Consider the following 56,341-nt stretch of genomic DNA (forward strand, 5'->3'; position numbering starts at 1 on the left):
CTGAAGATCTCCCGCCCGCGCGGCTGATGCGGTAAGGTGCCCGGCGCATCGTTATGGCGCACAGTTATCAGGAGATCCCATGTCCCGCGAAGTGATCCAGACCGAAGCCGCGCCGGCCGCCATCGGCCCCTATTCCCAGGCCGTGCGTACCGGCGACACCGTGTACCTGTCCGGGCAGATCCCGCTGGACCCAGCGACCATGGAGCTGGTCGAGGACGGCATCGAGGCGCAGATCCGCCAGGTGTTCGACAACCTCGCCGCGGTGCTGGACGCCGCCGGCGCCGGGCTGGGCGACATCGCCAAGCTCAACATCTACCTCACCGACCTGACCCATTTCCCGCTGGTCAACGAGCTGATGACCGAGTACTTCAGCGAGCCCTACCCGGCGCGCGCGGCCATCGGCGTGGCCTCCCTGCCCAAGGGCGCGCAGGTGGAGATGGACGCCATCGCCTGGTGCCCGCGGGGCTGAGGCCCCGCATCCCGGAGCGCTGCAGATGGACCTGCAGGCCCCGCTGACCGCTCTCAACGGGGTGGGCCCGCGCCAGGCCGAGCGTCTGGCGCGGCTGGGCCTGCATGTCTGCGGCGACCTGCTGTTCCACCTGCCGCTGCGCTTCGAGGACCGCACCCGCATCACCCCGCTGGATCGCCTGCGCCCCGGCCGCCCGGCCCTGTTCGAGGGCGTGGTGGAACGCAGCGAGGTGGTGATGCGACGGCGGCGCATGCTGGTGGTGACCCTGGGGGATGGCCGGGGCCTGATTACGCTGCGCTTCTTCCACTTCGGCAACGCACAGCAGAAACGCCTGGCGACCGGGACCCGCGTGCGTGCCTTCGGCGAACCGCGCGGGCTGGCCGGGGCGCTGGAATGCGTGCACCCGGAGACCGAGATCGTCGATCCGGACGCACCACCGACGCTGGAACAGCGCCTGACGCCGGTCTATCCGGTCACCGACGGCGTATCGCAGCCGCTGCTGCGCAAGCTGGTGCGCCAGGCCCTGCCCGGGATCCGGCAGCTGCCCGACCTGTTGCCGGAACTGGAGCGTGACGGCCTGCCGCCGCTGCAGCAGGCCGTGCAGGACCTGCACCAGCCACCCCCCGACACGCAGACCGCGACGCTCGAGCCCGGCATCGACGGGCGCTCCGCCGCGCAGACCCGGCTCGCGCTGGAAGAACTGGTCGCGCACCAGCTCGCGCGCCTGCAGCATGCCCGCAGCGAACCCGACGAACACGCCCCGGCGCTGGACCCGCCCGGCGACCTGTGGGAACGCCTGCATGCCGGGCTGCCGTTCCCGCTGACCGGGGCCCAGCAGCGGGTGATCGGCGAGATCCGGTCGGATCTCGCCCGCGAACGCCCGATGAACCGCCTGCTGCAGGGGGACGTGGGCTCGGGCAAGACCCTGGTCGCGGTGGCCGCGACGCTGGCCGCGGTGGAGGCGGGGTACCAGGTCGCCTTCATGGCCCCTACCGAGCTGCTGGCCCGCCAGCACGCACGCAACTTGGCTGCCTGGCTGGAACCGATGGGGATCCCCATCGCCTGGCTGGGCGGACGCCAGGGGCGCAGCGAACGCGGCCAGCTGCTGAACGAACTGGCCAGCGGGGCGCGGCCGGTGGCCGTGGGCACCCATGCGCTGTTCCAGGAGGACGTGCATTTCCATCGCCTCGGGCTGGCGGTGGTGGACGAGCAGCACCGCTTCGGCGTGCATCAGCGCATGGCGCTGCGCGAGAAGGGCAACGGACGCACCCCGCACCAGCTGATCATGACCGCCACGCCCATCCCGCGCACCCTCGCCATGACCCTGTACGCCGGACTGGAGACCTCGATCATCGATGAACGCCCGCCGGGCCGCACCCCGGTACGCACCGCGCTGATCAGCCACGAGCGCCGCGACGAGGTGATCGAGCGCATCCGCGTGGCCTGCGGCGACGGCACCCAGGCCTACTGGGTGTGCCCGCTGGTGGAAGACTCGGAGCAGCTCGAGGCCGAATCCGCCGAGGCCACCCGAGCGCGCCTGGCCGAGGCCCTGCCGGGGCTGTATATCGGGCTGGCGCACGGACGCATGAAGGGCAGCGAACGCGATCAGGTGATGGAGGAATTCCGCCGCGGTGCGATCGACCTGCTGGTGGCGACCACGGTGATCGAGGTCGGCGTGGACGTGCCGAACGCCAGCCTGATGATCATCGAGAATGCCGAGCGCATGGGCCTGTCGCAGCTGCACCAGCTGCGCGGGCGCGTGGGGCGCGGCAACGCCGCCAGTGCCTGCGTGCTGCTGTATCGCCCGCCGCTGGGCGACACCGCGCGCGAGCGCCTGGAGGCGATGCGGCGCACCGACGACGGCTTCGAGATCGCCGAGGTGGACCTGCGGCTGCGCGGGCCGGGCGAGCTGCTGGGCACCCGCCAGACCGGCGACCGCAGCTTCCGCGTGGCCGACTGGTCGCGCGACCAGGACCTGCTGCCGCGCGCGACCCGCATCGCCGAGGGGCTGCTGCAGGACCCGCCACGCGGCGGCGCGCTGATCGAGCGCTGGCTGGGAGACGCGACCCGTTACGGCCAGGTCGGCTGACGGCCACTACCGATTGCCGCGCAGGTGCTCCTTGAGCCGCTGGAGCTCGTCCTCCGACCAGTTTTCGGGGTCGGTCACGTGGCGCCAGGCATAGACGTAGTGCTCGGGGGCATACACATGGCCGTACCCCACCGGGGCATCGTCGCCGGCGGCGATGTCGATCGCCAGCTGGAGCATGGTCACCACCGGATACCACTGCAGCTTGTCGGACACATCCGGGCCGCGCGGTTCTTCCATCCACTCCGGCTGGCGGTAGAAGGCCTCGGGCTCGAAAAAGGTAATGGGGTCGCTGGCGTACTGCAGGTAGACGATGCGCATCGCGCCCCAGCGGGCCCCGGGGATCTCCAGATGCGGATCCTGGTTGGTGAAGCGCACGATCGAACTGTCGCGAAAGCGCGGCAGCCACGCGGGCGAGTCGGGCTCGCGCTGCGCGGTGATCTCGCGCCAGGCCTCGGACCGGAACGGCGGCCCGCTCCACAGCGCGCCGGAAAACGGATCGCCGACGATATCGTACAGGTCCGCCGCACGTTCGGAGTTCAGCGCCCCGAGACTGAGGCCGTGGAGGTACAGCTCGGGGCGTTCGTCGGCGGGCAGCTCGCGCCAGTAGCCGTAGATCTCGGCGAACACCGCCTGCGCGGTCTCCAGCCCGTAGGACGACTCCGACATCAGCGACAGCCAGCTCGGCAGGTAGGAGTACTGCACCGCCACCGAAGCCACGTCACCGCGGTGCAGGTATTCCACCGCCTGCATCGCGTCACGATCCACCCAGCCGCGGCCGGTGGGCGTGACCAGCACCAGCACCGAGCGGTCGAAGGCATCGGTGCGCCGGAGTTCGTCCAGCGCCAGGCGGGCACGCTCCTCGATGGTCTCGCCGGCATTCAGCCCGACATAGGCCCGCAGCGGCGCCGGGGTCGGCTCGCCGAAGAACTCGCTCATCTCGCCACTGGTGGGGGTGAAGCCCACGTAGCGCCGGCCGTGCTGGCCGAGGTCTTCCCAGGCGATCAGCGACTCCTCGCTGCCCGACAGCAGCGGGTCGCCCGGGTGCTCCACGTCCGCTTCCATGCGCACGTCGAACTGCTGGAAGGTGCGGTCGGCGGTGCGCAGGCCGTACTCCAGCAGCACGCCGTCGATCACCGCCCAGAACAGTGACAGCGCGACGATGACGCCGGTCACGTTGGCCAGTCGGCGCGGGATGAAACGGTGCAGGCGCACGGCGATCAACCGGAAGCTCAGCACGAACAGCCGGCCCACCGCGAGGGCCCCGGCGAAGATCGCCATGCCGATCAGGCCGACGCGGAACGGATGGGCGCTGTCCACCGGATCCATCTCCATCAGCTCGCGGATGGAGTTCTGCCACTGGGCCGCCTGCATCAGGAAGCCCACCGCGATCACCGCGCAGAACACCGCGGCCACGATCACCATGATGCGGTGCGCCCGCTCGCCGGCCTCCGGCAGTTCGAGGTAGGCCCACAACCAGTGCAGGAAGACCCCGAGCAGATAACCCGCCGACAGGGAGATCCCGGACAGGATGCCCTGCATCTCCCAGGTCCGCGGGATCAGGCTGGGCGACAGCGACGCGGCAAAGAACAGCGTGGCCAGCAGCAGCCCGGGCACCGACAGCGAGGCCGCCAGGCGCCGTGCCCAGCCGGGCGCCAGCCAGTGAGGCAACGGCAGCCGTGCGACCAGGCGAGCCAGCGGTTGAGGGAGAACCATGAGCCGTCAGCGACGCGCGTACACCGGGGGATGTCCCGGCGGCGGTGGATGAAAGCGCTTGTAGGCCCAGTTGTACTGGTCCGGGCAGCGCCGCACCAGGTCCTCGACGATGCGGTTGACCGCAGCGGCGGCGCGCGCGGGATCCGGGTCACGGACCTCGGGCCCGGCCTCGATCTCGTGGTAACGAAAGCCCCGCCCGCGCGGCAGGCGTTCGGCGAACAGGAACACCACATGGTCGTCGCGCCCGCGCAGCAGCCGCGGCAGCAGGGTCATGGTCAGGGCCTGCCGGCCGAAGAACGGCGCGTACACGCCCGAGGCTCCTTTCGGGCTCTGGTCGGGCAGCACGCCGATGATCTCGCCGGAATCGCGTGCCTTCTGCAGGATGCGCAGGCCGGAGCGATCGGCCGGCGCCAGCTTCGCCCCGGTGGCGGCGCGCGCCTCGCGCACCCAGCGGTCGATCTCGGCGGTCGGGAGCGGGCTGTACAGCGTGGCCATGGGGCCGTGGGTGGCCGCCTGCAGGCCGGCGAATTCCCAGGAGCCCAGATGCGGGGTGGCCAGGAACAGGGCCCGCCCGGGCTCGCGCTGCTGCAGTCGCGCGTAGCGCGGCGGCGCCTCGGCCAGCGCCGCCAGGCGCTCGGGCCCGGCACTCCACAACCACGGCGATTCGGTCAGCGAGCGCGCCATAGCCTGCAGCGAACGCCGCGCGGTGCGGCGGTGCCAGGCCGCGTCCTTGTCGGGAAAACAGAGCGCCAGGTTGATCCGCGTGAGCCGCGCCGAACGCGTGGGCAGCAGCCAGACCAGGGTGCCGAGCAGCCCGCCCAGCGCGTGATTGACCCGCAGCGGCAGGTGCCCCAGCACCCGCAGGACCATGCCGATCAGGCGGTCGCGCAGCTGGCGTCGCTCAGCCATCGGCCGGCTCCCCGCGGGGCACCGGTTCCGCGGCCCGGCCCCCGTTTGAAGCGGCGCGAGCATCGGGGGCCTCGTCCGGACCCGGGATCCCGCCCTCGGTCATCAGCGGGCGCAGGGTGGTGCGCAGGTTGCGGAACAGTTCGCCAAATTCGCCCTCCTCGCGCGCCAGCAGCGCCTTCATGTGCTCGCGCCGGGTCGGCATGGAGAAGCAGGCCGGGCAGTTGTCGAGGATGACCGGCAGTCCGGCCGCCTCGGCAAAGTCGCGGGTCTGGCGTTCACGCACGTAGACCAGCGGCCGGATCACGCGCAGGTCGCCGGCGTCGATGCGGTAATGGGCCTTCATGGTGCGCAGCTGACCGCCATGGAACGCGCTCATCAGGAAGCTCTCGGCGAGATCGTCCAGGTGCTGGCCCAGCGCCAGCACGTTGTAGCCGTGCTCGCGCGCGGTGCGGTACATCAGGCCGCGTTTCATGCGCGAGCAGAAGGAACAGAACGAGTCATTCTCCATGTGCTCGCCGGCCAGCTCGGCGATCGGTTCGGAGACGAAGTGATACGGGATCCCGTAGCCGCCGAGGTAGTCCTGCAGGCGCTCCGGGTCGAAGCCGTCGATCTCCGGGTCGATGGTCACCGCGCCCACCTCGAAATGCACCGGCGCGCGACGCGCCAGCTCGTGCAGCAGCCACAGCAGGGTCAGCGAGTCCTTGCCACCGGACAGGCCGACCAGCACGCGGTCGCCGTCACGGATCATGTCGAACTCGCGGATCGCCTGGCCGGCCAGACGGCGGATGGAGCGGGGTACGGACGGTATTTCCATGCCCGCAACATAGGGACGGGGCGCGGCCCGCGCAAGCCCCGACGCCGGCCGCGAGGGGATGCACCGGCGGATGCGGTCCGCCGGGTGCGCAACAACCTGATCGGGCCGGCGCCGCCTACGCGGCCATGTGGCGGCGCGCCTCCTCCAGGTCATACGTATTCTGCAGTCGCAGCCAGTAGCCCTCGGTGGTGCCGAAGTAGCGCGACAGACGCAGGTCGGTCTCCGCAGTTATGCCGCGGCGCCCCAGCGTGATGTCACCGATGCGCGTGGCCGGAACGCCGATCGCGTCGGCCAGGGCCCGTTTGGTCAGGCCGGCGGGCACCATGAAGTCCTCCCACAGGATCTCCCCCGGGTGCACATTGGGCAGTTTGTCGGTCATGGTCCCGCCTCCTTCAGTGGTAATCGACGATTTCCACGTCATGGGCATTACCGTGTTCGAACCGGAAACACAGCCGCCACTGATCATTGATGCGGATGCTGTACCAGCCCTCCCGATCGCCCTGCAGCGCTTCAAGCCGGTTGCCGGGCGGGATGCGAAGATCCTGCAGCCGGGCCGCAGCATCCAGCTGCCGGAGCTTTTTCAGGGCATTGCGCTGCATCTCCCGGGGCAACTTCCGTGACACATTGCCGTTCGCAATCGTCATGGTCTCGCGGTCCCTGAAGCTCTTGATCACGGACATCCCCTGTCATCGCATCACGGTCAGTGTAACGAATACCGTTATCCATTTCACGGGGTGGTCAGCATGCCTCTGCGGCCCCGGATGCACGCGTGGGCCCGACATGGGCACCGGTGCCGACCGCGAGGGGATGCACCGGGGCGGTGCGGTTGCCCTTGAGCGCGCGGGCTCCTGCACCAGCTCGATTCACCCACGCGATCGGTCACGGACACCCGGGCGCCGTGGACGGGAGGGATCGCCGTGGCACCGCGCTTGCATGAGCCCCGGGATGGACACCGCGCGGAACCTCGACATGTACGACCGCAAGACCCTGACCCTCGCCGGCGAGCTCAAGCGCGCCCTGCGCAGCGAGTTCCCGGCGGCGGGTCGGCTCTCGTTCGCCGACCCGGACTTCATGGAGGTCCTGCTGGACTATGCCGGTCGCAGCCGCTCGAGCATGGTGCAGGCGGCGGCGATGACCCTGCGGGGGCATCTGAACGCCCCGGCGGCATCCCCGCTGCCCTCCGCCGATACGAACGCGGACACCAGACAGGACGAGGGGTCGGCCGCGGAGCCGGAACAGACATCAGGGAGCGCGGACACGGGCGAGGCCACCGAGCCCGCGAAGAAGGGGCGCCGGGTCTATCGCGGAAGAGTGATCGAGGACGACTGACAGGGCACGCGTTTTTGGCCAGACTTGGGGCCTGTCCCCAACCGGTGTCCCGCGAGGCCTGCCATGGACGCGCTCTACCCCCCGACCGAACCCCATACCACCGGCACCCTGGAGGTGGGCGACGGCCACCGCCTGTATTACGAGGAATGCGGCAACCCGGAGGGCATTCCGGCGGTGTTCCTGCACGGCGGCCCCGGTTCCGGCTGCGAGCCCTGGCATCGTCGGTTCTTTGATCCGGCGCGCTATCGCATCGTGCTGTTCGACCAGCGCGGCTGCGGGCGTTCCACCCCGCATGCCAGCCTCGAGGCCAACACCACGTGGCACGTGGTGGCCGACATCGAACGGCTGCGGGAGGAACTGGGCATCGAGCGCTGGGTGGTGTTCGGCGGCTCCTGGGGCTCCACCCTGGGGCTGGCCTATGCACAGACCCAGCCCGGCCGGGTGCTGGGCCTGGTGCTGCGCGGGATCTTCCTGTGCCGACCGCGCGACATCCAGTGGTTCTACCAGTCGGGCGCCGACCGCCTGTTCCCGGAGGCCTGGGCGGCCTATCGCGACCACATCCCCGCGGAGGAACGCGACGACCTGGTGGCGGCCTACCATCGGCGCCTGACCGACCCGGACCCGGCGGTGCGCGAGGCGGCCGCGCAGGCGTGGTCGGCCTGGGAGGGCCATGCCTCCTGCCTGATCCCCAACGACGACGTGATCGACCACTTCGAGGACCCGGAGGTGGCCCTGAGTCTGGCGCGCATCGAGTGCCACTACTTCAGCCACGACACCTTCCTGGAACCCGACCAGCTGCTGCGCGATGCCGGACGCCTGCGCGACATCCCCGGCTTCATCGTGCACGGGCGCTACGACGTGGTGTGCCCGGTGGAGCAGGCGGTGGCGCTCGCCGAGGCGTGGCCCGAGGCGGATCTGCAAATCGTCCCGGATGCCGGGCATTCGGCCGCCGAGCCAGGGATCGCGCGGGCGCTGGTCGCCGCCACCGATCGCCTGACCCACCTGGCGGGCGGGCTGGAGCCGGGCAGCGGCAGGGCGCGGACATGATCAGCCTGATCCAGCGGGTCAGCCGCGCGCGGGTGGAGGTCGCCGGGGAGATCACCGGCGAGATCGACACCGGGCTGCTGGCGCTGGTGGGGGTGGAACCGGACGACGACGAATCGGCGGCCGAACGCATGCTCGACCGCCTGCTGGGCTATCGCGTGTTTCCGGACGAGGAGGGGCGCATGAACCGCTCGCTGGGGGAAACCGGCGGCGGCCTGCTGCTGGTGCCGCAGTTCACCCTGGCCGCGGATACCGGCAAGGGGATGCGCCCCAGTTTCACCACGGCCGCTTCACCGGAACGCGGCGAGGCCCTGTTCGGGCATCTGCTGCAGCGGGCGCAGCGGCGCCACACGCCGGTGGCCGCCGGGCGTTTCGGCGCCGACATGCAGGTGAGCCTGACCAACGACGGCCCGGTCACGTTCTGGCTGCAGGCCCGACCCCGGGGCTGAACCGCGCTCGGGCTCAGACGTCCAGCACCAGGCGCGCCGGGTCCTCGACGGCCTCCTTGATCGCCACCAGGAACTGCACCGCGTCGGCGCCGTCGACCAGGCGGTGATCGTAGGACAGCGCGACATACATCATCGGCCGGATCACCACCTCGCCGTCCACCGCCACCGGGCGTTCCTTGATCGCGTGCATGCCGAGGATCGCGCTCTGCGGCGGATTGACGATGGGCGTGGAGTACAGCGAGCCGAACACGCCGCCGTTGGTGATGGTGAAGGTGCCGCCTCGCAGCTCGTCGATGTCCAGGCGGCCGTCGCGCGCGCGTTCGGCGAAGTCGCGGATGCGACGCTCGATGTCCGCGACCGAGGCATGGCCGGTGTCGCGCAGCACCGGCACCACCAGCCCGCGCGGGGACGACACGGCGATGCCGATGTCGGTGTAGTGGTGGTAGACGATCTCCTCCCCGTCCAGCGCGGCGTTGATCACCGGGAAACGCTGCAGGGCCCGGGTGGCCGCAGCCACGAACAGCCCCATGAAGCCGAGCTTGATGCCGTGGGTCTGCTCGAAGGCGTCCTTGTAGCGCCCGCGCAGGGCCATGGCCTGCGACATGTCGATCTCGTTGAAGGTCGTCAGCATCGCAGTGGACTGCTTCGCTTCCAGCAGGCGCTCGGCGATGCGCGCCCGCAGGCGGCTCATGGGCACCCGCTCGGTGCCGCGCTCGCCGGCCGCACGCAGGGCCCCGGTGGACGCTTCCGCGCCGGCGCCAGCCGGCGCGCTGTCGCGTCCCGAGTCGTCGGCCGCCGGCCGACGGGGCGTGTCATCGCCCTTGCCCGCGGCCCCGGAACCGGCCGCCGCCTGTTGCGCGCGCTCCACGTCCTCGCGCTGGATGCGACCGTCGGGTCCGGTACCACGCACCTGGTCCTCGCGCAGGCCGGACTCCTGCAGCAGGCGGCGGATCGCCGGGCTCGGCGGGGGCGGCGAATCCGTCTCTCCGTGCGCGGCGGACTCCGTGCCTTCATCCGCGTCAGTAGCCTCTTCAGCCTCATCGGCCTCATCGGCCTCATCCGCCTCGGCCGATGCGGGATCGGGGGCGGGCTCGACATGCTCCCCGGCGGGCGGGGCCTGTTCGGCGGCCTGTGCGGTGGCCGGCCCCAGATGGCCGAGGACGTCGTCGGCGTGCACGGTGTCGCCCTCGGCGACCGCCAGATCCACCAGGGTACCCTCGGCCGGGGCGTTGACCTCCAGCACGACCTTGTCGGTCTCCAGCTCGGCGATCAGTTCGTCCCGGTGCACGGCATCGCCCGGCTTGCGGTGCAGGGCGACCACCGTGGCGTCGGCCACGGATTCGGGGAGTTGCGGAACCTGGATCGGGGTGTGCTCGGCGGACATCGGGTTTCCTTGCAGGGCTGGATGGCGGATGGATTCAGGGTGTGGGGTGCGGGAGGTCCCGCGCCGTCAGCTCCCCGAAGGCACGCTCGAGGAGCTCCTCGTGCTGGGAACGGTGCACCTCGGGATAGCCCACCGCCGGTGCCGCCGCCGGCGGGCGCGCGACCGCGTGCAGCGCCCGGCCGCGTTCGCCCAGTATCGGGGCCAGGCGCGGGTACACGAAGCCGAGATACCCCTGGTTCTCCGGCTCGTCCTGGATCCAGACGAATTCCCTGGCCTGCGGATAGCGATCCAGGACCTCGCGCATGCGATCGCACGGGAACGGGTAGCACTGTTCCAGGCGCACCACGGCGATGTCATCGCGCCCGCCCTCGGCCCGGGTGGAGACCAGATCATAGTGGATGCGGCCACTGGTCAGCAGCACCCGACGGACCTTCTCCGGATCGGTCACCTCGGGGTCGTCCAGCACGGTCTCGAACCGTCCTGTCGCGAGGTCCTCCAGCGAGGAAACCGCCTGGCGATGACGCAGCAGGCTCTTGGGGGTCATCACCACCAGCGGCTTGCGATAAGGGCGCACCATCTGCCGGCGCAGCAGATGGAAGATCTGCGCCGGCGTGGTCGGCACGCAGACCTGGATGTTCTCCTGCGCCGCCAGCTGCAGGAAGCGCTCGGGGCGCGCGGAGGAATGTTCCGGGCCCTGGCCCTCGTAGCCATGCGGCAGGAACAGGGTCAGGCCGCACAGCCGCCCCCATTTCTGCTCGCCGGAGGAGATGAACTGGTCGATCACCACCTGGGCGCCGTTGACGAAGTCACCGAACTGCGCTTCCCAGATCACCAGCGCCTCGGGCGCCGCGGTGGCGTAGCCGTATTCGAAGGCCAGCACGGCCTCCTCGGACAGCAGGGAGTCGATGACCAGGAAGCGCGGGTGCTCCGGATCCAGGCGCCGCAGCGGGACGTAGGTGTCGCCGGTGTTGCGCTCGTGCAGCACGCTGTGGCGATGGAAGAAGGTCCCGCGCCCGGAGTCCTGCCCGGACAGGCGCACGCGATAGCCGTCCTGGATCAGGCTGCCGTAGGCCAGGGTCTCCGCGGCGCCCCAGTCCAGCGGGTGCTCGCCGCGAGCCATCTGGCGCCGCGCCTCGAGGATCTTGTGCACCCGCGGGTGCGGCTCGAAGCCCTCCGGGGGCGTCGACAGATGTTCCAGCGCGCTGGCCAGGCGCTCGCGGTCGACGCCGGTATCTACAGGCTGATCCCAGGACTGGTGCAGATACGGCCCCCAGTTGGTACCGCCCGCGCGGGTCTCGCGGGTGCGATCGCGCAGCAGCGAGTCGGCCACCGCCTCGCCGGCATCCAGCCGGTCACGGTAGGCGTCGAGGATCTGCTCCTGCTGCCGCGCGTCGGTCAGACCTTCCTCGATCAGCTGCCGGGCATAGCGCTCGCGGGTGGTCGGCAGGTCACGGATGCGGTGGTACATGCGCGGCTGGGTCGCGGCGGGCTCGTCGGCCTCGTTGTGCCCCTGGCGACGGTAGCAGACCAGGTCGATCACCACGTCCTTGCCGAACCGCATGCGGTAGTCCAGCGCGATCTGGGTGACGAACACCACCGCCTCGGGATCGTCGCCGTTCACGTGGAGGATGGGCGCATTCACCATCTTGGCGACATCAGTCGCGTAATGCGTCGAACGAGCGTCCTTCAGCGTGCTGGTGGTGAACCCGATCTGGTTGTTCACGACCACGTGCACGGTGCCCTTGGTGGAGAACCCGCGGGTCTGCGACATGTTGAGGGTCTCCATCACCACGCCCTGCCCGGCGAAGGCCGCATCGCCGTGGATCACCACCGGCATCACCCGGTTGCCCTGCCGGTCGCCCACCCGCACCTGGCGCGCGCGCACCGATCCCTCGACCACGGGGGTCACGATCTCCAGATGCGACGGGTTGAAGGCCAGCGCCAGATGCACCGGCCCGCCGGGGGTCTCCACGTCGGACGAAAAGCCCATGTGGTACTTCACGTCGCCGGTCCCGCGGTCATCGCGCGGGCGACCCTCGAACTCGTCGGCGAGCTCGCCCGGCGACTTCCCCAGAAGGTTGACCAGCACGTTCAGGCGGCCACGATGGGCCATGCCGAGGACCATCTCGGTCACCCCGCGCGCGCCGCCGCGCTGGACCAGGGCATTGAGCAGCGGGATCAGGCTCTCCGCGCCCTCCAGCGAGAAGCGCTTCTGCCCGACGTAGCGCTTGTGCAGGTAGCGCTCCAGGCCCTCGGCGGCGGTCAGGCGCTCGAGGATCGCCAGGCGGGTGTCGTCGCCGAAGCCGAAATGCCCGTGAGCCGATTCCAGGCGCTCCTGCAGCCAGCGTTTCTCGTCGGTGGCCGTGATGTGCATGTATTCCGCGCCGATGCTGGCGCAGTAGGTCTCACGCAGGACCTGTTCGATGGTGTCCAGCGAGGCCGGCCCGTCGATGAACAGCGAACCCGGGTCGAAGGTAAGATCCGGGTCGACGTGGTCCAGCCCGTGGTATTCGCGGTTCAGCTCGCGCGGGGCCACCGGAGCCTCGCGCTCCAGCGGGTCGAGACGCGCGCCGAAATGCCCGAGATAGCGATAGGCATTGATGAACTGCAGGACCCGGATCTGCAGGCGCTCGTGCTCGAGGTCGGGGCGGTCGGTCTGCCGCCGCCGCTCCACTCCGTGCGCCGGACCTCGCGCCTGCGGGTCCGCATGCTCGAGGGAACGGAAATAGTCGGCCCAGGCGGCCGGCACCGAGGAGGGATCCGCGCGGAAACGCTCCAGCAGCATCTCGGCGAAGGCCAGGTTGTCCGGATGGGGGTCCTGGCCGGAGACCGGCTGCTCCAGACGCTGACGCGATGACATGTCGTTCATGGTGGTTTCCTGATGCGCCCCCGGGGGCCGCGGGTCGATCTGCGGGGCGTAGATGCACCCGGTGCGGGACGACCCCGCGGCTGGCGGTCCCGCAGACCCCGACTGTACCGCGTTTGCTACCATGCGCGCATGGATGTCTCACCCCTTCTCGATGGTCTGAACCCGGCGCAGCGCGAGGCGGTGGCCGCGCCGTCGCAACCCGTTCTGGTGCTGGCCGGTGCCGGCTCCGGCAAGACCCGCGTGCTGGTCCACCGCATCGCGTGGCTGATCGGCGTGGAGAACATCGCCCCGCACGGGCTGCTGGCGGTGACCTTCACCAACAAGGCCGCCAGCGAGATGCGCGGGCGCATCGAGGAACTGCTGGACTATCCGGCCAGCGGGCTGTGGGTGGGCACCTTCCACGGTCTGGCCCACCGCCTGCTGCGCCAGCACTGGCAGGAGGCCGCGCTGCCGCAGAGCTTCCAGATCCTGGATTCCGACGACCAGCTGCGCATGGTCAAGCGCGTGCTGCGCGGGCTGGAGCTGGAGGAATCGCACTGGCCACCGAAGCAGGCCCAGGGCTACATCAACGCGCGCAAGGACGAGGGCTCGCGCCCGGAACACCTGCCGGACACCGGCGACCCGATCGCGCGGCAGTGGGTGCGTATCTACACCGCGTATCAGCAGGCCTGCGAACGCGCCGGGGTGGTGGACTTCGCCGAGCTGCTGCTGCGCTCGCTGGAACTGCTGCGCGACAACCCGGGGCTGCTGGAACACTACCGCACGCGCTTTCGCCACGTGCTGGTGGACGAGTTCCAGGACACCAACGACATCCAGTACGCCTGGCTGCGGCTGATCGCCGGCGGCAGCCCGGTCTTCGCGGTGGGCGACGACGACCAGTCGATCTACGGCTGGCGCGGGGCGAAGATCGAGAACATCCAGCACTTCCAGAAGGACTACCCCGGCACGCAGGTGGTGCGGCTGGAACAGAACTACCGCTCCACCGCCAGCATCCTCAACGCCGCCAATGCGCTGATCCGCCACAACAGCGGCCGTCTGGGCAAGGAGCTTTGGACCGAGGACCTCGAGGGCGCGCCGGTGCGGCTGTACACCGCGCTGAACGAGCAGGAAGAGGCGCGCTTTATCGCCGAGACCATCGCCCGGCACATCGAGGACGGCGGCCAGCACCGCGAATGTGCGGTGCTGTACCGCTCCAACGCGCAGTCGCGCGTGCTGGAAGAGACCTTCATCGCGCGGCGCCTGCCGTACCGGGTGTACGGCGGGCTGCGCTTCTTCGAGCGCCAGGAGATCCGCGACGCGCTGGCCTATCTGCGCCTGGCCGGCAACAGCGACGACGACCCGGCCTTCCTGCGCGCGGTCAACCAGCCGCCGCGCGGGATCGGCGAGAAGACCCTGGACGACCTGCGCGCGGTGGCCGCGGAACAGGACATCTCGTTGCTGCGCGCGGCGCAGCGGGCGGTGCAGGCGAACGCGCTGCCCGGACGCGCGCGCAACGCGGTGGCGGGTTTTCTGCAGCTGATCGAACAGATCCGCGAGGCCCTGACCGGCCAGCCGCTGGCCGAGCAGGTCGAGCAGGCCATCGCCCTGTCCGGGCTGCGCGAGCACTACGCGAAGGAGAAGGGCGAACGCGGCGAGGCACGCCTGGAGAACCTCGACGAGCTGGTGGGTGCGGCGCGGGCCTTCGACATGGAGGAGATCCGCGAGGAGGAAACCACCGGCGACCGCCTGACCGATTTCCTGTCGCACGCCGCGCTGGAGTCGGGCGAGGGGTCGGCGGACCCCGACGACGACGCGATCCAGATGATGACCCTGCACTCGGCCAAGGGCCTGGAGTTCCCGCTGGTGTTCCTGACCGGGCTGGAGGACGGACTGTTTCCCAACGCCCGCTCGGTGGACGAGCCCGGGCGCCTGGAGGAAGAGCGCCGTCTGGCCTACGTGGGCATGACCCGCGCGGAACGCCAGCTGTACCTGACCCACGCCGAGACCCGCCGGCTGTACGGCCGCGAGGCCTCCAACCCGGCCTCGCGCTTTCTCAACGAGATCCCGGAAGACATGCTCGAGGTGCTGCGCCCGCAGTCCTCGCCCTACGCCTCCGGGCGCTTCGCCGCCGCGCGCCGGCGCACGGCCGGCATGGACGCGCAGGCGGAATCGGCCCGCGAGGAGGGCCTGGCGATCGGCACCCGGGTGCACCACGCGCGCTTCGGCGAGGGGCTGGTCACGGCCTTCGAGGGCTCGGGATCCTCGGCCCGGGTGCAGGTCAACTTCGCCGACGCCGGCGCCAAGTGGCTGGTGGTCGGCTTCGCCAAGCTGGACGTGCTGGCCTGACCCGGCTCAGACGCCGTATTCGGCGCGGTAGGCGCGCAGGGCCTCGAGGTGTTCCGGCGCGCGGCCGGTCTGCTCCAGCAGGGTGACCAGATCGGTCAGCCGCGCCACGCGCACCACCTGCATGCCCAGATCACTCTCCACTTCCTGGATAGCCGAGCGCTCGCGCGCGCCGCGCTCCTCGCGGTCCAGGGCGATGGCCACGCCCACCGGCGCGGCGCCGGCGGCGCGGATGATGTCCACCGATTCGCGGATGGCGGTCCCGGCGGTGATCACGTCGTCCACGATCAGCACGCGACCCTCCAGCGGGGCGCCCACGATATTGCCGCCCTCGCCGTGGTCCTTGGCCTCCTTGCGGTTGAAGGCCCAGGGGCGGTCCATGTCGTGGTCGCGGTACAGCGCCTCGGCCACGGCCGCGGCCAGCGGGATGCCCTTGTAGGCCGGGCCGAAGATCAGGTCGAAGTCGATCCCGGAATCCACGATCGCCTGCGCATAGAACTCGCCCAGACGGGCCAGATCGGAGCCGCGATTGAACAGCCCGGCGTTGAAGAAATAGGGGCTGGCGCGGCCCGATTTCAGCGTGAACTCGCCGAAACGCAGGACGTCGCGCTGCAGGGCGTATTCGAGGAAGGCATGGGCGGTCATGACGGCTCCGTGGTCCATTCCGGGGTCGATTCCGGGTGAAAGGTCTCTATTCTGACACAGCGTCCGGGCGGGTCTTTTCGCCGACGGTGTCCGCGGGTATCGTTGCGCGCCATGCGCATAATGTCCATGAACGCCAACGGCATCCGTGCCGCCGCCCGCAAGGGCTTCTTCGACTGGCTGCCCGCCACCGAAGCCGATGTGGTCTGCATCCAGGAGACCAAGGCCCAGATCCACCAGATCCAGGGCGAGCCCTTCCACCCGCCGGGCTATCACAGCGCCTACGTGGACGCGGTGAAACCCGGCTACAGTGGCGTGGCCATGTACAGCCGGATGCAGCCGGACGAGGTCATCACCCGGCTGGGCTTCGAGGAGGCGGACAACGAGGGGCGCTACGTGGAGATGCGCTTCGGCAACCTGTCGGTGGTGTCGCTGTACCTGCCGTCCGGTTCCTCGGGCGACCACCGTCAGGATTCGAAATGGCGCTTCCTCGATTTCTTCCGCCCGTGGCTGGCCGAGCGCATGCAGGACGGGCGCGAATGGGTGATCTGCGGCGACTGGAACATCGCGCACAAGGAGATCGACCTGACCAACTACCGTTCCAACCGCAAGAACTCCGGCTTTCTGCCCGAGGAACGGGCGTGGCTGGACCACCTGTTCGACGAGATCGGCATGGTGGACGTCTTCCGCCGGCTGGACGACCGCCCCGGGCAGTACACCTGGTGGTCCAACCGCGGCCAGGCCTGGGCGAAGAACGTGGGCTGGCGCATCGACTACCAGATCGCCACGCCGGGCATCGCCGCCACCGCGCGCGACCCGTTCATCTATACCGAGCAGCGCTTCTCCGATCACGCGCCGTTCTGGATCGACTATGACTACGCGCCCTGACAGCCGCACCGGGCTCGCCGCCCGGCCCATGCCCCTTCGATGAGCGCCACCGACGACGCGCAGGCCGCACCCCGCCGTGACTGGCGCGCGGCTCTGGCGGTGTACCGCCACCCGCGTGTCATCGGCATGCTGTTCCTCGGCTTCGCCGCCGGGCTGCCGCTGCTGCTGACCGGCGGGACCTTCACCGCCTGGCTGCGCGACCTCGGGGTGGAGCTGTCGTCGATCGGCTTTCTCAGCTGGGTGGGCATGGCCTACAGCATCAAGGTGCTGTGGGCGCCGATCGTGGATCGCATGCCGCTGCCGCTGCTGACCCGGCTGTTCGGCCGGCGCCGCGCGTGGATGCTGCTGGCGCAGGCCCTGATCATCATCTCGCTCACGGGCATCGCGCTGACCGACCCCACCGAGCAGCTGTGGCTGGTCGCGGTTTGGGCGGTGATCACGGCGTTCGCGGCCGCGACTCAGGACATCGCCATCGATGCCTACCGCATCGAGGCGGTGAGCAAGGAACGCCAGGGGGCGATGGCCGCGGCCTACGTGACCGGCTACCGGGTGGCCCTGCTGACCGCCGGGGCCGGGGCACTGCACATCGCCGCGGTGGGGACCTGGGGCCTGGCCTACGGCACCATGGCCGCACTCATGCTGGTGGGCGTGATCTGCACCCTGATCGTGCGCGAGCCCGAGGTGGCCGAGCGCGACCGCAGGACCGCGCAGATCGAGCAGCGCGTGCTCGACTACATCAACAACACCTCGGACACCGGCTACTGGCGCGCCTTCAAGGCCTGGTTCATCGGCGCCTTCATCTGTCCGTTCGTGGAATTCTGGAAGCGCTTCGGCAGGATCGCCCTGCTGCTCATCGCGTTCATCGCGATCTTCCGCATCAGCGACATCTTCATGGGGGTGATGGCCAACCCGTTCTACCTGGATCTTGGCTTCAGCAAGGACCAGATCGCCAATATCGCCGCGGCCTTCGGCCTGGCGATGACCCTGGGCGGGGCCGCTGTCGGCGGGCTGCTGGTCGCACGCTTCGGCATCATGCGCATGCTGATCGCCACCGCGCTGCTGGCGCCGATCACCAACCTGACGTTCTCCTGGCTGGCCCTGCTGGGTCCGGAGATCTACGGGCTGGTATTCGCGATCATGGCCGACAACATCACCGGTGGCATGGCGATCTCGGTGTTCATCGCCTATCTCTCCAGCCTCACCAACAGCGCCTACACCGCGACCCAGTACGCCCTGTTCAGTTCGCTGATGACCCTGCCGGGGCAGTTCCTCGCCGGCTTCACCGGGGTCATGGCCGAGTTCATGGGCTGGTTCTGGTTCTTCGTCAGCTCGGCGGTGATCGGCATCCCCGCGGTCCTGCTGGCGCTGTGGATCGCACGCGTCGCCAACCCCGACCGCATGCGGCAGCCCGGGCGGGAAGAGGCCGCCGAACGGACCGAATAGCCGACCCGCACCGGGCACCCGGCGCAGAAAACCGGCGGCGGCCTTGCCCCCGCACCCGAAACCCGGTTGTATACGGGGTAACGGGGAGAGCAACGGGGGCGGCGACGGAATGCGCTTCTTCGAATACCAGGACCGGGCACGCCGGCGGCTGACGCTGCTGCTGGGGCTGTTCGTGCTGGTGGTGGTGCTGATGGTGGCACTGCTCAATCTCCTGCTGCTGTACACCCTGGTCGAACCTTGGCACGAGCTGCAGCAGCTCTTGCCCACGGCCGAGATGCTCGCGGAGCACCGTGTTTTCCTGTTCTGGACCACTGGCCTGGCGATGCTGGTCATCGCCGCGGCCAGCCTGTGGCGCCTGTATCAGCTGCGCCGCGCCGGCGGCGGGCGCGGCATCGCGCACGAGATGGGCGGCGATCCGGTGGACGCCGAGCCCGAGGATCCGAAGAACCGGCGGCTGCGCAACATCGTCGAGGAGATGGCGATCGCCTCCGGGCTGCCGGTTCCGGCGATCTTCGTGCTGGAACGCGAGCTGGGCATCAACGCCTTCGCCGCCGGCTTCACCCCGCATGACGCGGCCATCGCGGTGACACGCGGGGCGATCGAGAGCCTCGACCGGCAGGAACTGAAAGCGGTGGTCGCGCACGAGTTCGGCCATATCCGGGCCGGCGACATGCGCCTGAATACCCAGCTGGTCGGCATCCTCTTTGGCATCGAGATGATCGCGCTGCTGGGCCTGGGCATGCTGCCCGGGCGCCGCGCACGCAACACCGAGGACCACAAACGTGGGCCGATCTGGTTCAACTTCGCGCTGGTGGCCGCCGGTGCGGTTGGCCTGCTCGGCGGGCGCCTGATCCGCGCGGCCATTGCGCGCGAACAGGAGCACCGGGCGGACGCCCACGCGGTACAGTTCACCCGCAACGCGGATGGCATGGCCGGTGCACTGCGCAAGGTGGCCGCGCGCTACGCCGGGCTCAACGCCAGCCCGGCGATGGTCGGACACATGCTGTTCGCCAACGGCGCCATCGATCAGCTGCTGGCCACCCATCCACCGCTGAAGCAACGCCTGGAGCGACTGGGACAGCCGCTCGACGAGGAGGCTCTGGAACGCCTGGGCCGCGAGACCACCGACCGTGTGCGACGTGCGGTGACCGACCGCGAGCGCCGGCGCCGCGAGCAGGAAGCCGCCGAACAGAAACGGGAGGAGGAGGAGCGCAACGGCCCCCTCGGCAACGCCTTCGCGGCGCTCCCCGGTGGCATGGCCGCCGCCCTGCTGGCCGCTCTGCCGGGCGAGCTGGCGCGGTCCGCCCGCAATCCCCACTGGGTCGCCGAACTGGCGCTCTACCTGATCCTGCACCCCGACCCCGAGGTGCGCGAGGATCAGCTGCTGATGATCCTGGAGACCCGCGGTGCCGACAGCGAACAGCGGGTACGCCAGCTCGGCGCGATGATCCCGGCGCCAGCACCCGAGCACCGCCTGCCGCTGATCGAGATGGCCTTTCCCGCCCTTGCCCGGCTGGGGCGCGACGAGCAGCGGGCGCTGGCCGGGCTCGTCAATCGCCTGATCCATGCCGACGGGCGCCTGTCACCCACCGAATATGCCCTGGGACGCATGCTGGTCGAACACCTCGACGGGCGCCATGCCCGCCGGAACGACAGGGCGCAGCGCCGCAAGGCCGCCCCCGCGGAGAAGGACGCACGCCACCGCGACAACGCGGCTCGCTATCTGCTGGCGACCCTCGCGCTGCACGGCCACCCGGATGACCCGGAGGCGGCGGAGGCCGCACTGATCGCCGGCCTGGGCCGCTTCACCGGCAGCCTGCCGTTCAGCGCCCCCATCCCCGAGGAACTGCGTCAGGCCAGCCAGTCCGCGGCCTGGGCACGCATCCTCGACCGCGCGCTGGAGCGCCTCGCCCGAATGCCGCGCAATGACCGCGAGCGGCTGCTTCAGGCCATGGACGATACCATTCAGCAGCGCGGCGACCCCACCGCGGAACAGCGCGAGCTGGTACGCATGATGGCCGCCTCGCTGCACCTGAACGTGCCGCTGCCGGATGCCGGCGAACTGTTCGACGCCGGCCATTGAAGGATTTCGGGCCCCGCCGCTCCGCCGGGCATCCACCCCAACGAAAGAAGGCCCGCATCTCGCGATGCGGGCCTTCCCGTTACAGCCGCTGGCTGAGACTCGCGCAGTGCGCGAGATCAGAAGCTGTAGTGCATGCCGACCATGAAGACGTTGTTGGATCCCGTGGGGTCTTCATCATCATCCACCGGTCCAAAGCCGACAGGATCACCGCCGGTATCACGCGCACGCTCCACCGGGATGGCGCCCGTGCCCTCTTCCTCGTAGTAGTACTCGGCGAAGAACATCAGGGCGTCGTTGAAGTGGAAGTCGTAGCCCAGGTGGAATACGTCCTCACCGTAGTTGTCGACGTTGGCCACCATGCCCTTGAAGGTGTGCTGACCCCAGTCATAGGCGGCGTAGACATTCGCGGCGATGTCACCATCTTCGCCGTAGCCGTCATCGATGTCGGAATCGTAGTACTCGACCTTCGCGGACAGCGACAGGTCGCCCATGGTGTGCATCGCGGAAAAGCCGTACAGACGCTCGTTATTATCACCGCGAATGTCGTCGATACCGATCGCGAAGGTGGTGTCCTCGATCGTGTAGGACCCGGTCAGCTGGTAGCGGTCGTCATCGCTACCGAGACAATTCCCATCATCATCAAATGCATCATCGCACGCTCCCGAATTCGCGCTGTAGGCGGCGCCAAAGGAAAAGCCGTTGAAGTCGGGGGAGTAGTAGAACAGGGTGTCGCTTTCGCGGAACGTGGTGTAGGTCGCGAAGCCCGACTGGAAGGAGCTGAACATGTCGACCGGGAACGCGATCGCGTTGTAGTACGGCATCCAGTCACGGCCATAGGCGAAGGTGCCGGCCACATCGGATTCGAGACCGATCTTGGCGATGCGGATGTCCTCACCATCATCGTTGGAACGATCACCCGCAAAGGGATCCTGCACACGGCCATTGGCCAGGTCCAGCGGCATCTCGAGCTGGGCAAAAGCACCCAGGCCGTCGTTCAGGGGCATGTCGGCGGTAAAGCCCACCCGCGAGTAGGCGTCACGGAAGCCATCGTAGCTGCTTTCGCCTTCCGGATCGGCGGCTTCGTACTGGATCCGCAGGGAGCCGTAGAAATCCCAGTCGATCGGGCCGGCGCCTTCTTCCTGGGCCATCGCCATGCCGGGGGCGGCCAGGGTCGCGGCGACTGCCGCGGCAAGCATCTTCCTGTTCATCATCTGTCTGTCCTCGCGCTGTCTTCGGGAAACTCGTCAGGGGCCGGGACCGACGGGGCCGCCCGGCAGGTGTGCGCCATCTGCAACTGCTGCGCGCGGAACATCGCGGACGATCGATTCCACTGCACACCAGAGTGCTTATATAAACGAAGACTAATTCGTTGTAAAGGGCCCACACACATGTGCAGATTCTGTGTATTCCACGCGACACACAGGGGTACTCGCCGCCCGGGGACCGGCACCGGCAACGGGTAGCGCGAACGCACGGCGACATGGTGCGGTCACAGCCCTGAAACCTTCGGATTGCGCCAGGAATATTTTTGCGCAAAAATAATGCCTCGATTCAGCCACCATCGGAAAACGCATGTCGTCCCCCAGCGCCACCCGGAAACAATCTGAAGCCCCGACCGGTGGTGAAGAACCCTCCCGCTCGGTGATCCGCCAGCTGCGGGTGATCATTCGCGCGCTGCAGGGCCACTCTCGTTCGGTGGAACGGGCCTGCGGGATCAGCGCGTCCCAGCTGTGGGCGCTGTGGGAACTGCAGCGTACGCCCGGCCTGAACGTGAGCGACCTGTCCCGGCGGCTGTCGGTGCATGCCTCCACCACCTCCAACCTGCTGGACAAGCTGGAGCAGCAGGGGCTGATCGAGCGCCGCCGTCCGGAGCGCGACCAGCGCATCGTGCGCCTGTACGTGACTGCGGCCGGCCAGGAACTGCTGGAACGCGCCCCGGCGGCCCCCCAGGGCGAGCTCAATCGGGCGCTGGAGGCGATGCCCCCCGAGGAACTGGCCGAACTCGACCACAACCTGGCCCTGCTGGTGGAAACCATGCAGTCCACCGAGCAGCGCGCCGGTCTCAAGCCCTTCGAGGGCGGGGCCTGAGCGGCATGCTCCGGCTCGCCGTCCACCCCGTCCGCTTCCTGCTGCTGGTACTGGCGCTCGTCCTGCTGGCCGGCCCGGCCCTGGCCGAGCCCCGCTTTGACGATCCGCCCGAGCACTCCGCCGATGGCGGCTTCACCCTGCACTGGGAAGCCCCCGGGGCGGTGGTGCTGGAGCGTGCCAGCGGCCCCGACTTCGACGATGCCCGCGTCATCTACGAGGGCGGCGACGCCAGCCGCGTGATCAGCGGCCTGCCGGACGGCGAATATCGTTTCCGTCTGCGCGCCGCCGACGCCGACGAGGATGCCTGGAGCGACCGCATCACGGTCGAGGTCGAGCATCACAGCCTCGCGCGCGCCTTCGGTTTCTTCGCCGTCGGCGCCGCCGTGTTCCTGGTGCTGATCTTCGCGCTGCTGCGGGGCCGCCCGCGCGGCTGACTCCCATTCCCCGGGCCTGCGTGCCCGGCCAACCGGAGACCCTCATGCACGATTTCACCATCAACATGCCGCGCCTGCAGCAGGACATTAACGACCTCGCGCAGATCGGCCGCGATGCCGACCGCGGCCTGCACCGCCGCGCGTTCTCCGACGGTGACCGGGCCGGGCGCGAGTGGTTCCGCCACCGCCTGGAGGCGGCCGGACTGGATGTCTGGCAGGACGGGGCGGCCAACCTGCACGGCCGCCTGCAGTACGACGGCCGGCGGCCGGTGGTGGCGATGGGCTCGCATCTCGATACGGTGCCCGGCGGCGGCCCGCTGGACGGCGCGCTGGGCGTGCTGATCGGACTCGAGGTCCTGCGCACCACGCAGGAACAGGGCATCGAGCTGCAGTATCCGCTGGAGGTGATCGACTTCACCGACGAGGAAGGACGCTTCGGCGGGATGTTCGGCTCCCAGGCGATGGCCGGCAAACTGACCCCGGAAAGCATCAGCCATGCGCGCGACCTGGAGGGCGTGACGCTGGTGGATGCGATGGCGGCCTGGGGCCTGAACGCGGATGACGCACTGGTCGCCCGGCGCGACCCGAACACCCTGCACGCCTTTATCGAGACCCACATCGAACAGGGGCCGGTACTGGACCGGCGCGGCCTGAGCGTGGGGGTGGTGGAGGCCATCACCGGGCTGTTCAAGTGGGAGGTGCGGCTGAAGGGCCAGCCCAACCACGCGGGTACCACGCCGATGGACATGCGCGCCGACGCGTTCCAGGGCCTGGCGGAGTTCGGCGGCGAGATCGACCGCCTGCTGGAGGAACACGGCAGCCCCAACTCGCGCGCGACCATCGGCCGCGTGGAGCTGTCGCCGGGGGCGCCGAACACCGTGCCCGGAACGGCGACCTTTTCGTTCGAGGTGCGCGACACCGACGAGAAGGTGCTGACCGCACTGGCGCACGCGGCGCGGCGCACGCTCTCCAGCCTGGCCCGGCGGCGCGACCTGATGTTCGAGTTCGACGTGCTCTCGGAGATCGATCCGGTGCGCTGCGACACCGGCATCGTGCAGACCATCGAGGGCCAGGCCGAACGCATGGGGCTGGAATACATCACCATGCCCAGCGGCGCGGCGCACGACACCCAGAGCATGAGTGCGATCACCCGCACCGGGATGATCTTCGTGCCCAGCCTGCAGGGGCGTTCCCATTCGGCCGCGGAATGGACAAACTGGGAGGACATCGAGACCGGCGCCAACCTGGCCCTGCACAGTGCGCTGGCACTGGCGGCCCCGCAGTAGCGCCACCCCAACCGATCGAGGAGCCCGCGGCATGGCCGACGACAACGTTTCCCGCCTGACCGACTACGACTCCCTGGACCCGCTGCGCGAGCAGTACCAGGAGAGCCTGATCAGCAAGCCGGTGCTGCGCCGCGAACTGCGCGAGCACCATGTCGCCCTGCTGTGCATCGACCTGCAGTACCTCGACGCCGCGCGCGGCCACGGGGTGTTCGCGGATTCGGCCGAATCCGGCATCCCGGTGGAGGCCCAGGAATACTATTTTCACCGCCTGGAGGAGACCGTCCTGCCGAACGTGCGCCGGCTGCAGGATGCCTTCCGCGACCAGGAGATGGAGGTCATCCACACCCGCATCCGGTCACTGACCCGCGACGGGCGCGACCGCAGCCCCGGGCACAAGCGCCTGGGGCTGCACGCGGGCCCGGGCAGCAAGGACGCCGAGTTCGTTGAACAGGTCGCGCCGCAGGGCGACGAGATCGTCCTCGACAAGACCGCGAGCGGCGTGTTCAACTCGACCAATCTGCATTACATCCTGCGGAACCTGGAGATTTCCGCCCTGTTCATCGTTGGCGTGTACAGCAACGAATGCGTCTCCACCGCGGTGCGTGACGCCTGTGACCTGGGCTTCTACGTGACGCTCATCGAGGACTGCTGTGCGACGGTGACCCCCGAGATGCAACGCGCCACCATCACCACCATCAAGGACCGTTACGCCCGCGTGATGACCACGGACGAGGCGATCCAGGAGATCACGAAGGTGCGGGAGGCGTCGTGACCGCCCTCGAGGAGCCCATCCTCCCGACCTCCGTCGCCTGGGGGCTGCTCGCGGCCTTCAGCATTCTGTGGGTCGCGCTGGGCGCCTGGCTGGGACGCCGCAACTACACCGCCGCCGACCACATGCTGGCCGGGCGCAACGTGGGGCTGGCCCTGGCCAGCGCCACCGCGATGGCCACCTGGGTCACCGCCAACACCACCATGACCGCCCCGCAGCTCGCGCTGGAACTGGGCGTGTGGGGCATGCTGGGCTACTCGCTGGGCGCGCTGGGCCTGATCCTGTTCGCCCCGCTGGCGCGGCGCATCCGCGAGCTGATGCCGCACGGCTTTACCTCCGGGGATTTCATCCGCCTGCGCTACGGGACCTTCACCTGGCGGGTGTTCCTCGGTGTATCCCTGATCTACGCCTTCGGCTGGCTGATCTCCATGGCGATGGCCGGCGGGGTGCTGATCAACGCCCTGGCCGGGATCGACTACCGCGTGGGCATGACCGTGATCCTGACGGTGTGCGTGATCTACACCCTGCTGGGCGGGCTGCGCGCGGTGATCGGCACCGACTTCATCCAGACGGTGATCATCATCGGCGGCGCCGCTTTCCTCGCCTGGATGACCATCGACCGGGTGGGCTTCGAGGCGATCCATTTCGATCTGATGGAAGAGCGTCCGGAACTGCTGAGCCTGCTGTTCCCGGCGGCGATCATGTTCCTGTTCAACAACCTGCTGTTCGGGGTGGGCGAGATCTTCCACTCCAACGTGTGGTGGTCGCGCGCCTTCGCCTTCGGCCGTAACGTGGGCTTCCGCGCCTACCTGCTGGGCGGGCTGCTGTGGCTGCCGATCCCGATCGTGGCCGGCTTCGTGGCGCTGGCCACCCCGGCGCTGGGCATCAACGTGCCGGCGGCGGACATGGTCGGCCCGCTGGTGGCCGCCGAGGTGCTCGGCCTGACCGGGGCGATCGTGGTCTTCATCGTGGTGTTCGCCGCGCTGGCGTCCAGCCTCGACTCGCTGCTCGCCGCCACTTCGGACCTGGTCACCCGCGACATCTACCGCGGGCACATCCATCCGCAGGCCTCGCAGGAGGCGCAGCTGCGGGCGACCAAGGTGATCGTGGTGCTGCTGGGGCTGCTGACCTGGCTGGCCGCCAGCTATCGCGGCGAGGTGCCGGTGGTCGGTTCGCTCGCGGCCCTGCTGTATTTCACCGGCGCCTTCGTGGCCAGCGCGATCTGGCCCATCGTGGCCGGACTGTACTGGCGCCGCGCCAACCCGCAGGCGGCCGCCTGGGCGATGCTGCTGGGCTCCGGGCTGGGTCTGGCCAGCTACTTCATGATCGGCTGGTACGTGGCCGCCCTGGTAGGCGCGGCGGTCTCGCTGGTGGTGATGGTCGCCGGCACCTGGCTGTTCCCGCGGCCGTTCGACTGGGACCGGCTGGCGCGCGATGACCACGACGCGCCCGCCGGCCGCGACACCCCGGAGGTGGCGACATGACGATCCCGGTAACCGCACTGGCGACCATCGTGATCATCGCGACCACGGTCGCGACCCTGACCCCGATCCTGCTGATCGCCCTGTTCATCCGTGACTGGAAGAGAGGATGCCTCTGGTGAATCCCGATGACCCGCTGAACACCCTCAAGCCGCGGGACGGTGCCGCCGGCACCGATCGCCCGCGCGCCCTGCTGGAGGCGGTGGAGGAAAACCCCGACCCGCTGCTCAAGCTGGCCGCCTCGCACGTGGTCTCCAGCCGGCAGTTCACACGCGAGGAGCTGCTGCAGCTGTTCCGCCTGGCGGCGCAGTACGAGACCACGCCGGCGCTGGTGCATCTGCCGCTGGCCGGCAAGATCCTGATCAGTGCGTTCTACGAGCCGTCCACCCGCACGCGGCTGTCGTTCGAGAGCGCCTGGCACCGGCTCGGGGGATCGGTAATGTCGATCACCGATCCGAAGAGCACCGGCATCGCCAAGGGCGAATCGCTGGCCGACATCGCGGAGATGTTCAACAACTACGGCGACGTGCTGGTGCTGCGTTCCTCGGACGGCGAGGCCGTGCACGACATGCTCGAGAACCTGCGCATCCCGCTGGTCAACGCCGGCAACGGGATCGACGAGCACCCGACCCAGGCGCTGGCGGATGTGTACACCCTGGCCAAGTGGCGCCCGGAGGTGTTCCTGCCCGACTGCCCGCCGGAAAAGCACATCAAGCTGGGGGTCGTCGGCGTGCCTTCGCGCATGCGCACGGTGCGCAGCCTGCTGAGCATGCTGAGCCTGTTCCCCGAGGCGATCGACGAGATCGTGGTGATCTCGCGCGAGGAGGAGAACTTCGACCCCGAGCAGCGCGAGCTGCTGGAGGGCGCGGGCCTGAAGCTGCGCGTGGTGAACGACCTGGACCCGGTGCTGCCGGAGCTGGACGTCGTCTACATCAACGCCATCGCCTGGGTCGGCGACACCTTCGAGTCCATGGGCGAGGGCCTGAACCTGAACCGCGAGTCGCCGCTGAAGGAGGGTGCCGTCATCATGCATCCGCTGGCGCGCGGCGCGGAGCTGTCGACCGATCTCGACGACACCCCGCACAACTGGTACTTCGCCCAGGCGCGCGGGGCGGTGTTCGTGCGCATGGCCCTGCTGACCACGGTGGTGCGCCGGATCAGCGCGGTGATGGACACCCCGGAGGGCTGACCCCCCGATTGTATGATTGCCTGACTGACCGCGAGCGGCGCGGCGACCCGGCCCCGCTCGCCCCCGATGGATAACTCAAGGAGACACCCCCATGTGCGGCATTGGCGGCATCTTTCACGCCGACCCGGAACGTCCGGTCGATGCACAGACCCTAGTCAACATGGCCGCGATCCAGTACCACCGCGGCCCCGACGGCTTTGGCTACAAGATCCAGGATGATCGCGGCGTGGGCTTCAGTCACGCGCGGCTGTCGATCATCGACCTCGACGAGAACCGCGGGCGCCAGCCGTTCACCATGAGCAACGGCGAGATCATGACCGCGGTCAACGGCGAGCTGTACGACTACAAGCGCATCCGCACCGATCTGACCTCGCGCGGGGTGAAGTTCCGCACCAAGAGCGATTCCGAGATGGTGATGCACCTTTACCAGCGCGAGGGGCTGGAGGATGCGCTGAAGTACTTCCGCGGCGAGTTCGCGATCTCGCTGTACGACCGCAAGCACGACCGCCTGGTGCTGGCACGCGACCGCTTCGGCATCAAGCCGCTGTACTTCACCGAGACCGCCGGCGGCAGCTTCGTGTTCGGCTCCGAACTGAAGGTCCTGTTCGCCAACCCCGACGTGCAGCGGCGCTTCTCCGACGACGGCCTGTACCACCAGCTGATGCAGACCATGGTGCCGGGCACCACCGCCTTCGAGGGCATCCACCAGGTCAAGCCCGGCCACGTGGTCATCGTCGAGCGCGCCCACGGCAAGCTGAAGATCCGCCAGGAGAAATACTGGGACATGGACTTCCCGCTGGCCTCGGAGCGCCCGCCGGAAAGCGAGACCGACGAGGAGTACTGGATCGAGGGGGTGCGCGACAAGCTGATGGAGGCCACCCAGCTGCGCCTGGAGGCCGACGTGCCGGTCGCCTGCTACCTCTCCGGGGGGATCGACTCCTGCATCACCCTGGGCCTGGCCTCGGCCAGCCAGCAGGCGCCGGTGAAGGCCTTCACCATCGGCTTCGACAACGACGACTACGACGAGACCGCCATCGCCCGCGAGATGGCCGAGAGCGTGGGCGCCGACCAGGACATCATGTCGCTGGACGCCGACCACCTGTACGACAACTTCGAGGAGGCGCTCTGGCACGCCGAGCGCACCATCTACAACACCCTGGCGGTGGCCAAGCTGCTGATGAGCCGGCACGTGAACCGCGCCGGCTACAAGGTGGTGGTGACCGGCGAGGGCTCGGACGAGCTGTTCGGCGGCTACCCGGCGTTTCGCCGCGACATGTTCATGCACGGGCTGGACACCCTGCCGGAGGCCGACCGTGCCGCCTGGCAGCAGATGCTCAACGAGTCCAACGAACTGGTCTCCGGGGCGATGCTGGCCGAGGACGAGGTCTCCGACCCCGACTTCAACCGCATGATGGGCTTCACCCCGTCCTGCCTGCAGCCCTGGCTGGCGGCCGCCGAGCACGTACCCGGCCTGCTGCATCCGAAGCGGCGCAAGCGCATGAAGGACTACAAGCCGGGCAAGGCCATCGCCGACGCCCTGGACGACGACATGCTGGAAGGGCGGCATCCACTGGACAAGGCCCAGTACGTGTGGATCAAGACCATGCTGGAGGGCCAGATCCTGACCTGGGGCGGCGACCGCATGGACATGGCCAACTCCATGGAGGCGCGCCCGCCGTTCCTCGACCACCACCTGGCCGAGTTCGCCGCGCATCTGCCGCCGACCATGCGCATCAAGGGCCGCAACGAAAAGTACGTGCTGCGCGAGTCGATGAAGGGCCTGCTGCCCAAGGTGCTGTACGAGCGCGAGAAATTCCCGTTCATGGCGCCACCGGCCCACACCGACCCGACCAAATGGGCGGCGATGAAGGCCCTGGCGGATCGCTACCTGTCGGAGGACAAGGTCGCCGAGGCCGGGCTGCTGGACCCCGAGGGGGTGCGTCAGGTGTTCGAGATCCACGAGTCGGAAGAGACCCCGGCGGCGACCCAGGTGCAGCTGGACGCGGTGATCAACCACATGATCGGGGTACAGGTGCTGCACGAGCAGTTCGTGGCCACCGACATCCCCGCGCTGGCGGCGCAGAAGGCCCGCGAATTCGGCTGGAGCGCCTGAACTCACCAGGAGGCCGGGAAGGCCCCGAAGGAACACCGTGACCGAAGACACCGGGGATACCCATGCCCTGCGCCTGCAGGCGATCGCGGACACCACTCAGGAGGTGTTTGTCCTGCTCGACAGCAACGGGCGGATCGAGTACGTCAACGCCGCGCTGAAGCGTGTACTGGGTTATGAGCCCCGGACCCTGCTGGGACTGCCGCTGCACGAAACGTTCGCACCGGCGGAACACATGGACGCGATCCGCGCGGGTTACGAGGATTTTCGACATACCGGCACCGGTCCCGTGGTGGGACGGGTGCATGAACTGGAGGCGGTGCACGCGGACGGCTATCGGGTACCCGTGGAGCTGTCGGTCTCGGCCTTGTGGCTGGACGGGGAGTGGCATGCGGTCGGCGTCATGCGCGACATTTCGGCGCGGCGGCGCGTGGAACAGGCCCTGCGTACCGAGCGCGAACGCAACGATGCCCGCGCGCGTCTGGAAGCCACCGTCTTCAATGCCACCAGCGACGGCGTCCTCATTACCGACGGGGACGAGCGCATCGAGGCCGTCAACCGGGCGTTTGCCGAGATCACCGGATATCCGGAGGATGAAGTCCTCGGCCGGACCCCGAGCTTCCTGAAGTCCGGGCGGCAGGATGCAGCCTTCTACCGCGAAATGCGGGAGGAGCTGGAAACGGTCGGCGAGTGGAACGGGGAACTCGTCAACCGCCGCCGTGACGGCAGTGTCTACCCCCAGTGGACCCGCATCAACGCCGTTCGGGACCCGCAGGGCCGGGTCCGCCACTATGTCGCGGTCTTCTCCGACCTCACCGATCTGCGCGCCTCGCAGGAACGCATCGAGCGCCTGGTCCACCGCGACCCGGTCACTGACCTGCCCAACCGCCTGCTGTTTCGCACCCGCCTGGAACAGGTGCTGGCGGCGCAGGGCCGACGGGGCGACGGGGCGGCCGTACTGCACCTGGGGCTGGACGGCTTCAAGCACGTCAACGAGAGCCTCGGTCACCGGTTCGGCGACCGGCTGCTGCGGGCCATGGGCGAACGACTGAACTCAATGATCCGCCCCACGGAGACCCTGGCGCGGCTGGGCGGGGACGAATTCGCGATCATGGTAGATGGAGAGGAACGCGCGATGCTGCTGGCCGAGGCCCTGCTGCGCCAGGTCGCGCAGACCCTTGAGCTGGACGGCGAAACCCTGTTCCTGACCACCAGCGTGGGCATCGCCTGCAGCCCGCGGGATGGCCACGATGTCGAATCGCTGATGCGCAATGCCGCCGCGGCCGTGCACGAAGCCAAGGCCGCCGGCGGCAACGCCTGGCGGGGCTATTCCCGCGAACAGACCACTCTCGCAACCGATCGCGTGCGGCTGACCGGGCGGCTGCGCGAGGCGCTCGACGCCGATGAGCTGGTCCTCCACTACCAGCCACAGGTCAGCCTCGCTGACGGCCGGATCATCGGAGTGGAGGCCCTGGTCCGCTGGCAGCATCCGGAATCCGGCCCGATCTCGCCGGATCGCTTCATTACGGTGGCCGAACAGAGCGGGCTGATCGCCGCGCTCGGCGAACAGGTCCTGCAGAAGGCCTGCCGTCAGGCACGGGAGTGGCGGGACAATGGCGTGGGCTTTGGCCACGTGGCGGTCAACATCTCCCCCGCACAGATCCGCCGCAGCACCGTCGCCGCCCAGGTGTCCGGGGCACTGGAAAAAAGCGGCCTGCCCCCGCACTGCCTGCAGGCGGAGATCACCGAAAGCATCGCCATGGACCGCCGCGGCGAGGCCCCAGGATTCCTGCAGGCCATGCAGGAGCTGGGCGTACGCCTGGCGATGGACGATTTCGGCACCGGTTACTCGTCGCTGGCGTATCTGCGCGACCTGCCCTTCGACACGCTCAAGTTGGATCGCATTTTCGTGAAATCGCTGCCCAATTCGTCATCGGACGCCGCCATCGCCGAGGCCATCTGCACCCTCGGTCGCCGCCTGGGACTGGAGGTTCTGGCCGAGGGCGTGGAAACCCCGGCGCAGGCCGACACCCTGCGCGGCTTCGGCTGCACCTCGGCCCAGGGCTTCCTGTTCTCCCGGCCGGTCCCGGCCGAACAGCTGCCCGCCACCCTTCAGCGCCTCACGGATCAACTGCCCGCCGGTCCGTCTCGTGGTCAGTCTTCGTCTGCCACCTCGGGCTCGGTACGCGAATAGACGTACGCCACGCCACTCAGGCGGCGATTCAGCTCCTGGAAGCCATCGAGCACCTCCCAGGCCGGATAGGGCAGACCGGCCTGGGCGCGCTTCGCCCGGATCAGCCAGCGGCTGTTCTCCTGCTTGCGCTCGAGGATCTTGCGGCCCAGCTCGGGACGTTCGCGCATCAGCATCCGCGCCACGGTGTTCATCTGCTGGGAGAGCCGGTTGGCGGCCTCCTCGAGCAGCGGATGCGCGGAGGCCACCGCCTCGGGGTGGTCGCGCACCAGGCGTTCGACATCGTGGTAGAGACCGGGCCCCAGCGTGCGCACGATCACCGGAAGCTCGCGCATCAGATCGTCCAGCGTCTCCTTGAGGATCTGATCCTCCTCGTCCAGCGCATCGTCGGGGATCGCATCCAGGAACTCCACCAGCTCGTCGCGGGCCTGCAGCACGTGCCAGCGGCGTTCGTCCATCTCCCGTCGCAGGACCGGCGGCGCATCGCCCTCGGAAAGGGCGTGCATCGCCCGGTCGCGGAGCAGATGCAGCTGGTCGAAGACCTTGAGCGTTTCGCGCAATACGGCATTGATCGCCAGCGCCGGATTCTGCTGCAGGAGCGGATCGAGGCTGGTGGGCGCGGAGGGCTCGGCGGCCACCGGATCGGGAACCAGCGAACGGACCATATGCCCCAGCACCGCTGCGAAGAGGATCGCACCGCTGGCCACCAGATTGAACAGCGTATGGCCCCAGGCCGCCTGCTGCGGGAGCGTACCGGGGAGGATCTCCGGTGATTCCAGCGGGAGATGCAGCAGCACGGCGGCCAGAACGACCACCAGCGGCCCTTTGACCAGCAGGCTGGCCAGCCCCAGACGGCGCCCCTGAAGATCCCCCCACCCGGCGATCAGTACCGTGAGGACCAGACCGATGTTCGCCCCCAGGACCCACAGTAGCAGCATGGTGAGATCCACCTGGCCGGTGGCCACCAGTGCCAGGGCAAGCGCGATCGAAGCGGTCGCGCTCTGCATCAGCAGGGTGAGCAATGCGGCCCCGATCAGGAACAGCAGCGGTAGTTCACCCAGCGCGGCGAACAGATTGACCACGGCCGGATCACTGCCAAGCGTGCGCGCGGCATCGCCCAGCAGCCCCATCCCCAGCAGCATGAAACCGAAGGCCAGCAGGGCCTGCCCGATCCCGCGCGGGCGCGGCGCCTCCACGTAGAGGAACAGGATCGCGCCCGCGGCCACGAACAGGCCGGCAAACGCCTGCAGGTCGAAGGACAGCACCTGGATCAGCGCGGTCGTACCCAGCTGCGCCCCCAGCAGGACCGCGAGCACGTTCTCCCAGGCGACGTTCCCGCGCCGGGTCATCTGCACCGACAGCAGCGCCGCGGCCGTCGACGACGGCATCACGACCCCGCCAGCGATACCACCGATCCATGCCCGCGGACGGGTGCGCGTGAACCCCTGCAGCCAGTCGATCAGGTCGCCGCCCATCACGCGTGCGAACCCCTTGCGCAGAAAGCGCAGGCCGAACAGGATCAGCAGGACGCCGGCGACGAGATTGATGGTTTCCATCAAGGCACCTCGGGATGGTTGGCTCCCGGTTCAAGGGTATCGGGGCCTTGCCGGTGGCGCAGGGCGGGCCAAAAGGAAACGGGCCGTTTCCGCGTACGACTCGGAAGACGGCCCGCCAGCGGATACCCTGTTGGCCGGGTGTCAGAAGGTGAAAGTGTACCCCGCGGCCAGCAGGTCGTCCGCGCCGCTCTCGTCGCGCGAGGCGTAGGTCAGCGAGAAGGTGCCGTAATCGGAGGCGTAGGCCGCACCCAGCTCCCAGAACTTCGCACCGTTGTCGTCGGCCGGATCGTCATAACCCAGGGTGCCGAAGAGCTCGGTGCGCGGAGCGACCTCGTGCTCGGCCCCGAGCGACCAGACCCGGCTTCCCTCGGCGTCGCGGTCATCGGCATGGGCGACGTAGGCCACCTCGGCCGACAGCATCTGCCAGCCTACCCCGAAGAACACCTCGCCCTCGTCTTCGTCGTCGAGGCTGGAGTGATACGCGTATTCATAACCGAACTCGATTCCCACCGGGCCGGCATCGAAGCCGTAACCGACGAACGGAATCACCTCGGTACCGTTGCCACTGCCGAGGCTGGAAGCCTCCCAGCCGGTGAAGATGCCATTGGCGAACCCGAGCTCGAGACCGCCCTGCACCACCGGGTCGTTGTCGGACGCGCTGGCGCCGTCGTCGATATAGTCGGTGAACACGCCGACGTGGAACTCGGCGTCCACGGCCTGGGCCGCCGGGGCCCCGAAGACCAGGGCGCCGGTGATGGCGGCGGCCAGCAGGCCGCGCCGGAAGTTGCGATGCTGCGTCATGTCGATGTCCCTCTTGTTTTGCGTAGATCGTCGGGGTCGTGCCGCCGGTGGTGGGCCACCGGCGGCACGCCGGGTTATTGCCGGATTACACCGGCATGTGGCCGCTCAGCAGCCAGGCCGCCATGCCGAAGTAGACCGCCAGACCGGTGAAGTCCTTGATGGTGGTGATGAACGGGTCGGCACCGGGCGCGTGGTCCACCCCGATCTTCAGCAGCACCCACGGCAGCAGGAAGCCCAGGATCGAAGCGGTGAACACGGAGAAGAACAGCGCCGTGCCGACCACGAAGCCCAGCTCCGGGATGTCGTTCGGTGCCCCCTGCCAGAAGTGGGCAATGATCCCGGCCAGCACGGCCATGATGACCCCCATGGCCAGACCCACGCCCCCTTCACGCAACAGATGGTTACGGAAGAAGCGGCTCAGGTTGATATGCCCCAGCGCCAGCCCGCGGGCAAAGATCGTGGTCGACTGGGTACCCACATTACCGCCCATGTCCATCACCAGCGGGATGAAGATCGCCAGCGCGACCACCGCTGCCAGGGTGTCCTCGAAGAAATCGATCACCCCGCCCACGGCCAGACCGCCCGCCAGCGTCACCATGAGGAAGGCCATGCGCACCTTGACCGCGTAGCCGATCCCCCCGGAGGTGAGCTTCTCCGAACGCACGACATCCTTGTGGTGCAGCAGGTCGCCGATCCCCGCCTTCTTGTAGAAGTCCTCCGAGGTGTCTTCCTCGAGCACGTCCATCGCATCGTCGATGCGCAGCACGCCCACCAGCACGCCGTCGGCATCCAGCACCGGCAGCCAGGGCAGGTCGGTACGCTGCAGCAGGCGCGCGGCCTCTACCTTGTCGCCATCCGGCGTGGTGTAGAAATCCTCCATTTCGAGAAGTTCGCCCACCGGCTGTTCCGGTTCGGCGCGGAACACCCGACCCAGGCGTACGAGGCCGCGGTAGTGGTGTTCGCGGTCGGTGATCAGCAGCGCCGCCCCGACATCCTCGGGCATCCGGCGGTCCTCGCGCAGGCGCGCGGTGACCTCGCCGACGGTCTCCTCCGGGGTCACCCAGAACAGCGGGCGCCGCATGACCCGGGCCACGGTGTCCTCGTCCTGGCGCCACAGGGCGTGGACCTTGTCGCGCTTCGGTGCCGGAAGCGCGTTCAGCAGATCGGAGGACAGGGATTTGCTGGCCAGGTTCAGGGCACGCGCGAGGGTGTAGGCCGGCAGGCGCTGCACCAGTTCACGCGCCTCGGTCTGCGGCATGTTCTCCAGCAGGATCGCCTGCTCTTCATCGTCCATCGCGAGGAAGACGGCGCGGCGCTCGGCGGCGTCCACGCCTTCCAGCAGGGTCCAGCGGGTACGCGGGTCCAGTTCGGCCAGGCGTTCGGCCGTGATCGCCGGCACCGGGTGCATCAGTTCGGCCCGGGCGCGCTCCAGCTCGCCCGCATCGATCATTTCAAGAATGGTGTCGTTCATTGCAATGCTCCTCGTACTTGTAAAGTAAAAGTCACGCGGGGCAACGCAAAAGACAAAACATTCCCGTGACCGCCGACGGCGGCCCCTTTACCGGACCCCCTTCAGCGATGTGAACATTTTTACTTTTTCATTACTGCCCCGCGACGGGATTAAAGGTCGCGATCCGGGGTCGTCATCGTCCTGTGGCATACAGGCCTCCTGTTTTGACTGTGAACGCAGTTCCGGGACATGCGGCCGCAACGGCCACGCGCATACGCACGCGCCGACATCGGCAACGGTCCGAAGGGGGCTGGGACGACACGGCAATGGCCACACGGGCTCGGATGCGCAGAAGCCGCGCGTGACGCAGAAGGCCGGTTCGGGAAGAGAGAGCCCGGAGGGGGCTTCAGGAAGGGGACAGAGGATTTCGACCGTCCCCGGAGTCACACATATCGCTGACACCGGGGACCGTCGTGGCCCGATCAACGGGCGAGGAGGCTCCGATGGCAACGATATGCATGCTCGCTCCGGTCACCGACCCGGCGATCATGCAAGTATCGACAACAACAACCCATCATCGGGACCTCTGCTCTGGAACACGGGATCAATTTTACATATCCGGGGCCGGAACACAAACCCAAAAACAAAATTTCTGCGTGTCCGGAGCAAACGGTGGCGAAGAGAACGCGGGCATGCGAGCACGCAGATCCGTCAGTGTCTGCCGAAACGGCGCATCCACTGGCGCAGGCGACCGGGGCCGAAGCCGTGGACGCGCTTGAACGCCTTGCGAAACGCAGGCTCGGAGGCATACCCCACCTGCTCCATGACCCCGGCCACGGATTCCCGGCCATCCCGCAGCAGGCGTTCGGCGAGCACCATCCGCCACTGGGTGAGGTACTCGATGGGGGACTGGCCCACCAGCGCGTGAAAGCGCTCGGCAAAACTGCTGCGTGACATCGCGGCCTCGCCGGCCAGACCCTCCAGCGTCCAGGCCGCCTCGGGGCGGGCGTGCAGCGCATCCAGCGCACGCCGGATCCGCTCGTCGGCCAGGGCCGCCATCAGGGAACCGGGAGGCGGTTCCCCGGCGCGGCAGACATGGTGGCGGACGGCCATCACGAACAGGGTATCCGCGAGGCGATCCAGCACGGGGCGATAGCCGGGCGGGCGCTCCATCAGTTCAATGAACATCAGTCGCGCCAGATGCCCGAGGCGCTCCCCCGCCTCGGCGTGGCGAATGATGACGCAGCCGGGCAAGCCGGACAGCACCGGGTTGCGGCGGCCGGAATCGAATTCGAAATGGCCGCACAAAAGCTGCGTGACCGCGGCATGATCCGGGTCCTCGCCGGTCACCAGGTTCAGGTGGTTGGCGGGATCCTCCCAGGAATCGCGGCTGGACAGCAGGTGCCAGTCATCGTGGGGCAGCAACAGCAGATCCCCGGCCTCCAGACGCCGCACCGGGGCATCCACCATGTGGAGGTAACAGCCGCCTTCGCCCACCAGATGGAAGCTTGCGTTCCCCGTCCCCGAGGTGCCCAGCTGCCACTCGCCGCACAGGCGGGGGTTGGTGTCGATCCGCGCCCGCAGGTTGTACGCGGCCAGCACGGTGGAGAGCACATCGTCGACGGGCATCGGGTCCATGGCGGGTTGCTCCGGATTTGCTGCACACAGGCCCAGCCTAACCCGACAGTCGCGCAGAAACCGTCAGGGGAACCACGGATACCGGTTCCGGACGATCGAGCATAAACCCTGGCCCCGTGGACCTCCCGGTTTCCACTGCACCGATCCAGACTTCAGGTAACGGATCGACGCAGGGAGGAACCAGCATGGAAACCACACGGACCCTGGCCATCGGTGCCCAGCGGGCACTGGACACCACCCGCGGGGCGGATTTCCTGGCCCCGCTGCTTCTGCGGCTCTATCTGGCGCCCGTCTTCTGGATGGCGGGAACCAACAAGCTGGACGGCCTGCTGCCGTCCGAACAGGTGGTGATGTGGTTCGGCAACCCGGACTGGGGGCTGGGGATGCCGTTTCCGTACCTGATGGTCCTGCTGTCCGCCTACGCGGAGATCCTCGGCGCGCTCGCCCTGCTCCTGGGACTGGCCACCCGCTGGGCCACCATCCCGCTGATGATCACGATGGTGGTGGCGGCCGTCACCGTGCATCTGGAGCACGGCTGGCAACGCATCTCCGACCCGATGATGTGCCTGTTCAACTGCGACGGGATCGCCGAGGCGCAACAGCGCCTGGACCGGGCGAAGTCGATCCTGCAGGAACACGGCAACTACGACTGGCTCACCGAGGCCGGCAACTTCGCAATCGTCAACAACGGCATCGAGATGGCCGCGACGTACTTCGTGATGCTGCTGGCGCTGTTTTTCATCGGAGCCGGCCGCTATCTGAGTCTTGATTACTACATCCGCCGCCGGTTCATGCACCGCGGATGAGAGCGAAAGCCGCCGCAAGCGGCTATAACCACCGAGGGCCCCGGGCTCGCAATCGAGAGGAAACCACCATGAAAGACGAACTGTTCTCCATGAAATCCCTGGCCGGTGCGGCCGGCGCCGCCGCAGTCGGCCTGGCCATGTCCACCACGCCCGCGTTCGCCTCGGCCGATCTGGATCACGGCTATCAGCAGGCCGGCGGGTACACCCAGCTCGCCGAAGGGGCCTGCGGTGAAGGCACCTGCGGGGCCAGCGACGACGGCGACAAGGACAGCGAAGGCGCCTGTGGCGAAGGCACCTGCGGCGGCTCGGACGAATCCGACGACAAGGATTCGGAAGGCGCCTGCGGGGAGGGAACCTGTGGCGGCTGAGCGTCTCGCTCCGGTCTGCCCGGCCCGCGTCAGCGGCGCCGGGCTCGGCCTGCGGCGGGGCCTCCTGGCCCCGCTGGCCGAGGCGCCGGAGGCGAGCGACGCCCCGGGGTTCTTCGAGGCCGCGCCGGAAAACTGGATGCACCTGAGCGGGCGCCTGGGCCGGGTCTTCCGCCAATATACGGAAGCACACCCGTTTGCCTGTCACGGGCTGTCCCTGGACATTGGCGGACCGCGCCCGCTCGACCGGGAATTCCTGGCAGCACTGCGGCGCTTTCTCGACACCCATGGCATCGACGACTACAGCGAACACCTGTCGTCCTGCGGCGACGGCTCGGGCCATCTCTACGACCTGATGCCACTGCCGTTCACCGAAGAGGCCGTGCACCACGTGGCGGACCGCGTCCGCACGGTTCAGGATGTGCTCGGTCGGCGTATGGCCCTGGAAAACGTGTCCTACTACACGGCCCTGTGGACCGACCTCGACGAAGCGACGTTCATCCGCGCCGTGCTGGAGGAGGCCGACTGCGATCTCCTGCTGGATGTGAACAACATCGTGGTCAACAGCGTGAATCACGGCTATGACGCCGCGACCTTCCTCGATTCGCTCCCGCTGGAGCGGGTGCGGTACATCCACATCGCCGGGCACGACGACGAAGCCCCGGACCTCAAGGTCGACACCCACGGCCAGCCGGTGGGAGACGAGGCCTGGGCCCTGCTGGCACGCGCCTTCGACCGCCTGGGACCGGTGCCGACCCTGCTGGAGCGGGATTTCAACCTGCCGCCGCTGGAGGAACTGCTGGCGGAGGTCGAGGCCATCCGGCAGTTGCAACAAGCGGTGCCGCGGCAGGACCGACTTGCCGGGGTGGAACATGCCTGACACGGACGCCCGGGCGCTCCAAGAGGCCTTCGCCCGCCACCTGCGCGACCCGGACCGATACCCGCCGCCGGAGGGGCTGGAGGACCGCCGACTGGCGATCTACCGGCGACTGTTCATCAACAATGTGGCGGGCCTGCTGGGGCGCGGCTTTCCGGTGCTGCGCAGGACACTGACGGAAGACCCGTGGCTGGCGCTGGTGCGCGATTTCTATCGCGACCACGGCTGCCGCACGCCGTATTTTCCGCAACTGGGCAACGAATTCGTGAGCTATCTGTCCGACGGGCGTCCGGCCGCCGCCGGCGACCCGCCATTTCTTGCGGAGCTGGCGCACTACGAGCGCGTGGAGACCGAACTGTTCTACGCCGACGAGGAGCCGGACGAAGCCTGCGACCCCGAAGGCGACGTGCTGGCTGACATCCCTGTTTTCTCGCCCGCGGCCCGCCTGCTGGCCTACCGCTTCCCGGTCCATCGGATCGGGCCGGAGTTTCGCCCGGAGGCCCCGGGCGATTCACCCACCCTGCTGCTCGCCTGTCGCGCACCGGATGATCGCATCCGCTTCGCCGAGCTGAACCCGCTGGGCGCGCGTCTGCTGTGGCGCATCATCGAAGAGCCGGCGGCGGGCCACGAGCAGATCCGGCGCGTGGCCGGCGACTTCGGACTCGAGGCCACCCCCGAGCTGACGGCCAGCGGTCACGATCTGCTGACGCATTATCGCGGCCTCGGGGCCATCCTCGGCACGCGGGCAGCCATGGACTAAGTCCAGGCCGCCACCGCGCTGCGGTAGAACCCGGGGTCGGTGGTGGTGGCGCCCTGCAGGGTGCACACGCGGGCGGCGAATTCGAGCGCCCGGTGCAGGGTGCCTTCCCAGCCCCAGCCGCGGCGCAGCCCCAGGATGGCGACGCTGGCGAAGGCGTCGCCGGCGCCCACGGCATCCTGCATGCCCTCTACCACCGGGGCGCGGGCGCTCACGGGCTGACCGGCCCGCGGATGAATCTCGGCGCCGTCGGCGCCCAGGGTGACGATCAGCGCGGACTGGATGTCGCAGGCCTGCAGGCAGTGATCGGCGCGCTCCGCCGCCGGGGTGTCCGGGAACAGCGTGGCCAGCTCGTCGGCGTTCAGCTTGACCACGTCGGCACCGCGGAGCAGGTCGCGCACGTCCTGCGGGTCGTACCACGGCTCGCGCAGGTTGGCGTCGACAAAGCGGCGTTCGCAGCGCCGGCGCAGGGCCGCCAGCTGCTCGCGGTTGCCGCTGCGCAGGGCCAGCGTGCCGTGATAGAGCAGCGGGATGCGGGCGGGCACCGCGGGATCCACCGCCGCGGGCAGGTCGTCATAGGCCTGGTCGGGCAGGATGTGGTAGGCGGGCTCGCCGGCCTCCACCGTCACCTGCACGGCGCCGGTGGGGGCCTGCGGATGCGTAAACAGCGCATCCTCCGCCAGGCCGACCTCGCGCATGGCCTCGCGCACGCGCGCGCCGGCGGCGTCGTTTCCGAGACCGCCGACGAACAGCACCGGCTCGCCCAGCTGATGGAGATTCCAGGCCACATTGAAGGGCGCGCCGCCCAGGACCTCGCGACCATCCGGGAAACGGTCGAACAGCACCTCGCCGAAGACAACGTCGGGGGCATCGGCCATGCTCTTTCCCTCCTTGCGTTCGTGACGGGTTATCCGGAGGAGACCGCGACGATGCGATCCCGGCCCTGACGCTTGGCCGCCAGCAGGGCCTTGTCCGCGAGTTCGAACGCGCTCCCCTCCGGGGCGTCCGCGCGGATATCCGCGACCCCGCCGGAGATGGTCACCTTCAGCCGCTTGCTGCCCGCCTTCACCTGGATGGAGGCGACCTCGCGGCGCAGGCAATCGGCCAGGTCGCGGGCCGCCTCCAGCGGCTGGTGCACGACCATCACGAATTCCTCGCCGCCGTAGCGGGCGACGAAATCGGGTTTCTGGACACCTTCCGCCAGGACCTCGGCGACCGCCCGCAGGATTCGGTCGCCGGAGGTATGGCCGTACTCGTCGTTCACGCGCTTGAAATGATCGATGTCCCAGACGATCAGTGACACCGGGCCGGCGTCGGGCCGCAGCTCGGCCATGCGCTGATCGAACGCGTTCCGGTTGAGCAGACCGGTGAGCTTGTCACGGCTGGCCTCGTCACGGGCCTCCGACAGGCGATCGCGTAGATCGGCGACCTGGCGCGCCAGCTGCTGACTGCGCGTGCGAAGGGCACGATTGCGTTCCATCGCCGCCAGCAGCTCGGCCTCGCGGGTGTCGCGGAAATCCTTCACCCGGTCCGCGACGCCGTCCAGACCGTCGATCACCTCGCGGCGCATGGTGTCGATATCGGTGATGTCGATCACGCGCCCCTTGATGGTGCTGACATCGCCGGTGATGTTCTTCTGCAGCTCACGAATGGATTCCTTCGTGCGTTCGGAATGATCCTGATCGGCGGACAGGGCCGAATCGACGTCGTTCAGGCGCGAGCGGATCTCGCTCATCACCTCGGTCAGCTGTTCGCGTTCGGCCAGGGCCTGGCCGCAGTTCTCCTCCAGCGCGGAGAAGACTCGCGCAAGGTTGCGCCGGACCAGGTCGGTGTCGCCGCGCTCCGCCGACTGGCGCACACCGGCGAGGTCCTCGGCGAGAAACGGGAAGGTGCCCAGGCCGGTCTGGACCGCGGACAGCACAGCCTCGTCCATCGCTTCGCGCTGATCGTGCTGACGCATGGTGTCCGCCAGACGCGCGCTCATGCGATCAAGTGCCCGGGTATCTTCGGGATCCTCCTCGATGACACGGGTGAGGTCATGGACCGCGCCCTCGAGATCGGGCTCCCGGGCCGACAGCACGGCCAGCGAGCGCAGGGCCACGCGGCGCAGCGCGCGCATGCGTTCGCGCTCGTTCTGGAGCGCGGTTTCGAGCTCGATGACGGTCCTGCGCAGGTCGTTGTCGGCCATGGGTCTCCCTCGGTCGGGCGCCCATTACAGCCGATGGACGCCGCGAACGCCACCGCCGACGGTGCGGGCGAGGTCAGGCCGGGGCCTGGCGCACATCCAGACGCTCGCCCAACGGCAGCTCGATCTCGACTCCCACCGGCAGGTGATCGGAAAGGGCGACGTTATAGACCCGCATGTCGGAGACGTGCAGGTCCGGGGTCAGCAGGATATGGTCGAAGACACGCTGCGGATCCCAGGCGGGATAGGTGGCGGGACAGGCCATGGGTTCCATCAGCCCGGTGCGCGCGACCAGGCGGCGGATCTCGGGGCTGTCCTGCTGGCAGTTCAGATCGCCCATCACCACCGCGTGCGGCTGGTCCTCGATCCGTTCGGCAACGTAATCCAGCTGCTGGCGACGCGCGCGCCGACTCAGTGCGAGGTGCAGCAGGAACAGCACCAGCTCCTCGCCGTTGCCCATCGCATATCGCGCTTCCACCGCCCCGCGTCCGGGCAACGGCCCCGGCAGGCTGTGCATCTGCACATGCACCGGCTCGACCCGCGAGAACAGCGCGAGCGAATGCTTGGCGATCTGACCCAGGTCGCGGTTGATACGGGTGTAGGCGTGCGGGAACTCGGCGCGTTCCGACAGCCAGTTCGAGAGATCCACGAAGCGCGAACGCAGGCTGCCACCATCCAGCTCCTGCACCCCGACGATGTCGAAATCGCGGATGAAGCGGGCCACCCGCTCGAGGTTGGTCATGCGGCCCCCGTAGGGCAGCACGTGTTTCCAGCTGTTGGTCACGTAATGATGCAGGCGCGACGAGTGGATCCCGACCTGGGCGTTGAAGCTCAGCAGGCGCAGCCGCTGCCCGCCTGATTCGGGCTGCCAGGTCAGTCCCTGGGTGGCTTCCGCGGCGGTTTCTTCCTCGCTGGCGCCGGAGGCGTGTTCCGTCATCATCGCGCGGTCCTCCTCCCGTTGTCCGTTACGGGACGCGTATTCAGAAGGGACAGACGAGATCCCCCAGACGTTCCGTGAGTTTGAGGTTCTCCGAATAGTCTACCGGACAGTCAATGACGGTCACCCCCGGGCGGTTCAGCGCCCCGCGCAGGGCCTCCTCCAGGCTGTCGCCCGGCTGGATGCGGATGCCCTCGGCGCCGAACGAACGGGCGAGGGCGACGAAATCGGGATTGCCGAAGTCCACCGAGGCCTTGCGCCCGTATTCGCGGACCTGTTTCCACTCGATCAGACCATAGGCGCTGTCGTTCCACACCAGCACCACAAAGCTCTGCCCCAGGCGCACCGCGGTCTCCAGCTCCTGGACGTTCATCAGGAACCCGGCGTCCCCGGTAACCGCGACCACCTGACGTTCCGGGTCCAGGGCCGCAGCGGCGATCGCTCCCGGCAGCGCGATGCCCATGCTGGCGAAGCCGTTGGAGATCAGGCAGGTATTCGGCAGTTCGCAGCGGAACATGCGCGCCATCCACAGCTTGTGGGCGCCCACGTCACTGATCACCACCGCATCCAGCGCGGCCGCGGTGCGCAGGTCCCAGATGATCTTCTGCGGCTTCATCGGCACACCGCGATCTTCGCGGTGCTCGTTCATGTCCTCGATCAGCATCTGCCTCAGCGGCCGCAGCACGGTCTCCTCGCGCGGACTGACGCGCGAGGCCAGATCGCGCAGGCAGCTTTCGAGGTCGCCGATCACTTCGGCGCGGACATCGTAATGCCCGTCGATCTCCGCCGGGGAGGCGTCGATATGGATCAGAGTGCACTCGCCTTCCGGATGCCACAGGGACGGGGGATATTCGACCAGGTCGTAACCGATGCACAGGATCACGTCCGCGCGGTCGAATCCGAAATGCACGTAGTCGCGACTCTGCAGCCCCACGCTGCCCAGCGCGAGCGGGTGCCGGAACGGCAGCACGCCCTTGGCCATGAAGGTATTGGCGACCGGGATGTTCAGGGTGGCGGCGAAATGCGCCAGGGCTTCGCTGGCGCCCGAGCGGATGACCCCGTTGCCGGCCAGGATCAGCGGATGGCGGGCGTTCTCCAGCAGCCGCGCGGCGGCCGCCAGCGAAGCCTCGGCGGGCACCGCCGGGGCACCGGAATGCACCGGCAGCGGCGCCTCCGGACAGGGCTGAGAGGCGACGTTCTCCGGTAGCTCGATGAAGCTGGCGCCCGGCTTGCCCCCCTCGGCCCACTTGAAGGCCTTGCGCACGACCTCGGGCAGGATCTCCGGCTCGACCACGCTGGAGGCGTATTTGGTCACCGGACCGAACAGGCCCCGCAGGTCCAGGACCTGATGGGATTCCTTGTGCAGGCGGTGGGTGCTGGCCTGGCCGGCGATGGCCACCAGCGGGGCGTGGTCCATGTTGGCATCGGCCACGCCGGTGATCAGGTTGGTCGCGCCCGGCCCCAGGGTCGCCATGCAGACCCCGGCCCGGCCGGACAGCCGGCCGTGGACGTCGGCCATGAAGGCCGCACCCTGTTCGTGGCGAGTGGTGATGAACTGGATGGGCGAGTCCTCGAGCGCATCGAGGACCGCCATGTTTTCCTCACCGGGCAGGCCGAACACCCGTTCGACCCCTTCCTGCTCCAGGCACTGCACCAGCCGCCCGGCGGTGGTAGGGACGGGTTCGGACATGCGCCCTCGCGGCTCAGCCGCGCGCTTCGGTGATCAGGTGGTCGACGATCTCCAGCATCTGCTCGTGACTGGTGGTCATGCTGGCAGAGACCACCGCCTCTCCGTTGACCACCATGGACGGCACACCCTCCAGGCGGTACTCGCGCACGCGTTCGCCGGAGCGCCCGACCTTGCGCGCCACCTCTTCCGAGCGCATCGCCTCGCGGAAGGCATCGGCATCCTGGTCCATCTGGTTCACGAAACGCAGGATCGCGCTCTCCGAACGCATCTCCCGCCCCTGCTCGTGGATCGCGTCGTAGAAGGGCTGGTGGATGGCGTCCACGATATCCAGTTTCTCTGCCGCGTAATAGACCCGCGCGTGCAGCGCCCAGACGTCGTTCATCGGAGCCGGCATATATTCGAATTCGATGTCGTCGGACCGGCTGGCCTTCCATTCCTTCAGCAAGGGCTCGAACGAATAGCAGTGCGGGCAGCCGTACCAGAAGGCCTCGACCACCTTGATCCGCCCTTCATCCAGCCCGTAGTCCACCGGAGAATCCAGGCGCATGAAGTTGCGCCCCTCGGCGAAATCGGCCAGCAGGCGGCCGGACGCCAGCATGGCGCCCGTACCGGCCAGGGTTCCCAGAAACTGGCGACGCTTCATCACAGTTCTCCGTAGGAGTGCAGACCGGACAGGAACATGTTCACGCCCAGGAAGGTGAAGGTCGTGACGAACAGGCCGATGACCGCCCACCAGGCCATGACCGGACCGCGCCAGCCTTTAGTGAAGCGCATGTGCAGCCAGGCGGCGTAGGTCAGCCACAGGATCAGGCTCCAGGTCTCCTTCGGGTCCCAGGTCCAGTAACCGCCCCAGGCCTCGGCCGCCCACATCGCACCCAGCACGGTGGCGATGGTGAAGAACGCGAAGCCGATCGCGATCGACTTGTACATCACCCCGTCCAGCGCATCCTTGCCCGGGATGCGGGCCAGGACACGGGAGTCCGGACGGGTGCGTTCCATGCGATGGCGCACCAGATAGGCCACGCCCAGCATCGCCGCGATCGCGAATCCGCCGTAACCGACGAAGTTGGTCGGCACGTGGATCTTCATCCACCAGCTGTTGAGCGCCGGGACCAGCGGTTCGACCAGGTGCGCATCACGATCGAACATGTACCACAGCAGGAAGGTGGTGGAGGCCGCGACCACCAGCATCACGAAGGCCCCCATGCCGCGCTGGCCGGTACGCTGTTCGTAGTACAGGTACATCAGCGCGATCATCGCGACCATGAGCACGAACACCTCGTAGAGGTTGGCGACCGGGATGTAGCCCCAGCTCGGGTCGTGCAGGTAGATCTCGCGCCAGCGCACCATCAGGGCCATCAGGCCCGCACCCGCCGCGATCCAGGCGAAGGCGGCGCCAACCCGGTAGGGGAAGTCGGAGCGCGTGAACAGACCCAGGGCGTAGGCGACCGTGGACAGGTAGACCATCACGCTCATCCACATCACCCCGGCCTGGCCGGAACCGATGTAGTTGAGCCAGAAGACACTCTCGCCACGGGCGAGGTCATCCCCGTACAGCCACACCCCGAACAGTGACAGGGCGGCGACAATGATGGAGAACAGCTGCCAGGATCGCCAGAACCACCCCAGCCAGGCGCTCATGCCCGCCGCCAGGATCAGCCCGCCGGTATCGTAGCGGTCCATCATGTGGCCATACATCGCGTAAGCGGTGACCGCCACCGCGAGGACCAGGGCCATGTAGGCCCAGTCCCGCAGAAGGATCCGCTGGAAGAGTCCGGGCCGTTCGAAATCCAGAGCCTCGTGGGGTACTGACATGGGGTGTTCCTCCGACTGCGTGCGACTTATTCGTTCTTGCTGGACGCAGAATCCGTGGTGTCGCTGTCGCCAACGTTCTTCTGCTCGATGATCCACCGTTTAAGATGCGCAAAGCGCTTCTCGAATTCCACCCGGTGGCGGTTGCTGGTACCGGCCATTACCACCTGCGTGCCGGTGCCGTTGTCCGCGGGGCGGGCCATCACCCAGACCCGCTGGTAGGACACGTAGAACATCAGGAAGATCCCGATGATCAGCATCAGGCTGCCTGCATAGACGGTGCTCTCGCCCGGCGCCTTCGCGATCTGCAGGCCGGAGGCCTCGCGATGTTCGAAGTCGTCCAGGCGGAAGAAATACGGCGAGCCGTAGAAGTGGATCGCGTTGATCGCGGAGACCGCGTCCTCCAGCCAGCGTTGTTCGGCCTCGGTGATCGCGACCACACCCTCTTCCTCGAGCACCTCCATGTACAGGCTCTGCAGACCGGCGTTGAGCACCTGGAACAGCAGGCCGCCCATCTGCTCGCGCTGGCCCTCGGGGATGCGCTCCTCGATCGCGGCATCCACCGCGGGGTATCCCCCCTCGGCGAAGGTCTGCATCAGCATGGCGACGGTGCGTGCGATCGCCTGCTGACCCCCTTCACCGCCCATCAGGTCTCCCGAGTTGCGCGCGGACCTTTCGGCCACCGCCATGCGTACTTCCGGGTCGTGGAGCATGGTCAGGTAGGTACGGAACCGGTCCATGGAGTCGTCGGCATCCGCCGGGATGAACAGATAGGAGAACTCCTGCGCCGGGCTCTCGCGCACGCCGCTGAGGAAATACTTGGCGCCTTCCTGCGGTATCGGGTTCTGGTAGTTGCGGTAGTAAAGACCCGCACCGGTCTCGTCGACCAGGCGCATATCCACCCGCGGGCCGAGGAACACGTTTACTTCCTCGCCTTCCTCGTCGAGCAGTCGCTGGGTGTTCACCTTGGAGAAGTCGATGAATTCGAGGGTCAGCTGACGGCCATCCGGGGTCGGGATCTCGCGCTCGTCAAACACCCGTCCCGGGAAGTCCACGCCCCGCAGGGCGCCGGGGCCCAGCGGGACCGCCTCCATCTCGACGCGCGTGCCGCCGTCGGCGAAGCTGGACTGATAGATCGCGTAGCCGTTGTAGATCAGCGGGTCATTCACGCTGATGGTCGTCTCGTAGGGCTCGTCGCGCTCCGGGTCATGGATCACCAGGTCGCTCTCGTAGGACTGCTCGGCACCGGTGGAGAAGCGCTCGATGCGGAACTCCTTGAGCTCGACGCGGAACGGCAGGTCCTGAACCAGGTAGCCCTCGCGCACCGGCAGGAACACCACGTTGGCCGACGCCCCCTCGGGGATCTCCACACTGCCACGGAACGAGGGATTGCTGACCGGAACGCGCGAAATCTCGGGAACCTGGGATTCCGGGATGGAACGGGTCTCGATCTCGACGTTGCCCATCCATTCGTTGACCTTGAGCAGGAACTGGCCGTCCACCAGCGCGCCGACACAGATGACCACGATGCCGACGTGCGTCAGCACATACCCCAGCCGGTTCCAGCGGCCCTTCATCGCGGCCACCACGGTTTCGCCGTCGCGGGTCTTCTCGCGCGCCCGGAAACCCTGTGCCTTGAGCACGCGGCGCGTGTGGGCGAGGAAATCTTCCTGCGACTGATCCAGCTCTCCCGACGCGCTGCTGGGGAACGAACGCAGGGATTTCTCCTTCACCTGCAGGTTGTAACGGCGCAGATCCTTGAGGATGCCGGGCGCCTGACGATAGACGCAGACGGCGGTGGAGACCACCAGGAAGGCCACCACCAGCAGGAACCAGGTGGCCGAATACACCTGGTAGAGCCCCATGCCGGCAAAGATCTCGTGCCAGAAGGGGCCGAACTGGATCAGGTATTCGGTGTAGGGCTCGTTCTGCACCAATACGGTGCCGATCACGGAGGCGATGGCCAGCGCCACCAGCAACGTGATCGCGAGGTTCATCGAGCCGAGGAACTCGACCAGGATCCGGGAACGCCGCGGGGGTCGGGCCTGACCGCGGGACGAGGAGGAGCCCGACGGACTGGGGTTTTCGGACTTGCCGGCGGACGAGTGGTGATCTGCCATGTTCAAACCTGCGTTGTACGCCCCGGAAAATGGAGGAGCGCGGTCGGGATTTCAATTTCCACGGTTTTTCTCGCGGCGGCCCCGTCGACGCTCGAATGCCGCGGGATCAGACGCCCCGCAATCCGACTTCATTCCCCGGAAGAGGTTCCCCCCGGCTGCCGGGCACGAAAAAGGGGGCGACCCCCGCCGCCCCCCTTTTCGCGTCTTCCGAAACCCGGTGCGCCATGCACCGGGACCGCGCCGAAATCAGTTCGGCTGCAGTCCGGCCATGTACTGCGCCACGGCTTCCATGTCCTCGTCGCTCATGTTGCGCAGGATCCCGCGCATCATCTGGCCGGCGTCGTTGCTCCGCTCGCCGTCGCGGAAATACTGCAGCTGATCCAGATTGTAGGTCGCGTGCTGACCGGCGACCTTCGGGAACATCGCTTCGGGGTTGCCCTGGCCTTCGGCACCGTGGCAGGCGATGCAGGCGGCAACGCCGTCGGACGGGATACCGCCGCGGTAGATCTGCTCGCCACGCTCGACCAGCTCTTCGTCGGCCGTCTCGTAAGTTGGTTCTTGTTCGGCGTAGAACGCAGCGAGATCCTTCATGTCCTGCTCGCTGAGATCGGCGACCTCGCCCGCCATCAGGTCGTTGTGCCGCAGCTCGCCTTCCTGGAAGTCCTTCAGCTGCTTGACGGTGTACTTCGGATGCTGCCCGGCCAGCTTCGGCCACTCGGGGTTGGTGCTGTTGCCGTCGGCCTGGTGACAGGCGGCGCAGGACTGCGAAAGCTCCTGACCACGCTGGGGATCGCCCGCCTGGGCCGCCGAAAGCGGGAGCAGCAGGGAGACGGACAGGGCAGCAAAGAGAGCGGAAAACTTGTGGTTCATGGTGGAGAATCTCCTGCTTGTATATGCGTGCCGGGCCTCGACCCGTTCCTTGTGCCCCGTGTAGAAGGGCGATCAGAATCAGGGGCGCAGTTTATAGCACAACCCCACGTAAGCCACAAAAGTTTCCCACCGTCCCACTCGGACCAGGATGATTTCGATCATGCAACCGCGTTTTCGTGAAACCGCCTTTTCGCACGGGGTCTCGCGCCTCGATCAGCTCCCCGACGACCGCGGGATCGAGATCGCCTTTGCCGGGCGCTCCAACGCCGGCAAGTCCAGCGCGCTCAACCGCCTGTGCGGGCGCAAGGGGCTCGCACGGGTCGGCCGCACGCCCGGCCGCACCCAGGAGATCAACGTGTTCACCCTGCCGCCGGCGGAAGACTGGCGGCTGATCGACCTGCCCGGCTATGGCTACGCCAGGGTCTCCGCGAAACAGCGCGAACACTGGGACCGCCTGCTGGGCGGCTACCTGCAGAAACGCCAGTGCCTGGCCGGGCTGGTGCTGATCATGGACGTGCGCCGGCCGCTCACCGAACTGGACTGGCAGATGCTGGATTGGGCCGGGGCGCGACGCCTGCACTGCGTGCTGACCAAGGCCGACAAGGTGTCCCGTCAGGAGGCGCAGCGCCAGTTGCATGCCGCGCACGCGCGCCTGGAAGAGGCGGGGATCGACGCATCGCTGCAGACCTTTTCGGCCCTCAAGGATCAGGGGGTGGAGGATCTGCGCGGGCTGCTGACCGAGTGGATCGAGGAAGAAGGCGAGAACACGGCCATGCCGGATCAGACGGCCTGAACGGCCCGGTCCGGACGCCACTCGAGGAACCGGCCAGTCGGGAAGCCGATAAAAAAGTGCCCCGATCCCGGGGAGGAGGATCGGGGCAACCACGACCTCGACAGGGGGAGGCGAGGTCTGCCCGCTCAGGGAGAGAAGCGGGGAGCGCCAGGCCATGGCGCTCGTCAATTCAGACGATAGTGGCGCGGTGAAGTTCCCGGCCGATTCGCTCGTAACCGGAAGATTTTCACATCCTGCGATGCGCCCGGGCTCAGCTGTCCCGCGCGTGCTCCTCGACGGTCCGAACCAGCTCGTCCGCCGGGGTCCCGTGGGGGTGGATCTCGAGCAGGTCGCCTTCGGGGCCGACCAGATAGGTCGACGAACTGTGGTCGATCACGTAGCCCATGGCCGACTCGCTTTCGGTCCGTTCGTAGAACACGCCGTACTGCTCCACCGCCGGCTCGAGGTCTTCGTGCGATCCGGTGGCGCCCTGAATGGCCGCGTGGAAATGGTCGGTGTACTCGGCCAGGTGCTCGCGGTCGTCGCGCTCCGGATCCACGCTCACGAAGACCGCGCGGACCTGCCCTTCGAGGTCATCCGGCAGCCGGTTCAGGGCCTGACCGATCCACCCGAGACTGACGGGACAGGCATCGGGGCACGAGGTGTAACCGAAATAGAGCCACACGTACTGCCCCTCGAAGTCCCGCAGATCGAAGCCCTCGTCACCTGCAGTGGAAACCGGCAGCTCGAACGGCCCGCCGCTCACCCGCTCCGCCACCGGGATATCCTCATGACTCGCGGCCTCGCCAGAGGGTGGTTCCCCCGGGGCAAGCCAGACATAGATCAGGAGGGCGGCCGCGGCGATGGCGGCCAGGATCCACAGGGTGGTCGTGACGGAAAGTCGGGACACGGTACGGATTCCTCGGTTCGGTTGATCAGTGATCGCGGGCCGTTACGAAGCGATACTGCACCCGCGCGGCATCCCCGTCGCCTTCCGGCAGGACGGTCGCCGCCCAGGTCATCGCCTCGGTGGTGCAGATCGGCAGGGTGGTGGTCCCGGCGTATTCGCCCGGGCCCACGCGCTCCAGGCGCGGGCGCTGAAAGCCCATGTACATTTCCACCCCGGCGAAGTCCAGCTCGATCCATTCGGGTTCGCTGCCACCGCGGCCGTCATGGCGCAGATGCAGCTCCAGTTCCCGCAGCATGGGGACCGGACGCGGGGTGATCTCGAGGGTCATCTCGCCACCGTCGGGGTGCTGCACGGCGCAGGGGCCCGCATTGAGGTCGCAGATCTCCGGGGTCACCACCACGACGTCATCGCCGCCGCCACCGCCCGCCAGATAGCGATCCGCCGCCACCCAGACGGCCGCCAGCAGCAGCCCGGCGACCAGCCATGGCGCAATGCGGTTGAACCGGCGTGCCAGTGATTCGACGTCCGCCATGATCCGCCTCCCGGATAGCCCTCAGTGGGCGTCGTCCCAGTTGTTGCCGACACCCACGTCCACGACCAGCTCCACGTCGAGCTCGGCGGCCCCGCTCATGGCCTGGCGCACCAGCGCGGTCAGGTCCTCCACCGCCGCATCGGCCACCTCGAACACGAGTTCGTCGTGCACCTGCATGATCATGCGCGCGTCGATCCCGTTGTCCTCGAGGTCGTGCGCGACCCGCACCATCGCGCGCTTGATGATGTCGGCGGCCGTCCCCTGCATCGGGGCATTGATCGCCACGCGCTCGGACTGCTGGCGCCGCGCGCCGTTGCGGCTGTTGATCTCGGGCAGGTACAGACGGCGGCCGAACAGGGTCTCGACATAGCCATTCTCTCGCCCGGAGGCCCGCGCCCGCTCCATGTAGTCGTGCACGCCGGGATAGCGATTGAAGTAGCGGTCGATGTATTCGCGCGCCTCGCCCTGCTCGATGCCGAGGTTGCGGGCCAGGCCCCAGGCGGACATGCCGTAGATCAGGCCAAAGTTGATCGCCTTGGCCGCGCGCCGCTGCTCGCCGGTGACTTCATCCGGGGCCGGCCCGAAGACCTCGGCGGCGGTCGCGCGGTGGATGTCCTGACCCTCGGCGAAGGCCTTCAGCAGGCCGGCATCCTGCGACAGGTGGGCCATGATGCGCAGCTCGATCTGCGAGTAGTCCGCCGCCAGCAGCTGGTGGCCCTCATCCGCGATGAACGCGCGGCGGATTCGCCGTCCGGCCTCGGTGCGCACCGGGATGTTCTGCAGGTTCGGCTCCGAGGAGGACAGCCGCCCGGTGGCCGCCCCCGCCTGATGATAGGAGGTGTGCACCCGCCCGGTCTCCGGGTGGATGCGCCGGGGCAGGGTCTCGGTGTAGGTGCTGCGCAGCTTGGAGAGTCCGCGGTGTTCGAGGATCAGCCGGGGCAGGGCGTAGTCGTCCGCCATCTGCTCCAGCACATCCTCGGCGGTGGAGGGCTGACCCTTGGGCGTGCGCCGCAGCACAGGCAGGCCCAGGCGCTCGAACAGGATCTCCTGGATCTGCTTGGGCGAGCCGAGGTTGAACTCGCCGCCGGCCTCCGCGAACGCCTCGCGCTCGATGCGCTCCATCTCGGCCAGAAGCTCCTGGCTCTGCTCGCCGAGCCGATCCGGGTCCACCTTCACGCCGGCGCGTTCGATGTCCGCCAGCACCGGGACCAGCGGCATCTCGATCTCGCGGTAGACGAAAGCCGGACCTTCCGCCTCCTGCAGACGCGGCTGGAACAGCGCATCCAGCTGCAGGCAGATGTCGGCATCCTCGCCGGCGTAATCGGTGGCGATGCCGATGTCCACCTCGGCGAACGGGATCTGCTTCGCCCCCTTGCCGGCCACGTCCTCGTAATGCGTGGTCTGGTAGTCCAGGTGGCGCTCGGCCAGGGAGTCGAGGTCGTGGCGGTTCGCGCCCGCATCCAGGCAGAACGACTCGAGCAGCGTGTCGTCGACGATGCCGCGCAGGGTGATGCCGTGATTGCCCAGCACGTTGCGGTCGTATTTCAGATGATGGCCCAGCTTGCCGTGGCGCTCCGACTCCATCCACGGCTTCAGGCGCTCGAGCGTCTGCTCGCGCGGCAGCTGCGGCTCGGCATCCGGCCCGGTGTGGGCCAGCGGCAGGTAATACGCGGTGCCCGGTTCGAATGCGAAGGACATGCCGACGATCTCGGCGCGCATCGCCTCCAGACTCGTCGTCTCGGTATCGAAGGCGACGCGCTCGGCCTGGTCCAGGCGTTCCAGCAGCTCGGCCAGCTCGGCCTCCTCGCGCAGCGTCCGGTAGTCCCCTTTTGCCGGCGCCTCGCCCCCGTTGTCGGCACCGCCGCCGGCGGCCGCGGCCTCACCGCCTTCCAGCTCCGTGCGCCAGCGGGTGAAGCCGTAGCGACGCACCATCTCCAGCAAACGCTCGTGATCCGGCTCGCGGATATCGAGATCGTCGGGGCCGACGTCCAGCTCGACATCACGCCGGACCGTGATCAGCTCGCGCGAGGTGGGCAGACGGTCGGCCGCGGCGCGCAGGTTCTCGCCGATCTTGCCGCCGATATCATCGGCCTGCTGCAGGATGGAGTCGAGATCGCCGTACTTCGCGATCCATTTGGCCGCGGTCTTGGGCCCGACCTTGTCCACGCCCGGGATGTTGTCGACGCTGTCGCCCATCAGCGCGAGGTAGTCAACGATCCGCTCCGGCGCCACGCCGAACTTCTCCTCCACGCCCTCGCGGTCCAGCGTGACCCCGCTCATGGTGTTGACCAGCGTGATGCGATCATTCACCAGCTGGGCGAGGTCCTTGTCGCCGGTGGAGATCACGACGTCATGCCCGGCGCGGGCCGCCTGGTCGGCCAGGGTCGCGATGACGTCGTCAGCCTCCACGCCCTCTACGCTCAACAGCGGCAGGCCCATCGCCTGCACCAGTTCGTGCAGCGGCTCGATCTGGGCGGCCAGCTCTTCCGGCATCGGCGGGCGGGTGGCCTTGTATTCCGGGTAGATCTCGTCGCGGAAGGTGGGGCCCTTCGCATCGAACACTACCGCCATGTGTTCCGGGCCGTAGTCCGCGCGCAGCTTGCGCAGCATGTTCGCCACGCCGTACATCGCCCCGGTCGGGGCGCCATCCGGCGCGGTGAGCGGCGGCAGGGCATGGTAGGCCCGGAACAGATAGGACGAACCGTCGACCAGGACGAGCGGGGCTTGCGACATCTCGGGATCCGGCTGGGCTTGCGGGGCCTTATTCTAGCAGCCCCGTGGCGGCGCCCGAGGGATGCCGGTGCGATTTGTGCACCCGTCGGGGCGGGGTTAGTCTAGGCGACCCTGAGTGCAACCGACGCGCGCGCCTCGATGAACGATCACGACCGAGCGGAACACCCCGGGCTGCGGCCCATCGACGATTCCTCGCTGACCCGCGAGAGCTGGAAGATCTTCCAGATCATGGCGGAGTTCGTGGAGGGGTTCGAACGTCTGGCGCATATCAAGCCCTCGGTGAGTGTCTTCGGTTCCGCGCGCCTGGCGGGCGACCATCCGGACTACCTGCTGGCCGAACAGATCTCGCGCCAGCTGTCGGACGCGGGCTTCGCGGTGGTCAGCGGCGGCGGGCCGGGCATCATGGAGGCCGCCAACAAGGGCGCGTTCGCCGGACATTCCCCCAGCATCGGGCTCAACATCCAGCTGCCGCACGAGCAGCACGCCAACCCGTATCAGGACATCGGCCTGGGGTTCCGGCACTTCTTCTCGCGCAAGGTGATGTTCGTGAAGTACGCCTCCGCCTACGTGGTGCTGCCGGGCGGGTTTGGCACGCTGGACGAGCTCGCCGAGATCCTGACCCTGGTGCAGACCGGCAAGACCCGCCGCATCCCGGTGGTGCTGGTCGGCAGCAAGTTCTGGGAAGGGCTGCTGCAGTGGTTCGAGGACGCGCTGGTCACCCATGGCACCATCGATGCCGAGGACCTCAATCTATACTCGGTGGTGGACACCCCCGAGGAGGTCGTGGACGTGATCTTCGAGTACTACGAGGCGCGCAGCTTCGAACCCTCGGCGGAAGAGAAACAACGACTCATGGAGCTGTGATGAATCCGCGCACCCGCGCCACGGCGCTGTCCGCCACCCTGCTGGCCCTGATGTTCGCCACCGGACCGGCACTCGCCCAGGACTTCGAGGACACCCCGCCGCCGCCCGACATGCCCGACGAGGCCGAAGGCGACGAACCCGCCCCGCCCCCGGTCCTGGACGATCGCGCGCGCCAGCTGCAGGAACTCGAGGAGGCGGACATCATCATCATGGAACGCGACGGCGAGACCCGGCGCGAATACCGCGTGGACGGCGATCTGGTGATCGTGGAGGTCACCCCGGCCGCCGGCCCCACTTACTATCTGGTCGATGTGACCGGGGAGGGCGACCTGCAGCGCCGCGACGATCTGTCCCCGGGCTTCGTACCGCCCCGCTGGAGGATCCTGGAATGGTAGACACCCCCGCCACCGTGGAACTTCCGGCCGCCGACGCTGTGGCACTGGAGCAGGCCTTTGCCGCCGCCCGCGCCGCCGGTGCGGCCCTGGGCCTGCCCGGCGGAGGCGACGCCCCGCAAACGGCCGGCGACCGGGCGTGCTGGACGCTGGAGCCGGGCAGCGTACCGGCCCTTGATCTCGACGAACCCGCCCTGCAGGAACTGGGGCGCCTGGCCGCCCGCTGGCAGGCGTGGCATCCGGCCGATGCCCTGCCCGCCTCCACGGGCTGGCGGCGCG

51 protein-coding genes (2 of these 51 cut by a window edge) are annotated in these 56,341 nt (G+C 68.3%); 27 read left to right on the forward strand and 24 right to left on the reverse strand.

Annotated elements, in window-relative coordinates:
- The 3 genes in view from spoT to recG are tightly spaced (at most 52 nt apart) and all read left to right on the forward strand, a layout consistent with a single transcriptional unit that may run on beyond the window.
- Nucleotides 1-27, forward strand: partial view of a bifunctional GTP diphosphokinase/guanosine-3',5'-bis pyrophosphate 3'-pyrophosphohydrolase gene (gene spoT, locus D571_RS0108960; RefSeq protein WP_018936347.1) — the 3' portion only. It extends 2,157 nt beyond the left edge of the window; only the last 27 of its 2,184 coding nucleotides appear in the window; the start codon falls outside the window, past its left edge; the stop codon is at nucleotides 25-27.
- Between the two features lie 52 nt (nucleotides 28-79).
- The gene (locus D571_RS0108965) at nucleotides 80-469 is read left to right on the forward strand and encodes a RidA family protein (protein WP_018936348.1); all 390 of its coding nucleotides are present in this window, start codon (nucleotides 80-82) and stop codon (nucleotides 467-469) included.
- 25 nt (nucleotides 470-494) lie between these two features.
- Nucleotides 495-2,558: an ATP-dependent DNA helicase RecG gene (recG, locus tag D571_RS0108970; RefSeq protein WP_018936349.1), complete on the forward strand. Its 2,064-nt coding sequence runs from the start codon at nucleotides 495-497 to the stop codon at nucleotides 2,556-2,558.
- Between the two features lie 6 nt (nucleotides 2,559-2,564).
- On the opposite strand, the gene D571_RS0108975 is transcribed toward recG, so the two are convergent.
- The 5 genes from D571_RS0108975 to D571_RS0108995 form a co-directional block, all read right to left on the reverse strand.
- Nucleotides 2,565-4,271: an alpha/beta-hydrolase family protein gene (locus D571_RS0108975; protein ID WP_026287739.1), complete on the reverse strand. Its 1,707-nt coding sequence runs from the start codon at nucleotides 4,269-4,271 to the stop codon at nucleotides 2,565-2,567.
- A gap of 6 nt (nucleotides 4,272-4,277) precedes the next feature.
- Complete coding sequence (locus D571_RS0108980; protein ID WP_018936351.1) at nucleotides 4,278-5,180, reverse strand: lysophospholipid acyltransferase family protein; 903 nt, start codon at nucleotides 5,178-5,180, stop codon at nucleotides 4,278-4,280.
- Nucleotides 5,173-5,994 (reverse strand): tRNA 2-thiocytidine(32) synthetase TtcA, encoded by an 822-nt coding sequence (locus tag D571_RS0108985; protein ID WP_018936352.1) that lies wholly within the window; start codon nucleotides 5,992-5,994, stop codon nucleotides 5,173-5,175. The genes D571_RS0108980 and D571_RS0108985 overlap by 8 nt, the downstream gene beginning before the upstream one ends.
- Nucleotides 5,995-6,109: 115 nt before the next feature.
- Nucleotides 6,110-6,373, reverse strand: a complete 264-nt coding sequence (locus D571_RS0108990; RefSeq protein WP_018936353.1) for a HigA family addiction module antitoxin — start codon at nucleotides 6,371-6,373, stop codon at nucleotides 6,110-6,112.
- 13 nt (nucleotides 6,374-6,386) lie between these two features.
- Nucleotides 6,387-6,668 (reverse strand): type II toxin-antitoxin system RelE/ParE family toxin, encoded by a 282-nt coding sequence (locus D571_RS0108995; RefSeq protein ID WP_026287740.1) that lies wholly within the window; start codon nucleotides 6,666-6,668, stop codon nucleotides 6,387-6,389.
- Between the two features lie 295 nt (nucleotides 6,669-6,963).
- Here D571_RS0108995 and D571_RS0109000 point away from each other — a divergent pair, with 295 nt between their 5' ends.
- The 3 genes from D571_RS0109000 (at nucleotide 6,964) to dtd (ending at nucleotide 8,816) form a co-directional block, all read left to right on the forward strand.
- A complete protein-coding gene (locus D571_RS0109000; protein ID WP_026287741.1) occupies nucleotides 6,964-7,323 on the forward strand; it encodes a hypothetical protein in 360 nt (119 codons plus the stop codon).
- A 63-nt stretch (nucleotides 7,324-7,386) separates the two neighbouring features.
- Complete coding sequence (pip, locus tag D571_RS0109005; RefSeq protein WP_018936356.1) at nucleotides 7,387-8,370, forward strand: prolyl aminopeptidase; 984 nt, start codon at nucleotides 7,387-7,389, stop codon at nucleotides 8,368-8,370.
- Nucleotides 8,367-8,816, forward strand: coding sequence for a D-aminoacyl-tRNA deacylase (dtd, locus tag D571_RS0109010; RefSeq protein WP_018936357.1), 450 nt, complete (start codon nucleotides 8,367-8,369; stop codon nucleotides 8,814-8,816). Before pip ends, dtd begins: the two co-directional genes overlap by 4 nt.
- Nucleotides 8,817-8,829: 13 nt before the next feature.
- Here the strand turns inward: dtd and odhB are convergent, their stop codons facing one another.
- Together odhB and D571_RS0109020 are read right to left on the reverse strand one after the other, a co-directional pair.
- Nucleotides 8,830-10,200, reverse strand: coding sequence for a 2-oxoglutarate dehydrogenase complex dihydrolipoyllysine-residue succinyltransferase (odhB, locus tag D571_RS0109015; protein WP_018936358.1), 1,371 nt, complete (start codon nucleotides 10,198-10,200; stop codon nucleotides 8,830-8,832).
- Between the two features lie 34 nt (nucleotides 10,201-10,234).
- A complete protein-coding gene (locus D571_RS0109020; protein WP_018936359.1) occupies nucleotides 10,235-13,069 on the reverse strand; it encodes a 2-oxoglutarate dehydrogenase E1 component in 2,835 nt (944 codons plus the stop codon).
- 129 nt (nucleotides 13,070-13,198) lie between these two features.
- Between D571_RS0109020 and uvrD the strand changes: the two genes are divergently transcribed.
- Nucleotides 13,199-15,394: a DNA helicase II gene (uvrD, locus tag D571_RS0109025; protein WP_018936360.1), complete on the forward strand. Its 2,196-nt coding sequence runs from the start codon at nucleotides 13,199-13,201 to the stop codon at nucleotides 15,392-15,394.
- Nucleotides 15,395-15,400: 6 nt separating this feature from the next.
- On the opposite strand, the gene pyrE is transcribed toward uvrD, so the two are convergent.
- Nucleotides 15,401-16,036: an orotate phosphoribosyltransferase gene (pyrE, locus tag D571_RS0109030; RefSeq protein ID WP_026287742.1), complete on the reverse strand. Its 636-nt coding sequence runs from the start codon at nucleotides 16,034-16,036 to the stop codon at nucleotides 15,401-15,403.
- A 111-nt stretch (nucleotides 16,037-16,147) separates the two neighbouring features.
- Here pyrE and D571_RS0109035 point away from each other — a divergent pair, with 111 nt between their 5' ends.
- The 3 genes from D571_RS0109035 to D571_RS0109045 all read left to right on the forward strand — a co-directional run bounded on the left by D571_RS0109035 (nucleotide 16,148) and on the right by D571_RS0109045 (nucleotide 20,447).
- A complete protein-coding gene (locus D571_RS0109035) occupies nucleotides 16,148-16,921 on the forward strand; it encodes an exodeoxyribonuclease III (RefSeq protein WP_255349428.1) in 774 nt (257 codons plus the stop codon).
- 39 nt (nucleotides 16,922-16,960) lie between these two features.
- A complete protein-coding gene (locus D571_RS0109040; protein WP_018936363.1) occupies nucleotides 16,961-18,364 on the forward strand; it encodes an AmpG family muropeptide MFS transporter in 1,404 nt (467 codons plus the stop codon).
- Between the two features lie 109 nt (nucleotides 18,365-18,473).
- Entirely contained in the window at nucleotides 18,474-20,447 is a 1,974-nt protein-coding gene (locus D571_RS0109045) for a M48 family metalloprotease (protein ID WP_018936364.1), read from the forward strand.
- Nucleotides 20,448-20,563: 116 nt separating this feature from the next.
- On the opposite strand, the gene D571_RS0109050 is transcribed toward D571_RS0109045, so the two are convergent.
- Nucleotides 20,564-21,658, reverse strand: a complete 1,095-nt coding sequence (locus D571_RS0109050) for a porin (RefSeq protein ID WP_018936365.1) — start codon at nucleotides 21,656-21,658, stop codon at nucleotides 20,564-20,566.
- Between the two features lie 361 nt (nucleotides 21,659-22,019).
- Between D571_RS0109050 and D571_RS0109060 the strand changes: the two genes are divergently transcribed.
- From D571_RS0109060 to D571_RS0109100, 9 genes are all read left to right on the forward strand, one after another.
- A complete protein-coding gene (locus D571_RS0109060; RefSeq protein WP_018936367.1) occupies nucleotides 22,020-22,535 on the forward strand; it encodes a MarR family winged helix-turn-helix transcriptional regulator in 516 nt (171 codons plus the stop codon).
- Nucleotides 22,536-22,540: 5 nt separating this feature from the next.
- A complete protein-coding gene (locus D571_RS0109065; RefSeq protein WP_018936368.1) occupies nucleotides 22,541-22,969 on the forward strand; it encodes a hypothetical protein in 429 nt (142 codons plus the stop codon).
- 44 nt (nucleotides 22,970-23,013) lie between these two features.
- The gene (locus D571_RS0109070; protein ID WP_018936369.1) at nucleotides 23,014-24,255 is read left to right on the forward strand and encodes a Zn-dependent hydrolase; all 1,242 of its coding nucleotides are present in this window, start codon (nucleotides 23,014-23,016) and stop codon (nucleotides 24,253-24,255) included.
- A 31-nt stretch (nucleotides 24,256-24,286) separates the two neighbouring features.
- Nucleotides 24,287-25,027 carry a cysteine hydrolase family protein gene (locus D571_RS0109075; RefSeq protein ID WP_018936370.1) on the forward strand — a complete coding sequence of 247 codons (741 nt, stop codon included), beginning with the start codon at nucleotides 24,287-24,289 and terminating at the stop codon, nucleotides 25,025-25,027.
- Nucleotides 25,024-26,508, forward strand: coding sequence for a sodium:solute symporter family protein (locus tag D571_RS0109080; protein ID WP_018936371.1), 1,485 nt, complete (start codon nucleotides 25,024-25,026; stop codon nucleotides 26,506-26,508). The genes D571_RS0109075 and D571_RS0109080 overlap by 4 nt, the downstream gene beginning before the upstream one ends.
- Nucleotides 26,505-26,627: a hypothetical protein gene (locus D571_RS14580; protein WP_018868948.1), complete on the forward strand. Its 123-nt coding sequence runs from the start codon at nucleotides 26,505-26,507 to the stop codon at nucleotides 26,625-26,627. Before D571_RS0109080 ends, D571_RS14580 begins: the two co-directional genes overlap by 4 nt.
- The gene (locus D571_RS0109090) at nucleotides 26,615-27,694 is read left to right on the forward strand and encodes an aspartate carbamoyltransferase (protein WP_018936372.1); all 1,080 of its coding nucleotides are present in this window, start codon (nucleotides 26,615-26,617) and stop codon (nucleotides 27,692-27,694) included. Before D571_RS14580 ends, D571_RS0109090 begins: the two co-directional genes overlap by 13 nt.
- A 91-nt stretch (nucleotides 27,695-27,785) precedes the next feature.
- Nucleotides 27,786-29,807 carry an asparagine synthase (glutamine-hydrolyzing) gene (gene asnB, locus D571_RS0109095; RefSeq protein WP_018936373.1) on the forward strand — a complete coding sequence of 674 codons (2,022 nt, stop codon included), beginning with the start codon at nucleotides 27,786-27,788 and terminating at the stop codon, nucleotides 29,805-29,807.
- A gap of 37 nt (nucleotides 29,808-29,844) precedes the next feature.
- A complete protein-coding gene (locus D571_RS0109100) occupies nucleotides 29,845-31,998 on the forward strand; it encodes a bifunctional diguanylate cyclase/phosphodiesterase (RefSeq protein WP_018936374.1) in 2,154 nt (717 codons plus the stop codon).
- Here the strand turns inward: D571_RS0109100 and D571_RS0109105 are convergent.
- The 4 genes from D571_RS0109105 to D571_RS0109120 all read right to left on the reverse strand — a co-directional run bounded on the left by D571_RS0109105 (nucleotide 31,959) and on the right by D571_RS0109120 (nucleotide 37,440).
- Nucleotides 31,959-33,551 carry a Na/Pi cotransporter family protein gene (locus D571_RS0109105; RefSeq protein ID WP_018936375.1) on the reverse strand — a complete coding sequence of 531 codons (1,593 nt, stop codon included), beginning with the start codon at nucleotides 33,549-33,551 and terminating at the stop codon, nucleotides 31,959-31,961. The genes D571_RS0109100 and D571_RS0109105 overlap by 40 nt on opposite strands.
- A 141-nt stretch (nucleotides 33,552-33,692) precedes the next feature.
- Nucleotides 33,693-34,352 (reverse strand): TorF family putative porin, encoded by a 660-nt coding sequence (locus D571_RS0109110; RefSeq protein ID WP_018936376.1) that lies wholly within the window; start codon nucleotides 34,350-34,352, stop codon nucleotides 33,693-33,695.
- Nucleotides 34,353-34,437: 85 nt separating this feature from the next.
- Nucleotides 34,438-35,823: a magnesium transporter gene (gene mgtE / locus D571_RS0109115; RefSeq protein ID WP_018936377.1), complete on the reverse strand. Its 1,386-nt coding sequence runs from the start codon at nucleotides 35,821-35,823 to the stop codon at nucleotides 34,438-34,440.
- A 690-nt stretch (nucleotides 35,824-36,513) separates the two neighbouring features.
- Nucleotides 36,514-37,440 carry an AraC family transcriptional regulator gene (locus D571_RS0109120; protein ID WP_018936378.1) on the reverse strand — a complete coding sequence of 309 codons (927 nt, stop codon included), beginning with the start codon at nucleotides 37,438-37,440 and terminating at the stop codon, nucleotides 36,514-36,516.
- Between the two features lie 185 nt (nucleotides 37,441-37,625).
- On the opposite strand from D571_RS0109120, the gene D571_RS0109125 reads away from it, so the two are divergent.
- The 4 genes from D571_RS0109125 (at nucleotide 37,626) to D571_RS0109140 (ending at nucleotide 40,248) form a co-directional block, all read left to right on the forward strand.
- Nucleotides 37,626-38,246 carry a DoxX family protein gene (locus D571_RS0109125; RefSeq protein ID WP_018936379.1) on the forward strand — a complete coding sequence of 207 codons (621 nt, stop codon included), beginning with the start codon at nucleotides 37,626-37,628 and terminating at the stop codon, nucleotides 38,244-38,246.
- 68 nt (nucleotides 38,247-38,314) lie between these two features.
- Nucleotides 38,315-38,614, forward strand: a complete 300-nt coding sequence (locus tag D571_RS0109130; protein WP_018936380.1) for a hypothetical protein — start codon at nucleotides 38,315-38,317, stop codon at nucleotides 38,612-38,614.
- Nucleotides 38,604-39,491 carry a DUF692 domain-containing protein gene (locus tag D571_RS0109135; RefSeq protein WP_018936381.1) on the forward strand — a complete coding sequence of 296 codons (888 nt, stop codon included), beginning with the start codon at nucleotides 38,604-38,606 and terminating at the stop codon, nucleotides 39,489-39,491. Before D571_RS0109130 ends, D571_RS0109135 begins: the two co-directional genes overlap by 11 nt.
- Nucleotides 39,484-40,248: a DUF2063 domain-containing protein gene (locus D571_RS0109140; protein WP_018936382.1), complete on the forward strand. Its 765-nt coding sequence runs from the start codon at nucleotides 39,484-39,486 to the stop codon at nucleotides 40,246-40,248. The genes D571_RS0109135 and D571_RS0109140 overlap by 8 nt, the downstream gene beginning before the upstream one ends.
- On the opposite strand, the gene D571_RS0109145 is transcribed toward D571_RS0109140, so the two are convergent.
- The 8 genes from D571_RS0109145 to D571_RS0109180 all read right to left on the reverse strand — a co-directional run bounded on the left by D571_RS0109145 (nucleotide 40,245) and on the right by D571_RS0109180 (nucleotide 49,859).
- Nucleotides 40,245-41,123 (reverse strand): PfkB family carbohydrate kinase, encoded by an 879-nt coding sequence (locus tag D571_RS0109145; protein ID WP_018936383.1) that lies wholly within the window; start codon nucleotides 41,121-41,123, stop codon nucleotides 40,245-40,247. The genes D571_RS0109140 and D571_RS0109145 overlap by 4 nt on opposite strands.
- A 29-nt stretch (nucleotides 41,124-41,152) precedes the next feature.
- A complete protein-coding gene (locus D571_RS0109150; RefSeq protein WP_018936384.1) occupies nucleotides 41,153-42,433 on the reverse strand; it encodes a GGDEF domain-containing protein in 1,281 nt (426 codons plus the stop codon).
- A 73-nt stretch (nucleotides 42,434-42,506) separates the two neighbouring features.
- The gene (locus D571_RS0109155; protein ID WP_026287743.1) at nucleotides 42,507-43,367 is read right to left on the reverse strand and encodes an endonuclease/exonuclease/phosphatase family protein; all 861 of its coding nucleotides are present in this window, start codon (nucleotides 43,365-43,367) and stop codon (nucleotides 42,507-42,509) included.
- A 43-nt stretch (nucleotides 43,368-43,410) separates the two neighbouring features.
- Nucleotides 43,411-45,057 (reverse strand): acetolactate synthase large subunit, encoded by a 1,647-nt coding sequence (locus tag D571_RS0109160; RefSeq protein ID WP_018936386.1) that lies wholly within the window; start codon nucleotides 45,055-45,057, stop codon nucleotides 43,411-43,413.
- Nucleotides 45,058-45,070: 13 nt separating this feature from the next.
- The gene (locus D571_RS0109165; RefSeq protein WP_018936387.1) at nucleotides 45,071-45,700 is read right to left on the reverse strand and encodes a thiol:disulfide interchange protein DsbA/DsbL; all 630 of its coding nucleotides are present in this window, start codon (nucleotides 45,698-45,700) and stop codon (nucleotides 45,071-45,073) included.
- Entirely contained in the window at nucleotides 45,700-46,872 is a 1,173-nt protein-coding gene (gene ccsB, locus D571_RS0109170) for a c-type cytochrome biogenesis protein CcsB (RefSeq protein ID WP_018936388.1), read from the reverse strand. Before ccsB ends, D571_RS0109165 begins: the two co-directional genes overlap by 1 nt.
- 26 nt (nucleotides 46,873-46,898) lie before the next feature.
- Nucleotides 46,899-48,989, reverse strand: a complete 2,091-nt coding sequence (locus tag D571_RS0109175; protein ID WP_026287744.1) for a cytochrome c biogenesis protein ResB — start codon at nucleotides 48,987-48,989, stop codon at nucleotides 46,899-46,901.
- Nucleotides 48,990-49,235: 246 nt separating this feature from the next.
- Entirely contained in the window at nucleotides 49,236-49,859 is a 624-nt protein-coding gene (locus D571_RS0109180; protein WP_018936390.1) for a cytochrome c, read from the reverse strand.
- A 160-nt stretch (nucleotides 49,860-50,019) separates the two neighbouring features.
- On the opposite strand from D571_RS0109180, the gene yihA reads away from it, so the two are divergent.
- Nucleotides 50,020-50,652: a ribosome biogenesis GTP-binding protein YihA/YsxC gene (gene yihA / locus D571_RS0109185; RefSeq protein WP_018936391.1), complete on the forward strand. Its 633-nt coding sequence runs from the start codon at nucleotides 50,020-50,022 to the stop codon at nucleotides 50,650-50,652.
- A gap of 250 nt (nucleotides 50,653-50,902) precedes the next feature.
- Here yihA and D571_RS0109190 read toward each other — a convergent pair whose 3' ends face one another.
- Genes D571_RS0109190 through polA form a run of 3 tightly spaced genes read right to left on the reverse strand, consistent with a single transcriptional unit; the run spans nucleotide 50,903 to nucleotide 54,806 of the window.
- On the reverse strand, nucleotides 50,903-51,541 hold the full coding sequence (locus tag D571_RS0109190; RefSeq protein WP_018936392.1) for an SCO family protein: 639 nt from the start codon (nucleotides 51,539-51,541) through the stop codon (nucleotides 50,903-50,905).
- 25 nt (nucleotides 51,542-51,566) lie between these two features.
- Nucleotides 51,567-52,073, reverse strand: coding sequence for a hypothetical protein (locus D571_RS0109195; protein WP_018936393.1), 507 nt, complete (start codon nucleotides 52,071-52,073; stop codon nucleotides 51,567-51,569).
- A 21-nt stretch (nucleotides 52,074-52,094) separates the two neighbouring features.
- Entirely contained in the window at nucleotides 52,095-54,806 is a 2,712-nt protein-coding gene (gene polA / locus D571_RS0109200; protein WP_018936394.1) for a DNA polymerase I, read from the reverse strand.
- A 138-nt stretch (nucleotides 54,807-54,944) separates the two neighbouring features.
- Between polA and D571_RS0109205 the strand changes: the two genes are divergently transcribed.
- The 3 genes in view from D571_RS0109205 to D571_RS0109215 are tightly spaced (each overlapping or abutting the next) and all read left to right on the forward strand, a layout consistent with a single transcriptional unit that may run on beyond the window.
- Entirely contained in the window at nucleotides 54,945-55,670 is a 726-nt protein-coding gene (locus D571_RS0109205) for a TIGR00730 family Rossman fold protein (protein WP_018936395.1), read from the forward strand.
- Nucleotides 55,670-56,065, forward strand: coding sequence for a DUF2782 domain-containing protein (locus D571_RS0109210; protein ID WP_018936396.1), 396 nt, complete (start codon nucleotides 55,670-55,672; stop codon nucleotides 56,063-56,065). The genes D571_RS0109205 and D571_RS0109210 overlap by 1 nt, the downstream gene beginning before the upstream one ends.
- Nucleotides 56,059-56,341 carry the start of a hypothetical protein gene (locus D571_RS0109215; protein WP_018936397.1) on the forward strand. It continues 497 nt past the right edge of the window, so the window shows 283 of its 780 coding nt (coding positions 1-283); its start codon is at nucleotides 56,059-56,061; its stop codon lies off the right edge, out of view. The genes D571_RS0109210 and D571_RS0109215 overlap by 7 nt, the downstream gene beginning before the upstream one ends.

The organism is Thioalkalivibrio sp. ALJ24, from assembly GCF_000377785.1.
Lineage (GTDB): Bacteria > Pseudomonadota > Gammaproteobacteria > Ectothiorhodospirales > Ectothiorhodospiraceae > Thioalkalivibrio.

What these genes read in the sequence shown, in the direction of transcription:
- asnB (WP_018936373.1), top strand. Translation starts at nt 27,786, where the DNA reads ATGTGCGGCATTGGCGGCATCTTTCACGCCGACCCGGAACGTCCGGTC.
- D571_RS0109075 (WP_018936370.1), top strand. Translation starts at nt 24,287, where the DNA reads ATGGCCGACGACAACGTTTCCCGCCTGACCGACTACGACTCCCTGGAC.
- pip (WP_018936356.1), top strand. Translation starts at nt 7,387, where the DNA reads ATGGACGCGCTCTACCCCCCGACCGAACCCCATACCACCGGCACCCTG.
- D571_RS0109180 (WP_018936390.1), bottom strand. Translation starts at nt 49,859, where the DNA reads ATGAACCACAAGTTTTCCGCTCTCTTTGCTGCCCTGTCCGTCTCCCTG.
- D571_RS0109205 (WP_018936395.1), top strand. Translation starts at nt 54,945, where the DNA reads ATGAACGATCACGACCGAGCGGAACACCCCGGGCTGCGGCCCATCGAC.
- D571_RS0109130 (WP_018936380.1), top strand. Translation starts at nt 38,315, where the DNA reads ATGAAAGACGAACTGTTCTCCATGAAATCCCTGGCCGGTGCGGCCGGC.
- D571_RS0109105 (WP_018936375.1), bottom strand. Translation starts at nt 33,551, where the DNA reads ATGGAAACCATCAATCTCGTCGCCGGCGTCCTGCTGATCCTGTTCGGC.
- D571_RS0109000 (WP_026287741.1), top strand. Translation starts at nt 6,964, where the DNA reads ATGTACGACCGCAAGACCCTGACCCTCGCCGGCGAGCTCAAGCGCGCC.
- yihA (WP_018936391.1), top strand. Translation starts at nt 50,020, where the DNA reads ATGCAACCGCGTTTTCGTGAAACCGCCTTTTCGCACGGGGTCTCGCGC.
- D571_RS0109165 (WP_018936387.1), bottom strand. Translation starts at nt 45,700, where the DNA reads ATGAAGCGTCGCCAGTTTCTGGGAACCCTGGCCGGTACGGGCGCCATG.
- D571_RS0109065 (WP_018936368.1), top strand. Translation starts at nt 22,541, where the DNA reads ATGCTCCGGCTCGCCGTCCACCCCGTCCGCTTCCTGCTGCTGGTACTG.
- D571_RS0108980 (WP_018936351.1), bottom strand. Translation starts at nt 5,180, where the DNA reads ATGGCTGAGCGACGCCAGCTGCGCGACCGCCTGATCGGCATGGTCCTG.
- D571_RS0109140 (WP_018936382.1), top strand. Translation starts at nt 39,484, where the DNA reads ATGCCTGACACGGACGCCCGGGCGCTCCAAGAGGCCTTCGCCCGCCAC.
- D571_RS0108975 (WP_026287739.1), bottom strand. Translation starts at nt 4,271, where the DNA reads ATGGTTCTCCCTCAACCGCTGGCTCGCCTGGTCGCACGGCTGCCGTTG.
- ccsB (WP_018936388.1), bottom strand. Translation starts at nt 46,872, where the DNA reads ATGTCAGTACCCCACGAGGCTCTGGATTTCGAACGGCCCGGACTCTTC.
- D571_RS0109035 (WP_255349428.1), top strand. Translation starts at nt 16,148, where the DNA reads ATGCGCATAATGTCCATGAACGCCAACGGCATCCGTGCCGCCGCCCGC.
- pyrE (WP_026287742.1), bottom strand. Translation starts at nt 16,036, where the DNA reads ATGACCGCCCATGCCTTCCTCGAATACGCCCTGCAGCGCGACGTCCTG.
- D571_RS14580 (WP_018868948.1), top strand. Translation starts at nt 26,505, where the DNA reads ATGACGATCCCGGTAACCGCACTGGCGACCATCGTGATCATCGCGACC.
- D571_RS0108965 (WP_018936348.1), top strand. Translation starts at nt 80, where the DNA reads ATGTCCCGCGAAGTGATCCAGACCGAAGCCGCGCCGGCCGCCATCGGC.
- D571_RS0109210 (WP_018936396.1), top strand. Translation starts at nt 55,670, where the DNA reads ATGAATCCGCGCACCCGCGCCACGGCGCTGTCCGCCACCCTGCTGGCC.
- D571_RS0109090 (WP_018936372.1), top strand. Translation starts at nt 26,615, where the DNA reads ATGCCTCTGGTGAATCCCGATGACCCGCTGAACACCCTCAAGCCGCGG.
- D571_RS0109070 (WP_018936369.1), top strand. Translation starts at nt 23,014, where the DNA reads ATGCACGATTTCACCATCAACATGCCGCGCCTGCAGCAGGACATTAAC.
- polA (WP_018936394.1), bottom strand. Translation starts at nt 54,806, where the DNA reads ATGTCGCAAGCCCCGCTCGTCCTGGTCGACGGTTCGTCCTATCTGTTC.
- D571_RS0109160 (WP_018936386.1), bottom strand. Translation starts at nt 45,057, where the DNA reads ATGTCCGAACCCGTCCCTACCACCGCCGGGCGGCTGGTGCAGTGCCTG.
- D571_RS0109175 (WP_026287744.1), bottom strand. Translation starts at nt 48,989, where the DNA reads ATGGCAGATCACCACTCGTCCGCCGGCAAGTCCGAAAACCCCAGTCCG.
- dtd (WP_018936357.1), top strand. Translation starts at nt 8,367, where the DNA reads ATGATCAGCCTGATCCAGCGGGTCAGCCGCGCGCGGGTGGAGGTCGCC.
- D571_RS0108985 (WP_018936352.1), bottom strand. Translation starts at nt 5,994, where the DNA reads ATGGAAATACCGTCCGTACCCCGCTCCATCCGCCGTCTGGCCGGCCAG.
- mgtE (WP_018936377.1), bottom strand. Translation starts at nt 35,823, where the DNA reads ATGAACGACACCATTCTTGAAATGATCGATGCGGGCGAGCTGGAGCGC.
- odhB (WP_018936358.1), bottom strand. Translation starts at nt 10,200, where the DNA reads ATGTCCGCCGAGCACACCCCGATCCAGGTTCCGCAACTCCCCGAATCC.
- D571_RS0109060 (WP_018936367.1), top strand. Translation starts at nt 22,020, where the DNA reads ATGTCGTCCCCCAGCGCCACCCGGAAACAATCTGAAGCCCCGACCGGT.
- D571_RS0109195 (WP_018936393.1), bottom strand. Translation starts at nt 52,073, where the DNA reads ATGGCGGACGTCGAATCACTGGCACGCCGGTTCAACCGCATTGCGCCA.
- D571_RS0108990 (WP_018936353.1), bottom strand. Translation starts at nt 6,373, where the DNA reads ATGACCGACAAACTGCCCAATGTGCACCCGGGGGAGATCCTGTGGGAG.
- D571_RS0109120 (WP_018936378.1), bottom strand. Translation starts at nt 37,440, where the DNA reads ATGGACCCGATGCCCGTCGACGATGTGCTCTCCACCGTGCTGGCCGCG.
- D571_RS0109150 (WP_018936384.1), bottom strand. Translation starts at nt 42,433, where the DNA reads ATGGCCGACAACGACCTGCGCAGGACCGTCATCGAGCTCGAAACCGCG.
- D571_RS0109145 (WP_018936383.1), bottom strand. Translation starts at nt 41,123, where the DNA reads ATGGCCGATGCCCCCGACGTTGTCTTCGGCGAGGTGCTGTTCGACCGT.
- recG (WP_018936349.1), top strand. Translation starts at nt 495, where the DNA reads ATGGACCTGCAGGCCCCGCTGACCGCTCTCAACGGGGTGGGCCCGCGC.
- D571_RS0109040 (WP_018936363.1), top strand. Translation starts at nt 16,961, where the DNA reads ATGAGCGCCACCGACGACGCGCAGGCCGCACCCCGCCGTGACTGGCGC.
- D571_RS0109110 (WP_018936376.1), bottom strand. Translation starts at nt 34,352, where the DNA reads ATGACGCAGCATCGCAACTTCCGGCGCGGCCTGCTGGCCGCCGCCATC.
- uvrD (WP_018936360.1), top strand. Translation starts at nt 13,199, where the DNA reads ATGGATGTCTCACCCCTTCTCGATGGTCTGAACCCGGCGCAGCGCGAG.
- D571_RS0109125 (WP_018936379.1), top strand. Translation starts at nt 37,626, where the DNA reads ATGGAAACCACACGGACCCTGGCCATCGGTGCCCAGCGGGCACTGGAC.
- D571_RS0109050 (WP_018936365.1), bottom strand. Translation starts at nt 21,658, where the DNA reads ATGATGAACAGGAAGATGCTTGCCGCGGCAGTCGCCGCGACCCTGGCC.
- D571_RS0109155 (WP_026287743.1), bottom strand. Translation starts at nt 43,367, where the DNA reads ATGACGGAACACGCCTCCGGCGCCAGCGAGGAAGAAACCGCCGCGGAA.
- D571_RS0109020 (WP_018936359.1), bottom strand. Translation starts at nt 13,069, where the DNA reads ATGAACGACATGTCATCGCGTCAGCGTCTGGAGCAGCCGGTCTCCGGC.
- D571_RS0109045 (WP_018936364.1), top strand. Translation starts at nt 18,474, where the DNA reads ATGCGCTTCTTCGAATACCAGGACCGGGCACGCCGGCGGCTGACGCTG.